The 57,671-nt window shown below is 56.7% G+C and carries 44 protein-coding genes, 1 tRNA gene, 1 other RNA gene and 2 pseudogenes (2 of these 48 only partly in view); 27 read left to right on the top strand and 21 right to left on the bottom strand.

The window, feature by feature from the left end:
- Window positions 1-1,452, bottom strand: the 5' portion of a protein-coding gene (gene pilB / locus M1E04_RS21215) for a type IV-A pilus assembly ATPase PilB (RefSeq protein WP_456291988.1). It extends 243 nt beyond the left edge of the window; 1,452 of the gene's 1,695 nt are visible here — the first part of the coding sequence; it begins with the start codon at window positions 1,450-1,452; its stop codon lies beyond the left edge, outside the window.
- Between the two features lie 222 nt (window positions 1,453-1,674).
- Between pilB and M1E04_RS21210 the strand changes: the two genes are divergently transcribed.
- The gene (locus tag M1E04_RS21210) at window positions 1,675-2,094 is read left to right on the top strand and encodes a pilin (RefSeq protein WP_456291987.1); all 420 of its coding nucleotides are present in this window, start codon (window positions 1,675-1,677) and stop codon (window positions 2,092-2,094) included.
- A 79-nt stretch (window positions 2,095-2,173) separates the two neighbouring features.
- Window positions 2,174-2,249 (top strand) — tRNA-Thr (locus M1E04_RS21205).
- Window positions 2,250-2,316: 67 nt separating this feature from the next.
- Here the strand turns inward: M1E04_RS21205 and M1E04_RS21200 are convergent.
- A complete protein-coding gene (locus M1E04_RS21200; RefSeq protein WP_108118952.1) occupies window positions 2,317-2,442 on the bottom strand; it encodes a hypothetical protein in 126 nt (41 codons plus the stop codon).
- Between the two features lie 105 nt (window positions 2,443-2,547).
- The gene (gene nadC, locus M1E04_RS21195; protein WP_456291986.1) at window positions 2,548-3,396 is read right to left on the bottom strand and encodes a carboxylating nicotinate-nucleotide diphosphorylase; all 849 of its coding nucleotides are present in this window, start codon (window positions 3,394-3,396) and stop codon (window positions 2,548-2,550) included.
- 384 nt (window positions 3,397-3,780) lie between these two features.
- Between nadC and M1E04_RS21190 the strand changes: the two genes are divergently transcribed.
- The 5 genes from M1E04_RS21190 to M1E04_RS21170 all read left to right on the top strand — a co-directional run bounded on the left by M1E04_RS21190 (window position 3,781) and on the right by M1E04_RS21170 (window position 11,603).
- The gene (locus M1E04_RS21190; RefSeq protein ID WP_192133104.1) at window positions 3,781-6,021 is read left to right on the top strand and encodes a DUF1631 domain-containing protein; all 2,241 of its coding nucleotides are present in this window, start codon (window positions 3,781-3,783) and stop codon (window positions 6,019-6,021) included.
- A gap of 124 nt (window positions 6,022-6,145) precedes the next feature.
- Window positions 6,146-6,694 carry a 1,6-anhydro-N-acetylmuramyl-L-alanine amidase AmpD gene (ampD, locus tag M1E04_RS21185; RefSeq protein WP_192133102.1) on the top strand — a complete coding sequence of 183 codons (549 nt, stop codon included), beginning with the start codon at window positions 6,146-6,148 and terminating at the stop codon, window positions 6,692-6,694.
- A gap of 15 nt (window positions 6,695-6,709) precedes the next feature.
- Window positions 6,710-7,546 carry a regulatory signaling modulator protein AmpE gene (ampE, locus tag M1E04_RS21180; protein ID WP_065987636.1) on the top strand — a complete coding sequence of 279 codons (837 nt, stop codon included), beginning with the start codon at window positions 6,710-6,712 and terminating at the stop codon, window positions 7,544-7,546.
- Window positions 7,547-7,911: 365 nt separating this feature from the next.
- Entirely contained in the window at window positions 7,912-9,321 is a 1,410-nt protein-coding gene (gene potE, locus M1E04_RS21175) for a putrescine-ornithine antiporter (protein ID WP_296310635.1), read from the top strand.
- The gene (locus tag M1E04_RS21170; protein WP_065987634.1) at window positions 9,318-11,603 is read left to right on the top strand and encodes an Orn/Lys/Arg family decarboxylase; all 2,286 of its coding nucleotides are present in this window, start codon (window positions 9,318-9,320) and stop codon (window positions 11,601-11,603) included. The genes potE and M1E04_RS21170 overlap by 4 nt, the downstream gene beginning before the upstream one ends.
- 42 nt (window positions 11,604-11,645) lie before the next feature.
- On the opposite strand, the gene M1E04_RS21165 is transcribed toward M1E04_RS21170, so the two are convergent.
- From M1E04_RS21165 to M1E04_RS21150, 4 genes are all read right to left on the bottom strand, one after another.
- Window positions 11,646-11,918 carry a hypothetical protein gene (locus M1E04_RS21165; protein ID WP_065987633.1) on the bottom strand — a complete coding sequence of 91 codons (273 nt, stop codon included), beginning with the start codon at window positions 11,916-11,918 and terminating at the stop codon, window positions 11,646-11,648.
- 103 nt (window positions 11,919-12,021) lie between these two features.
- Window positions 12,022-12,870, bottom strand: a complete 849-nt coding sequence (locus tag M1E04_RS21160; RefSeq protein ID WP_296310631.1) for an HPP family protein — start codon at window positions 12,868-12,870, stop codon at window positions 12,022-12,024.
- Between the two features lie 2 nt (window positions 12,871-12,872).
- Window positions 12,873-13,076: a hypothetical protein gene (locus tag M1E04_RS21155; protein WP_455913821.1), complete on the bottom strand. Its 204-nt coding sequence runs from the start codon at window positions 13,074-13,076 to the stop codon at window positions 12,873-12,875.
- 476 nt (window positions 13,077-13,552) lie between these two features.
- Window positions 13,553-14,731, bottom strand: a complete 1,179-nt coding sequence (locus tag M1E04_RS21150; protein WP_456291985.1) for a sugar transporter — start codon at window positions 14,729-14,731, stop codon at window positions 13,553-13,555.
- A gap of 465 nt (window positions 14,732-15,196) precedes the next feature.
- Between M1E04_RS21150 and M1E04_RS21145 the strand changes: the two genes are divergently transcribed.
- From M1E04_RS21145 to M1E04_RS21125, 5 genes and pseudogenes are all read left to right on the top strand, one after another.
- Window positions 15,197-17,881 carry an autotransporter family protein gene (locus tag M1E04_RS21145; protein WP_456293222.1) on the top strand — a complete coding sequence of 895 codons (2,685 nt, stop codon included), beginning with the start codon at window positions 15,197-15,199 and terminating at the stop codon, window positions 17,879-17,881.
- 119 nt (window positions 17,882-18,000) lie between these two features.
- Complete coding sequence (locus M1E04_RS21140) at window positions 18,001-18,204, top strand: DUF6021 family protein (RefSeq protein WP_122535404.1); 204 nt, start codon at window positions 18,001-18,003, stop codon at window positions 18,202-18,204.
- A gap of 280 nt (window positions 18,205-18,484) precedes the next feature.
- Complete coding sequence (locus tag M1E04_RS21135) at window positions 18,485-18,940, top strand: lysozyme inhibitor LprI family protein (RefSeq protein WP_192133087.1); 456 nt, start codon at window positions 18,485-18,487, stop codon at window positions 18,938-18,940.
- A 494-nt stretch (window positions 18,941-19,434) separates the two neighbouring features.
- Window positions 19,435-19,878, top strand: a pseudogene (locus M1E04_RS21130) (VOC family protein).
- 107 nt (window positions 19,879-19,985) lie between these two features.
- Window positions 19,986-20,714 (top strand): annotated as a pseudogene (locus M1E04_RS21125) (transposase); the annotation flags it as partial.
- 67 nt (window positions 20,715-20,781) lie between these two features.
- Here M1E04_RS21125 and M1E04_RS21120 read toward each other — a convergent pair.
- From M1E04_RS21120 to M1E04_RS21100, 5 genes are all read right to left on the bottom strand, one after another.
- Window positions 20,782-24,585 carry a type I restriction endonuclease subunit R gene (locus tag M1E04_RS21120; RefSeq protein ID WP_456291984.1) on the bottom strand — a complete coding sequence of 1,268 codons (3,804 nt, stop codon included), beginning with the start codon at window positions 24,583-24,585 and terminating at the stop codon, window positions 20,782-20,784.
- A 14-nt stretch (window positions 24,586-24,599) separates the two neighbouring features.
- Window positions 24,600-25,847 (bottom strand): restriction endonuclease subunit S, encoded by a 1,248-nt coding sequence (locus M1E04_RS21115; protein WP_161755787.1) that lies wholly within the window; start codon window positions 25,845-25,847, stop codon window positions 24,600-24,602.
- Between the two features lies 1 nt (window position 25,848).
- Window positions 25,849-28,614, bottom strand: coding sequence for a type I restriction-modification system subunit M (locus M1E04_RS21110; protein WP_161755785.1), 2,766 nt, complete (start codon window positions 28,612-28,614; stop codon window positions 25,849-25,851).
- 274 nt (window positions 28,615-28,888) lie between these two features.
- Window positions 28,889-29,578, bottom strand: a complete 690-nt coding sequence (locus M1E04_RS21105) for an AlbA family DNA-binding domain-containing protein (RefSeq protein WP_456291983.1) — start codon at window positions 29,576-29,578, stop codon at window positions 28,889-28,891.
- 22 nt (window positions 29,579-29,600) lie between these two features.
- Window positions 29,601-29,807 carry a helix-turn-helix domain-containing protein gene (locus M1E04_RS21100; protein WP_456291982.1) on the bottom strand — a complete coding sequence of 69 codons (207 nt, stop codon included), beginning with the start codon at window positions 29,805-29,807 and terminating at the stop codon, window positions 29,601-29,603.
- Window positions 29,808-30,981: 1,174 nt separating this feature from the next.
- Here M1E04_RS21100 and M1E04_RS21095 point away from each other — a divergent pair.
- From M1E04_RS21095 to M1E04_RS21080, 4 genes are read left to right on the top strand one after another with little or no spacing between them, the layout of a single operon-like run.
- On the top strand, window positions 30,982-32,382 hold the full coding sequence (locus M1E04_RS21095; protein WP_456291981.1) for a YfjI family protein: 1,401 nt from the start codon (window positions 30,982-30,984) through the stop codon (window positions 32,380-32,382).
- Window positions 32,351-32,728 carry a hypothetical protein gene (locus M1E04_RS21090; protein ID WP_456291980.1) on the top strand — a complete coding sequence of 126 codons (378 nt, stop codon included), beginning with the start codon at window positions 32,351-32,353 and terminating at the stop codon, window positions 32,726-32,728. The genes M1E04_RS21095 and M1E04_RS21090 overlap by 32 nt, the downstream gene beginning before the upstream one ends.
- A complete protein-coding gene (locus tag M1E04_RS21085) occupies window positions 32,712-33,695 on the top strand; it encodes an integrase domain-containing protein (RefSeq protein WP_161755879.1) in 984 nt (327 codons plus the stop codon). The genes M1E04_RS21090 and M1E04_RS21085 overlap by 17 nt, the downstream gene beginning before the upstream one ends.
- Window positions 33,692-33,961: a hypothetical protein gene (locus M1E04_RS21080; protein WP_102717862.1), complete on the top strand. Its 270-nt coding sequence runs from the start codon at window positions 33,692-33,694 to the stop codon at window positions 33,959-33,961. The genes M1E04_RS21085 and M1E04_RS21080 overlap by 4 nt, the downstream gene beginning before the upstream one ends.
- Before the next feature lie 148 nt (window positions 33,962-34,109).
- Here M1E04_RS21080 and M1E04_RS21075 read toward each other — a convergent pair whose 3' ends face one another.
- From M1E04_RS21075 to M1E04_RS21050, 6 genes are all read right to left on the bottom strand, one after another.
- Window positions 34,110-35,366, bottom strand: a complete 1,257-nt coding sequence (locus M1E04_RS21075; protein ID WP_456291979.1) for an integrase domain-containing protein — start codon at window positions 35,364-35,366, stop codon at window positions 34,110-34,112.
- Between the two features lie 187 nt (window positions 35,367-35,553).
- Window positions 35,554-35,945, bottom strand: a transfer-messenger RNA (tmRNA) gene (ssrA, locus tag M1E04_RS21070).
- A gap of 113 nt (window positions 35,946-36,058) precedes the next feature.
- Window positions 36,059-36,349 carry a hypothetical protein gene (locus M1E04_RS21065; protein ID WP_065987624.1) on the bottom strand — a complete coding sequence of 97 codons (291 nt, stop codon included), beginning with the start codon at window positions 36,347-36,349 and terminating at the stop codon, window positions 36,059-36,061.
- Between the two features lie 208 nt (window positions 36,350-36,557).
- A complete protein-coding gene (locus tag M1E04_RS21060; RefSeq protein ID WP_456291978.1) occupies window positions 36,558-39,368 on the bottom strand; it encodes an FAD-binding and (Fe-S)-binding domain-containing protein in 2,811 nt (936 codons plus the stop codon).
- Window positions 39,369-39,443: 75 nt separating this feature from the next.
- Entirely contained in the window at window positions 39,444-40,589 is a 1,146-nt protein-coding gene (gene lldD / locus M1E04_RS21055) for an FMN-dependent L-lactate dehydrogenase LldD (protein ID WP_122622782.1), read from the bottom strand.
- A 67-nt stretch (window positions 40,590-40,656) separates the two neighbouring features.
- Window positions 40,657-42,363: a lactate permease LctP family transporter gene (locus tag M1E04_RS21050; RefSeq protein ID WP_456291977.1), complete on the bottom strand. Its 1,707-nt coding sequence runs from the start codon at window positions 42,361-42,363 to the stop codon at window positions 40,657-40,659.
- Between the two features lie 428 nt (window positions 42,364-42,791).
- On the opposite strand from M1E04_RS21050, the gene M1E04_RS21045 reads away from it, so the two are divergent.
- Complete coding sequence (locus M1E04_RS21045; RefSeq protein WP_456291976.1) at window positions 42,792-43,559, top strand: GntR family transcriptional regulator; 768 nt, start codon at window positions 42,792-42,794, stop codon at window positions 43,557-43,559.
- 122 nt (window positions 43,560-43,681) lie between these two features.
- Here M1E04_RS21045 and smpB read toward each other — a convergent pair whose 3' ends face one another.
- Window positions 43,682-44,164, bottom strand: coding sequence for an SsrA-binding protein SmpB (smpB, locus tag M1E04_RS21040; protein WP_065987620.1), 483 nt, complete (start codon window positions 44,162-44,164; stop codon window positions 43,682-43,684).
- 127 nt (window positions 44,165-44,291) lie between these two features.
- Between smpB and M1E04_RS21035 the strand changes: the two genes are divergently transcribed.
- The 3 genes from M1E04_RS21035 to M1E04_RS21025 are packed head-to-tail and all read left to right on the top strand — an operon-like array spanning window position 44,292 to window position 46,450.
- Complete coding sequence (locus M1E04_RS21035; protein ID WP_065987700.1) at window positions 44,292-45,695, top strand: sodium-dependent transporter; 1,404 nt, start codon at window positions 44,292-44,294, stop codon at window positions 45,693-45,695.
- A 7-nt stretch (window positions 45,696-45,702) separates the two neighbouring features.
- The gene (locus tag M1E04_RS21030; RefSeq protein WP_065987619.1) at window positions 45,703-46,137 is read left to right on the top strand and encodes a type II toxin-antitoxin system RatA family toxin; all 435 of its coding nucleotides are present in this window, start codon (window positions 45,703-45,705) and stop codon (window positions 46,135-46,137) included.
- A complete protein-coding gene (locus tag M1E04_RS21025; RefSeq protein ID WP_456291975.1) occupies window positions 46,130-46,450 on the top strand; it encodes an RnfH family protein in 321 nt (106 codons plus the stop codon). The genes M1E04_RS21030 and M1E04_RS21025 overlap by 8 nt, the downstream gene beginning before the upstream one ends.
- An 87-nt stretch (window positions 46,451-46,537) precedes the next feature.
- Here M1E04_RS21025 and M1E04_RS21020 read toward each other — a convergent pair whose 3' ends face one another.
- Entirely contained in the window at window positions 46,538-47,062 is a 525-nt protein-coding gene (locus M1E04_RS21020) for an outer membrane protein assembly factor BamE (protein ID WP_192132976.1), read from the bottom strand.
- 98 nt (window positions 47,063-47,160) lie between these two features.
- Between M1E04_RS21020 and fur the strand changes: the two genes are divergently transcribed.
- Window positions 47,161-47,568, top strand: a complete 408-nt coding sequence (gene fur, locus M1E04_RS21015) for a ferric iron uptake transcriptional regulator (protein WP_065987616.1) — start codon at window positions 47,161-47,163, stop codon at window positions 47,566-47,568.
- A 111-nt stretch (window positions 47,569-47,679) separates the two neighbouring features.
- Here fur and recN read toward each other — a convergent pair whose 3' ends face one another.
- On the bottom strand, window positions 47,680-49,353 hold the full coding sequence (gene recN, locus M1E04_RS21010) for a DNA repair protein RecN (protein WP_456291974.1): 1,674 nt from the start codon (window positions 49,351-49,353) through the stop codon (window positions 47,680-47,682).
- A 277-nt stretch (window positions 49,354-49,630) separates the two neighbouring features.
- Here recN and grpE point away from each other — a divergent pair, with 277 nt between their 5' ends.
- From grpE to carB, 6 genes are all read left to right on the top strand, one after another.
- A complete protein-coding gene (grpE, locus tag M1E04_RS21005) occupies window positions 49,631-50,197 on the top strand; it encodes a nucleotide exchange factor GrpE (protein WP_065987614.1) in 567 nt (188 codons plus the stop codon).
- 102 nt (window positions 50,198-50,299) lie between these two features.
- On the top strand, window positions 50,300-52,219 hold the full coding sequence (dnaK, locus tag M1E04_RS21000; protein WP_065987613.1) for a molecular chaperone DnaK: 1,920 nt from the start codon (window positions 50,300-50,302) through the stop codon (window positions 52,217-52,219).
- 322 nt (window positions 52,220-52,541) lie between these two features.
- Entirely contained in the window at window positions 52,542-53,672 is a 1,131-nt protein-coding gene (dnaJ, locus tag M1E04_RS20995) for a molecular chaperone DnaJ (RefSeq protein WP_065987612.1), read from the top strand.
- Between the two features lie 10 nt (window positions 53,673-53,682).
- The gene (gene dapB, locus M1E04_RS20990; RefSeq protein ID WP_456291973.1) at window positions 53,683-54,489 is read left to right on the top strand and encodes a 4-hydroxy-tetrahydrodipicolinate reductase; all 807 of its coding nucleotides are present in this window, start codon (window positions 53,683-53,685) and stop codon (window positions 54,487-54,489) included.
- A gap of 301 nt (window positions 54,490-54,790) precedes the next feature.
- Window positions 54,791-55,927, top strand: a complete 1,137-nt coding sequence (gene carA, locus M1E04_RS20985) for a glutamine-hydrolyzing carbamoyl-phosphate synthase small subunit (RefSeq protein ID WP_456291972.1) — start codon at window positions 54,791-54,793, stop codon at window positions 55,925-55,927.
- Window positions 55,928-56,048: 121 nt separating this feature from the next.
- Window positions 56,049-57,671: the 5' portion of a carbamoyl-phosphate synthase large subunit gene (gene carB / locus M1E04_RS20980; protein WP_192132963.1), read on the top strand. The gene runs 1,599 nt beyond the window's last position; 1,623 of the gene's 3,222 nt are visible here — the first part of the coding sequence; the start codon lies at window positions 56,049-56,051; its stop codon lies beyond the right edge, outside the window.

The raw sequence follows: 57,671 nt of genomic DNA, 5'->3' as shown, positions 1-57,671 counted from the left end.
GAACGAGCCGATTTGCGACTCGGGGAAACCTTCGGCAATCAAAGTCTCCCGCGGAATTTCAGTTTCCTTCTTGCAATGCGGGCACAGTTTGCGCGCCAAGCGTTGAGCAATAATCAGATTGATTGCCGTCGCGATGTTGAACGCTGCCACGCCCATATGGTGCAGGCGAGTCAGAGTTTCGGCCGCGCTGTTGGTGTGCAGCGTGGACAAGACCATGTGGCCAGTCTGGGACGCTTTGATCGCAATTTCAGCAGTTTCAAGGTCTCGAATCTCTCCGACCATGATCACGTCAGGATCCTGACGCAAAAACGCCCGCAGTGCCTGAGAGAAGTCCATCCCCTGACGCGGATTGACGTTGACCTGGTTTATGCCCTCAAGGTTGATCTCTACGGGGTCTTCTGCTGTCGAGATGTTGATATCAACGGTGTTGAGAATATTCAATCCGGTGTAGAGCGACACCGTTTTGCCCGAACCGGTAGGGCCGGTCACAAGGATCATGCCTTGAGGCTGGCGAAGAGCTTCAAGGTAAAGCGCTTTCTGTTCTGGCTCATACCCTAAAGCGTCAATGCCCATTTGTGCCGTGGTGGGGTCTAAAATCCGCATTACGATCTTTTCGCCCCACAGGGTCGGCAGCGTGTTGACTCGAAAATCGATGGCGCGGTTTTTGGAAATTCTTAACTTGATACGGCCGTCCTGGGGTTTACGACGCTCCGAAATATCAAGGCTTGCCATGACCTTTAGACGTGCAGCAATCCGCCCAGCAAGGTGAATGGGCGGCTTTGCTACCTCATGAAGAATGCCGTCGGTGCGGAGCCTTACCCGAAAAATTTTTTCATAAGGTTCAAAATGCAGATCAGAAGACCCTAGGCGGATGGCGTCCATCAGCATCTTGTTGACGAAGCGAACGACGGGCGCGTCATCTGCATCTTGGCCGCCAATGGCTTTGTCCTTGGATTCGTCGACAGTCTCGATCTCCAAGCCCAGATCTACATCAGCTAAGTCGCCCATGCCGGAGTGGCTATCAAAAAACTTATCGATGGCGCTGGTGAGCTTGTCGTCCTCTACCAGAATTGCTTCGGTCGTCAGACCGGTGCTGAACTGTATGTCTGTAATGGCCTGATGATTGGTTGGGTCGGAAATCCCCACAAAAAGTTTGTTCCCACGGCGCCATAGCGGAAGCGCGCAGTGCTGTCGAACGAGCTTCTCGCTGACCAGCCCTTTCGGTTGTGTTTCTTTATCAAGAGTTGCCAGATCAAGAAAGGGAATGCCGAACTGATCGGAAGCGACTTCGGCCAGCGTGATGCTCTTGAGCAGCTTCGCTTCGACGAGATGGTGCACAAGCGAGACCTTGTCACGTCTCGCTTGTTCGTAGGCTGTTTGAGCCGTTTTTTCTGTGAGCAGCTCAGCCACAACGAGTTGTTTAGCCAAGCCGGTTAGGACGACATCAGTCATTACAGCCACCAGATCCAGACATTGGACCGTTTATAGCCTAGTCACGCTTGGCTGCCAAATAAGCTCTGTGAAGGTGACGAAAATTGTCAGGTTGTGCTCATGCCCCGACCCTTGTTTGGGGTGATGCGGAAAAATTGGTAAAGAATTCGGGTCCTGAAAGCTGGCACGGTGCGTGCTACTACTCTTCCGAGCAACACCAAATTGACGCTTGGAGCAGTAGCGATGAATGCACAAAAAGGCTTTACCCTGATTGAACTGATGATCGTCGTTGCGATCATCGGGATCTTAGCCGCGGTTGCGCTGCCGGCTTATCAAAATTACACAATTCGTGCCCAAGTCACCGAACTGATGTCGTTGGCCGATGCTGCTAAGACTCCGGTTACCGAGGTATACCAGACCAGCGGAGTACTTCCGACTTCCAACACGACAGCAAACTATGCCGGTGCTGTTGGTAAGTACACTGCTTCCGTGGACGTTGGTAAAGCGGGCGTCATCACGGCTACAGCCGACAAAGCCAACTCGAATTCAGCTGTGCAGGGTAAGACTATTACCTTGACACCAGCCACTGATACTACAGGCGTTTTGATCTGGACATGTGGTGGCACCGTCGATGCTACGTACCGTCCATCCAGCTGTAAGTGATACTGGAAATAGCGTAGATTTTTGTCTGCGATAAGCTTGGGTATTATCCATAAACCATTGCGCTAGACAGTTATCAACCGCCGAAATAGCTCAGTCGGTAGAGCAGCGCACTCGTAACGCGAAGGTCGTAGGTTCGATTCCTATTTTCGGCACCAGAAACACAAAAAGCCCGGTCATCAAGACCGGGCTTTTTCGTACCCAACATCCGCATCATCCCGCCAATCAACAAATCCCCGGCGGAATCCCGTCCTTATTGAAATCCTTCAACCGTTCCTTCTCCTCCTCAGTCGAGTGAGCCGGAACGTCCTCTTCAGGTTCGACAGGTTGCTTCTCGTCAGCCATCGTCATTTCCCCTTCCGTTTGATTACCAATTCGATTTCAGGGATTTCAAGCCCATAACAAGCAGAGCCCGAGCACCCGTCGCAGTTCAACCTTTAAGACGTCGCAACGCTCTCAAATGCTCAACCGCATCGACAAATCCACCGCCTTCACATCCTTAGTCAGCGTCCCGATGGAAATGTAATCAACACCAGTTTCAGCAATGGTGCGCAAAGTCGCATCGGTCACACCGCCGCTAGCCTCAAGCTTGGCGCGTCCGGCAGTGAGGCGCACGGCTTCGCGCATGTCGTCCAGGTTCAGCTCATCAAGCATGATGATGTCGGCACCGCCGTCGAGGGCCTGTTTGAGTTCTTCAAGGCTCTCCACTTCGATTTCCACGGGCTTGCCCGGCGCGATTTTGTGCGCGGCGGTGATGGCTTCCGCAATTCCGCCACAGGCAGCGATGTGGTTTTCCTTGATCAGGAAGGCGTCGAACAAGCCGATCCGATGGTTATGGCAGCCGCCGCAGGTGACGGCGTACTTCTGCGCCATTCTCAGGCCGGGGAGGGTTTTGCGGGTGTCGAGCAGTTTGACCTGAGTGTCGGCGACCATGTCGGCGTAGTGCTGCGCACGGGTGGCGACGCCTGACAGCAGCTGCAGGAAGTTGAGCGCGCTGCGTTCGCCCGTCAGCAGCGAACGGGCGGGGCCTTCCAAGTGGAACAGCGCCTGATTGGGCTGCACGCGATCGCCGTCAACGACCTGCCAATGCACCGCGACGCGTGGGTCAAGCTGACGGAAAACAGCATCGACCCACGCTGTGCCGGCGATCACCGCTGCGTCGCGGGAGATTACAGTGGCCTTGGCCAGGCGCTCTGCCGGAATCAGCTGCGCGGTGATGTCACCACTGCCCACATCCTCCACCAACGCACGGCGCACGTTGGCTTCAATTTCGGCAGTGAGGGCGTCAAGACGTAGGTTTGGCATATCAGGCTCCACGAACTAAGTGCGCCGAGTATATGGCAGGCGCGTGTACCAACCCATGTAGGCCACGTGTCCAGTCGGGTGCATAACCTGCACTTTGTCGGTTTTTTCCTCGCTTATGCGACAGATTGTGATTTTGAGGGTCTATCGCTGCGCACGTCCCTTCGCCGCCTCCTATTATTCCAATCAAGGCGAAGTGTCCGCTGGCGAGCGGCCCTGATTTACCTGATACTTTCGCCTTGTATTTGACGTCATAGCGTTGACGTTAGCCTGCAACATCCCCAGGGATAAAATGTTGAGATCCGTTTGAATGGAGTCAAGTCTTCATTCGCTGCGGGGTGTAGCTGTTGTTAAAGCAGTTGTGTCGACGGTGTGAAGGAGTCCTTGATGCAGAACGACGGAAACAAAGTGGTGCCCTTGAAGGCAGGTGCGGATCATCCGGGATCCTCGCCTGTCGCTCGGCTGCCCGTCGTTTTGCTTCAGGTTCGTGACCGAGCCGCGCAGCAGTTGAAGGAAAGCCTGCAGACGCTGTTCGATAACGCTGACGACACGCTTTTCGAAATGGCCGACCGTGCTCACAACAACGCTGAGCAGAACATCTTCTTCGAGGCCATGCGCGACTTGCGTTTGAAGCGCAAAAGCATCGAGCGCAACTTCCTCGACAAATTCTTTGAAGCATTCCTGCGTCTGGGTCAGTACGAAGTGGCCGAGCCCCCGATGCCCGAGCCCGTTTCCTACGACAAGCTTGCGCTGGTCCATAACGATGATCTCGAACGCACCGTTGCGGTTGACGCCATGGTGGTCAAGGTCATGAGTCGCGACGGTATCGCCCTCGGTCAACTGACCACGCGTTTGAATGTTCTTATCCCTCAGCCGTTGACCGACGAGACCAATCCGTTGGGACCGACGCTGCTGTGCGACTATTTCCTGCAGGCCGGGCGCAGTCTTGGCGTTGAAATCAAGGTGAAGCTGATCATTCTCAAGTTGTTCGAGAAGTACGCCTTGAGCAACGCCGATCAGCTCTATGAGGAAGCCAACCAGTTGCTAATTTCCGCAGGTGTATTGCCGGAACTGAAGGCGTTGCCGTCCCGTCGCTCCACTGATCGTATCGCCAGCGTGCCGCCTTCGAGCGAAGCCTTGCGTGCTGACAACGCCGCTATTCTCCAGGCGACCGAAAGTCTCGATAAAAGCGTGCAGGACGTGTTTTCCGCGTTGCAGGAGTTGCTGGTGCATGTGCGTGGCCACCTGACGCCGCGCCCCGAATCGGTGACCGATGCGCGTCCGATTTCCAGTCAGGACTTGCTGCGTCTGCTGTCCCACTTGCAGCAGTACGTACCGAAAGCCGAGGAGAGCGACGACTTCGACCTGCGCGCCCAGCTTGAGCAGTTGATCAGTCGGGTCAGCGCGAGAAGCGGCAAGTTTCGCGTTGTGGGTACGATGGATGAGGACGTTATCAACCTCATCTCGATGTTGTTTGAATTCATTCTCGACGACCGCAACCTGCCCAGTTCGCTGCGGGCGTTGATCGGCCGCTTGCAGATTCCGATGCTCAAGGTCGCGGTGATCGACAAGAGTTTCTTCAGCCGTGGCAGTCACCCTGCGCGTCGGCTGCTGAATGAAATCGCCTCTGCGGCGCTCGGTTGGGGTGGTCGCGACGACACCCAGCGTGACTCGCTTTACGCCCGCATCGATCAAATCGTCCAGCGCCTGCTCCACGATTTCGTCGATGACCCGGCAATTTTCACTGAGCTGCTGGTGGATTTTCTGGCCTTTACCGGCGACGAGCGTCGTCGCAGTGAGTTGCTTGAGCAGCGGACCCGTGACGCCGAACAAGGCCGCGCACTGGCAGAGTTGGCCCGTCAGCGGGTGCAGCAGGCGCTGAACGATCGCCTGCTCGGCAAGACCCTGCCGCAGGTCGTTGTTCGCCTGTTGCAAGAGGCGTGGAGCAAGGTGCTGTTGCTCACGTGCCTCAAACACGGCGACCAGTCAGTTGAATGGACGTCAGGCCTTCAGGCGATGGACGATCTGATCTGGAGCGTTGAGTCCCATGACGAGCCGGAAGCGCGACAGCGTTTGCTCGAGCTGGTGCCTGGGTTACTCAAGTCCCTGCGCGATGGCTTGAGCAGTGCCGCCTTCGACCCGTTTGCCACCAGCGAATTCTTCAGTCAGCTCGAAGCGCTTCACGTCCAGGCGTTCAGCCACGTGACGAAAGCACCTGGCACGACCACCGTTGGCGACCAGGTCGCGTCTGATCATGGGCCGACGATGATGGCCGTGGTCGAAGAGATCGTTCTCGTTGGGCCGGGCGAGCAGATTCAGACCGAGCCATCGATGCAGTTGCCTGCCGACGACGAAGGTTTGATGCAAGTCGAAAAGCTTCGCCTGGGCAGTTGGGTCGAGATCCAGGAAGACGAATCCCATAAGCTGCGCTGCAAGCTGGCCGCCATTGTTGATCCGAGTGGGCGCTATGTGTTCGTCAATCGCACGGGTATGAAGGTGCTTGAGAAAACCCGCATGGGCCTGGCGGTGGAATTTCGTCGCGGCGCTATTCGTGTCCTCGACGACGCCCTGCTGTTCGACCGCGCCCTTGAGTCGGTACTGGGCAATTTACGCAAGCTGAAGGGCTAGGGCGCAGATCGATCCTACGACTTCTTGCTGCGAATGCGCGCAACCTCAGGGTAGATTCGCCATCCACATCCTTTCCCGTCGCGGGCATACTGCGCGCTGTTGTTTCACGCCCTAAGGATTTCCCATGCATCTGGACCCTGCCACCGGCTGGTGCCACGGCGCGCAGCATTGCCCTTCACCCAATTTCAATGCCCGGCCTGATAACGAAATTTCGTTGCTGGTGATTCACAACATCAGCCTGCCGCCCGCGCAGTTCAAGACCGGCAAGGTCCAGGCGTTTTTTCAGAATCGGCTGGACGTCACAGAACACCCTTACTTTGAAGGCATCGCCGAACTGCGGGTGTCTGCGCATTTCCTGATTGAGCGCGATGGAGCGATCACTCAATTCGTGTCGTGCCTCGACCGTGCCTGGCACGCAGGTGTCTCGATCTTCGACGGTCGCGAGACGTGCAATGACTTTTCCGTTGGCATCGAGCTTGAAGGCACGGATGATCAACCTTTCACCGGCGCGCAGTATGAGGCGCTGATCGAGTTGACCCGCCAGTTGCAGGCGGCGTGGCCAGCGATCACGGGGCAACGCATATGCGGTCACAGCGACATTGCACCGGGGCGCAAGACCGATCCGGGTCCGTGTTTTGACTGGGAGCGGTTTCGTGCCGCCCTGGACGTTTGAAGTGAGGAGCAGCTAATGAGTTTTCTGGTTTTGCTGCTGGCGGTCTGGATCGAGAAGTTTTCGGCCCTGCGCCAGCGCATTCAGCGCGACGGGCCATGGCTCAATCAATTGAGCCGGTTGGAATCCAATCCACGCTCAGCCAAGCGACCGTGGTGGATTTTAATGGTGACGGTTGTGCTGCCTTTGGTGGTCCTTGCCCTGGCATTGGTGATTGTCGGCTCGGTGGCCTACGGCTGGCTCGCGCTGCCGATCCACTTGCTGGTGCTGATTTACAGCCTCGGCCGTGGCGACGTCAAAGCCGCGCTCGGCTCGTTTCGAGATGCCTGCCGTCGAGGCGATCAGGAAGCGGCGGTGCTGGTTGCCGAACGCGACCTTGGGGTCCAGGCCGAGAATGAAGAACAGCTACTGGGCGGCGCTCAGACATATTTGCTGTGGCAGATTTATCAGGGCTTTTTTGCGGTGATTTTCTGGTATTTCGTGCTCGGCCCTGTTGCGGCGTTGGCCTACCGCTTACTGGCCCTCGCCTCGGAGCACGGCAAAACCCCGGCACTGGTCGAGCGTGCGACACAGGCAAGGCATGCCTTTGACTGGGTGCCCGTGCGCTTGCTGGCCGCCAGCTTTGCGCTAGTGGGCAACTTCGTCGCGGTCAGCCGGGTGATGCTCAGCGAACTGCTCAACTGGAACATCAGCGCCTCCCGCCTGATCAGCAAAGTCGGCTGCGTTGCTGGCGAGGTTCCTGCGCCCGTGGTGGGCGTCGAGGGCGTCAACAGCCTCGACGTGCTGTGGGAACTGCTCATCCGCTCGGCCATCGTCTGGTACGTCGGGTTTGCGCTGATCACGTTATTCGTTTGAAACGTCGGGAGCCGGCAAGCCGGCTCCCGCCTGTTCAGCCCTCGCTTCGCTTGGTCCAAAAAGACCTGTCCGAATTGACCGGCGTTGCCGCTTCGCTACCTGACCACTGATTGATATAGATCAATACCCCTCCGGTCCTTGACGCTATCCTCTTTTGCCTTCGGCAAGACGCCGCCATCCCTCTGAACTGACAGTTCTTCTTAACGTTATTCACCCTTCAAACACATAATTAGCCCAAGTAAAGATGGCTTGTCGCCAGCAACTAGCGGCCGGCCGTTCTTGATTAACAAGACGCTGTTTTCTTGATTAACAACAATCCTTTGCTATAGCTAAATCCTCTCACCTTTTGCAAACAGGGCAACGGAATGTCAGTCGCTAAGAAAATGAGCGTCGGTCAGCTCACGATGTTGACTGCGGTCAACATGCTCGGGTCCGGCATTGTGCTATTGCCCACCAAACTCGCCGAGGTGGGCGGCATTTCCATCCTGTCCTGGCTGATTACGGCCACCGGTTCGCTGGCTTTGGCCTACGCTTTTGCGCGGTGCGGCATGCTCAGTCGCAAGACCGGCGGCATGGGTGGATACGCGGAATACACCTTCGGTAAATCAGGTAACTACATCACCAACTACACCTACGGTTTGTCGTTGTTGATTGCCAACGTGGCCATCAGTATCACCGCAGTTGGATATATACAGACGCTGTTCGATATCAAGTTGGGTTCGCTTCAAGTCGGCCTGGCCACCATCGCGCTGTTATGGATCACCACGTTCGCCAACTTCGGCGGCGCACGTATTACCGGCAAGATTGGCGCGGTGACCGTATGGGGCGTTATTGCGCCCGTGGTGCTGGTTTCGACGATCGGCTGGTTCTGGTTCGACAGCAGCACGTACGCGGCCGGATGGAATCCCCACGACAAAACCTGGTACGAGGCAGCGGGCGCTTCGGTAGCGATTACCCTGTGGGCATTTCTCGGCCTGGAGTCGGCGTGCGCCAACGGCGATGCGGTGGAGAACCCCGAAAAGAATGTGCCCATCGCAGTGCTCGGCGGGACACTCGGCGCAGCAGTGATTTACATCGTCTCCACCAACGTCATTGCCGGCATCGTCGACAACGCGGCACTGGTTTCCTCAACGGCGCCGTTCGGGCTGGTGTTCGCCAGGATGTTCAACCCCATGATCGGCGACATCATCATGGGGCTCATGGTGCTCGCCTGCGTCGGCTCGCTGTTGGGCTGGCAGTTCACGGTGGCGCAGGTGTTCAAAAGCTCGGCAGACACCGGTTATTTCCTGCCGATCTTCGCCAAAGCCAACAAGCACGGGGTGCCCATCATCAGCATGCTGATCCTGCTGGCGATCCAGACCGCCCTGGCGCTGCTGACCATCAGCCCTGACCTGGCCAAGCAGTTCGACACACTGGTCAACCTTGCGGTGGTCACCAACCTGGTGCCGTACATCCTGTCGATGGCCACGCTGATGACCCTGCAAAAGGTCTCCAACGTACCGCCGCAAAAAGCCCTCATCACCAACATCGTCGCCGGGATCGCCACCGCGTACAGCTATCTGGCGCTGTACAGCTCCGGCGCCGAGGCGTTGATGCTTGGCGGTGTGGCGACCATCGTCGGCTACACCCTGTTCGGCTTCGTCAACACGCGCCTGATCAAGCTTGAAGCGCTTAACAACAGCGTGCCGACCCAGACCGTTTCCGCGCAGCACATCGTCGGCGAGCCGATCCCCGTCAACAACCTGAACCTGGCCACCCTGGAGACTCGACCATGAGCGACAACAGACACCTGCTCGGCATGCTGGCGCTGCTGGTCAGCAGCCAGCCCGACAAACGCAGCGTGTTCGGCCGGGCCCTGATCCAGCTGATCAGCGATGTAGAAGACCGCGCCATCAGCGTGCTGACCTCCGAAAGCCTCAGCGACGCGAAGTCGATCCTCAGCACCGATCCGGCGATCCAGTGTGTGTTGCTCAGTTGGGAAATGGACAGCAGCGACGACCACAAGCAATGCATCGATCTGCTCACCACGCTGCGTGAGCGCAACACGCGGGTGCCGGTGTTTCTGATCAGCGATCGCAGCACGGCATCGAGTGTGCCGTTGATCGTCATGCAGCACGCCGATGACTTCATCTGGCTGCCGGAGGACACCAGCCGCTTTCTCAGCGGACGCATCATGGCGGCCATCGAACGCTACCGTCAGGCGGTGTTGCCACCGATGTTCGGTGCGCTGCTGAAGTTTGCCCGCAGCTACGAATACTCCTGGCACACCCCGGGCCACGCCGGCGGTACGGCCTTTCTGAAAAGCACGGCAGGCCGAGCCTTCTACGAGTTTTTTGGCGAGAACCTCCTGCGCTCCGATCTGTCGATTTCCGTCGGCGAACTCGGCTCGTTGCTCGATCATAGCGGCCCGATTGGCCAGGGCGAGCGCTATGCGGCGAAGGTGTTTGGCGCCCATCGCACCTACTACGTGACCAACGGCTCGTCGATGTCCAACCGGGTGATCCTGATGGCCAGCGTCACCCGGGACCAGATCGCCCTGTGCGACCGCAACTGTCATAAGTCTGCCGAACACGCGATGACGCTGTCCGGCGCCATCCCCACCTACCTGGTGCCCACGCGCAACCGCTTCGGCATCATCGGCCCGATCCTGCCGCAGACCTTGAGCGCCGAGAGCGTCAAAGCCGCCATCGCCAGCAACCCGCTGGTCAAAAGCCACATCGACCCGACGCCGGTGCATGCCATTGTCACCAACTCCACCTACGACGGCCTGACCTACAACGTCACCCGCGTTGAAGAGCTGCTGGGGCAGAGCGTTGACCGGCTGCATTTCGACGAAGCCTGGTACGGCTATGCCCGGTTCAACCCGCTGTACAAGGATCGCTTCGCCATGCACGGCAGCCCGGATGATCACGATCCGTCCAAACCCACCGTGTTCGCCACGCAGTCGACTCACAAGCTGCTCGCGGCGCTGTCCCAGGCCTCGATGATTCATGTCCGTAACGGCCGCAACCCGATTCCCCACGGGCGGTTCAACGAGTCCTACATGATGCACGCGTCGACCTCGCCCAATTACGCGATCATGGCGTCCTGTGACGTCAGCTCGGCGATGATGGAGGCGCCTAGTGGCCAGATTCTGACCAACGAATCCATCGAAGAAGCGGTGGCGTTCCGTCAGGTCATTTCGCGCATGCAGACCGACATGCTGAGCCAGGACGACTGGTTCTTCTCTTGCTGGCAGCCGCCTACGGTGCAGGTCGGGGCCACGGCGATTGCGTTTCACGAAGTCGATCCGGTTCGGCTCAAGACTGACCCGAACTGCTGGGTCTTGCACCCCAACGAGGTGTGGCACGGCTTCGGCGACATCGAAGACGGCTACTGCATGCTGGACCCGATCAAAGTGTCCATCCTCAGCCCGGGGATGGGTGATGACGGCAACCTGCTGGACTTCGGCATTCCGGCCTGCTTGCTCAGTGCCTACCTGGGGCACCAAGGCATCATCGTTGAGAAGACCACCGACTTCACCATCCTTTTCCTGTTCTCGATCGGGATCACCAAGGGCAAGTGGGGCACGCTGGTCAACGCGTTGCTCGACTTCAAGCGCGACTACGACACCAACCTGGAACTGGAGCTTTGCCTGCCCGAATTGCTGACGGCGAACCAGCAGCGCTATGCCGGCATGGGCTTGAAAGATCTGGCAGAGGACATTTTCGCCGCGATGAAAGAGACCAAGACCACAGCGGCCATGTCGAAGGCGTTCGGCACGTTGCCCAAGGCCGAATTCAGCCCGGTGGAGGCGTACGAGAAGTTAGTCAAAAACGAGGTAGAGCAGGTCACCCTGGAAGAGGCCGCCGGACGAATTGCCGCGACTGGCATCGTGCCTTATCCGCCTGGCATTCCGCTGCTGATGCCCGGGGAAAACGCGGGCCCTGCAGATGGGCCGTTGCTGGCCTATCTTCGGGCGCTGGAAGGCTTCGATCGGTCATTCCCCGGCTTCACCCACGACACCCACGGGATTGAAAGCGAAGCGGGGGTGTATCGGATGCTGGTCTTGAAATAACTGCAGCGCTGGAAGGGGTGAGCCGTCTGGCGCCCCTCCGGCTCAGTTGCTCTGGGCCTTCTGCAGCGCTTGCTGCGTCAGCGCCACACATTCACGCCCGCCGTCATCGTTGTGCCGCGCCAGGGCCGCTTCGGCGCGGTGCACGGTCGTGTCGATATCGCTTTTGACCGCATCGCTGAGATGGGGATTGGCGACTTTCGCGTCACGAACCTTGCTCAGGTTCATCTGGCACTGATTGTTGTCGTCGTTGGCATTTGCCGTGAAGGGCAGGGCACATGCAGTCAGGAGCAAGCCGGCAAGCAGGGCGTGTTTCATGTGGGTTTCCGCAGAAGTAGGGGTGTGGCTCGTTATCGGTACGAGCCTTGTGCATCAGACCTCAGATTCCGGATTTCTGCCAGTGGGTGCCCGACGCTGGCTATCAGTTGACCAGCGTGATGATGCCCACCACCTTCTTGTCACCATCCAGCACCGGCAGGTATTTGCTGTCATTTTTGGCGAGCATTTTCATCGCGTCAGCCATCGAATGATCCAGCGAGAGGCTTTGCGTACTGCGCGAGAGAATCCGGGCGGCGTCGATATCGGAACGGTTGCGTCGCAGCGCATGGGCTTCGGTCTTGTGCAGAATCTCCTCAAGGTCCTCGCGAGAAACATCGACGAACTCGCCCGTTTCCTCCAGCGCCTTGTCGAGATCTTCAGCGTTGAAGCCGTCGCTGTTGAGTGGCACCTGTTCGGGCGCCGGCAGCTCACTGGCCTGCGCCTTGGGGTAACGCACCCTGGTCAGGTTGTTGTAGATCAGCGCGCCAGCCAGCAGACACACTGCGTTGAGCATCACCGGGCCAAGCACTTGAAGGCCCATGGGCGACAGCTCGTTCTTCGAGGTGACGATGCAGATCGCGACCGCAGCAGCGGGCGGGTGCAAACAGCGGAGCACGCACATGAGCAGGATGGACGAGCAGACCGCCAGGCTAGCGGCGTTAATGGTGTTGCCGAGCAGCCTGATGGACAACAGCGCCACCAGCGCGGCGATCAGGTAACTGCCGAGGATCGCCCACGGTTGAGCGAGCGCGCCGGTCGACACCGCGAACAGCAGCACCGCCGACGCGCCCACCGGCCCCAGCAGGTGCAGCGTGATGTCGATGCCATACAACTCGCGGCAGAACACCGCGCTGACGAAGATGCCCAGGCACGCGCCGATGGCGGCACGCGACCATTCGGCAGGGTGGGTGTTTAGCGAATGGGGGATAAAACTACGCAGGAGGTTTTTCACGATCAGCACATTTCAAGAGAGAGGATAAAAGCGTTGAAGCCCACCACCTCATTGCTGAAGTGGTTTTCCGCCGAGGGCATCATGAAGGCGCCGAAGCGATTGTCCTCAACGAGACCGTGGCTGTTCTTGCGGGCGATGACATGTTGTGAGTAATAGTTCTTTCCAAATGTTGGAAAATTAACGTGCAACGTGACGTCTCGGGTCATGTCGATTGCTCCGCATGTAACAGAACGTTGAAAGCGTGAAAGGTGCTGATAAGTGTCAGCTACTTGGCCTTAGTTGGCCGGTGCCACAACACGACTGTCCTCATCGTCCGCGGTCATCAAGACCGATCCCAGATCGAAGAGTTTGAGGGCGACGACGTAGCTGGTGAGCGCTGCGAGCGTCAAGCAAGTAAGGAGATGAACGATCATTTTTCCTGCCCTCGGTTCGTGTTTGGGTGTGAGGGCGATGGTACGCCCATCAGTTTTGAGCGGAAGGCATTAGGGGGAATGTTGGTTATCGATGGGAATGATGGATCGTTCGCCGTGGCGCGGCGAGCGCAGTTCATGTGGGAGTGAGCTCGCTCACGAATACGGCGTTTCAGACGCTGGCTGTCTGGCGGATACACAACTGTTTGCGAGGAAGCTTGAGCGACATCACGGTCGCTCTCGCCTTCCATACTGTGTTCGGCTTTTTGTCTTTATGCCCGAATCGTTTCGCCATAGCGATGGGTCGCCAGGCACGCCAGCAACAAACCACTGATCGCGACCATCCCGCCTACCAGGCCGATGTTGGCCACGCCGAGCTGGCTGATCACCACGCTGCCCAACAGCGCGCCGCCGCCGATGCCGATGTTGTAGATGCCCGAATGCAGCGCCATGGCCACGTCCGTGGCGTCCGGCGCCATCGCCAGGACCTTGGACTGCATTACCAGACCAAAGCACATGATCGCCATGCCCCAGACCACGCTCAGCATACCCATCGACGATGAGTTGCCGGACAGCGGCAGCAGCAGAATCAGACACGCCGCCAGGGCGCCGATCGCAGTGATCAGCAGGCCGCGCGGGTAACGGTCGTTGTAGCGGCTGAAGATCACCGACCCGACGATCCCGGCGCCGCCGAACAGCAAGAGGATAACGGTGGTCATGTCGCCATTCATCTTCGCCACGATCTGTGCGAACGGTTCGATGTAGCTGTAGGCCGTGAACTGCGCCGTGACCACCAGCGCCGTCAGCAGGTAGAGCGACATCAGCGCCGGGCGCTTGAACAGCATCGGCAGGCTGCGCAACGAGCCCGAATTCTGGCTCGGCAGCAGCGGCAGCGACTTCATCAACACCAACACTGTAAGGCCCGAGGCAATGGCAATCGCCAGGAAGGTTGCCCGCCAGCCCAGCGCTTCGCCGAGCACGCGTCCCAGCGGAATGCCGAGCACCATCGCCAGCGCAGTGCCGGTTGCCAACAGGCCGAGGGCTTGAACCTGCTTGCCCTCCGGTGCCACTCGCACCGCCAGCGATGCGGTGACCGACCAGAACACGGCGTGGGCCACTGCGATACCGACGCGACTGACCAGCAGCATGCCGAAGCTCGATGACAGGCTCGACATCACATGGGCGGCGATGAACGTCAGAAACACAAACAATAGCAACTTGCGCCGCTCGATGTTGCGGGTCATCAGCATCATCGGCAGCGACGTGAGGGACACGATCCACGCATAAACCGTCAGCATCAGACCGACTTGGGCGGTGGTCATGTTGAAGCTATGACCGATGGCGCTCAATAAACCCACCGGTACGAATTCCGTGGTGTTGAAGATGAACGCTGCCAGGGCCAGCGCGATCACGCTCAGCCAACTTCCGGTGTGTGCATTAGTGGTATTCATCAATACGAATGCCCTCCTGAAGAATTCGGTTTGCCGTTTCCCCAGTGAAAAACGCCGACAAGCAGAAAGACCGCTCGAGGCGTGTGCCTGGGCGGTGCATGCGGTCAGCTGAATATTATGAGTATGGGGAGATGCGACGAGATGTTGCGGATTCTACGCCGTTGTCATCGTTGTCACAACCGCGGCCGGGCGCGGTCGCCGGGTCACAAGCCGGTGCTGATCGAAGGCTTCAGGCGTGTGCCTAAACGGGCGTTTTCCCGAAACGCACCTGTGGATAAGGCTCGCGCCGTTTGACATGTCGGGGTTTGTATCCTTCGCTTGTACTGTCAGGGCGACAATTGGACGCACTTGCTTGAGTGCGCTCTTTATAGGGATGTAAGCACGCGGGTCATTCCGCAGGACGTTGTGATGAAACAGCCCGATCGGGCATTTTTCCGCCAGTTTCTCCGTGTGTCTTGTGTATCAATGCTGTTGCCAGTCACGCCGATCGAAGCGGCTTGCACGTTGGTGTCAGGGACAGGAAATGACAACTACGTATGCGACAGCAGCACCAGTCCGGGCCTGATCGATCTGGCCGGCGATAACGTGCTGACGTTTCCAGCTGGCGGCACGGGCGTGGTGACGGGCAACATCCTGTTTGGCAACGGCGCCGACCGGATTGTCATGAGCTCCGGCCGGGTGCAGGGCGCCATCAACCAGGGCGCGGGCACAAACGTGTTGGTGATGGAGGCCGGGACCATCACCGGCAGCCTCATGCAGGGTCCCGGTATCGACAACTTTTTCATGAGCGGCGGCACCCTCCAGTCACTGGCGCAGGGTGATAGCCGCGACGTGTTCTCCATGAGCGGCGGGACCATCGTCGGGGCGTTTGAAGACGGTGATGTCGCGACCCTCAGCGGCGGCACTATTGGCCGCGTCGACATGAAGCTCGACAACAATCTTTTCGACATGTCGGGCGGCCGGATCATCGGCAACCTCGTCACCGGTTTCGGCCGCGACACCATTGTCGTTTCGGGCGGCAGCATTGGCGGCAACATCAGCGTCAGTGGCGGCAACGACAGCATCAGCGTGAACGGCGGGACGGTATCCGGCGAAATCCGCGCCAGCTTCGGCGACGACACGTTCGCGTGGAACGGGGGCGGAGTGATCCAGTCCTCCGTGCTGATGGGCGACGGCAATGATCGCGCCTCAATCAGCAACCTCAATGAAAGCACGCTGAGTTCGACCCCTTTGCTAGACGGCGGACTGGGTAATGACCAACTGACGTTTTTCCAGACCTCCAGCGCCGGGGCCGGTCGCTACCTGGGGTGGGAAGCGATTGATCTCACCGAGCAGTCGCGTTTCACGCTCGACACCAACCTCTTTCTTGGCGACAGCGTGAGCAACACCGGCACATTCAACATCGACAGCACCAGTGCGCTGGAGGTGACCCAAGGCGCCATTCGCCCTTACGCCGCAGGGCAGCTCGCCTCGTTGAACAACGCCGGGACTGTCGACATGACCGCCAACAGCGTCGTGGCCGCCGACACACTTACCGTGTTCGGCAACTACCTGGGCAACAACGGCCGGTTGCTGCTGCAGACGGTTCTAGGCGACGACCGCTCGGCCAGTGACCGACTGGTGGTGTCCCAAGGTGCAATCAGCGGCAACACCCAGCTGGGCATCAGCAACCTCAACGGGCTGGGCGGACTGACACAGGATAACGGCATCGAAGTGGTGCAGGCCGTCAATGGAGCGACCAGCACCAACGACGCCTTTGTGCTCGGCAACCGCGTCGTGGCCGGCGCCTACCGCTATCAGTTGTTCAAGGGCGGCGTGACGGCCGGGACCGAGAACAGCTGGTTCCTGCGCTCTTCGGTGGCTGCGGTCCGAAGCCCATTGAGCGTACCGCCGCCCACCGCACCGCCTGTGGTGGATCCGACACCCCAGCCCGTCACGCCGTCGCCTGTCATTCCGACGCCTATACCAACGCCTATACCAACGCCAACGCCAACACCTGTTCCCGTTCCCGTTCCAGTGCCAGTGCCAGTGCCTCCGGTCCCTGTCGATCCGGACGAACCGGCCGTTGAGCCACCGACCCTTGCTCCCGTCCCACCGCCTGCTGCTCCGGTTACACCCTCCGTTGCGCCTGCCGTTGTCTCGCCAATCCCGGCCCCGTTAACGGCACCATTGCCAACGGCGTCGCCCGGCGCCGAGCCCATCCCGTTATATCGCCTGGAAGTGCCGATCTATTCGGTGTTCGTGCCGGCTGCGCAGATCATGGCGCGTGAAGCGCTGGGCACTTTTCATGATCGTCAGGGCGATCAAAACCTACTCAGCGGTGCGCCCGGCGGATGGGCGCGGCTGTATGGCAGCGATACACGCAGGGACTGGGCCGGCGATGCCTCGCCGCATTTCGATGGGTCGACCAAGGGCTACCAAGTGGGCCACGACCTGTATGTCGCACCGACTGATTCCGGCCGGGTGCAACGCGCTGGCGTCTTCGTCGGCCAGAGCCGGTTACAAGGCAGCGTCGAGGGATTCGCCGAAGGCTTCAAGGGCACAAAAGCCGGCCGCATGAAAATCAACGGCGACCACTTCGGCGCCTATTGGAGCCTGGTCGACCCGGGCGGCTGGTACCTGGACGCCGTCGCCATGGGCACACGTCTTGGCGGCAGCAGTCGGTCCGATCAAGGCATCAGGCTCGACACCGACGGCCATGCCATCAGCCTGTCTCTGGAAACGGGCTACCCGATGGCCGTCTCCGAACGCTGGGTCGTTGAACCCCAAGTGCAGGTTATCCATCAACGGATCGACCTCGACCGCCAGAACGACGGCATCTCCGACGTCTCGTTTGATTCACAGGACTACTGGACGAGTCGAGTCGGCGCGCGCTTGAAGGGCCGTTACCTGATCGACAATCTGCCCGTCGAACCCTACCTGCGCGCGAACGTCTGGCAGGTGCTGGATGGCAAGGACACCGTGACCTACAACGGCGTCGACCGGATCAAAACCCAACACAGGTCTTCATCCACCGACATTGGCGCTGGCTTGATCGTTGGCGTGGCGAAGGGAGTAAGCGTGTACTTCGCGGTGGACTACGCCGCCCAGCTGGACAGCAATGAACTGGCGGGAGTCAGCGGCAGTGTCGGCATTCGTGCGAGTTGGTGAGCCGTGTGATGGGCAGGCGATTTCGAAACCGCCCGTCTAATCCGCGGCACTTGGCGCGCTAGTGGGCTTCTCATGGTTATGGTGCGGATAACTCGCACGTAAACGAGGAGATCGAATTCATGGCTAATGACACTTCGCTTACAGGGACCAGCGCGCAGACGGATCCGGATAAGGATCTTGGCTTTAATGAAGAATCGCCCGATGTCTCTGACCCGCAGGTAGACCCGACCGAGCCCGCGCGCACCGAGAATGACCCGGTGACTGAAGAGCCAACCACTCGCCGTGGGAATGATGAGCCGTTGCCGGGGAAGGGCGGGGTCTGACCGACTCGCGCTTAACCCAAAAGCCCTGCTGATTCGAGCGGGGCTTTTTTATGGCAAAAAAGGAATAAAGGACTGACAGGATGGGGGAGCATCTCCGATTGTGCAGCTGAACTGTTTCGGAGCAGCGTGAGATGAAAAGGTCAGGCACTTGCTGTTGACGGGGATCGGCTTAATGCTTGCCATTAATCATTCGAAACAGGGCAGCAGGGTAGGGATTGTGCGCGGCCTGCATCTCCGGCAGCATGCCGGCGCTTACTAATCACCTTCAGGGATGAGAAACATGAAACGTGTGTTCACAGTGTTTGTTATAGCGGGATTGCTTGCGACCGGCGTATCACATGCCGATGTCGGCCGAGAGGAAGAGCTGGCTAGGGCGGTGGACCAATTCGCGGCGAAGCTGGAGGCAGAATGGAAGCGGTGTTTGAGCAACCCGAATACGCGAACGACAAACGATAGCGAACGGTGCGCACTTGTAATGATGCAAGCGGCTAATGACGCGGTGAAACAGAAGTACCAGGAGAAGCTTGTCATTACTCAGCAGGACGCCGAGCAGGAAATGCTATCAAAAGGCGTTCCGGCCCTGCTTCCGCAGGCGCAGGAGGCATGGGAGCAGTACGTCAATGCGGATTGCCGAGTCGTCGGTGCGTTGATAACCGGGACAGCAAGCACTACCTATCAGCTTGTGTGCGAGTACAAACATCAGATCCAACGACTACACGCCCTTGACGAATGGTGAGTTCGGCAACCGTCCCCTTGAGATCGTTGTTGCTCAGGCTGAAGCCCGATGAAATGAGGCGAAGCCTACCGGGCTGAGGGTGTCGTCAAGCTTGGCCTCTACAGACAAAACCGGCCATAAAGGCACAAAAAAAGCACTTGCGCTAAGCGCTAAGTGCTTGATTTGTATTGCGTGTTTGGTGGGCCGGGGTAATCTGAAACTGCATTTTATAATATTGATTATTATCATTAATTTTTATTTTGTATTTTGATCGGAATACCAATTGGAATACCTCACAAAATGGCATTCCATTGACCCCCTTGTAATCGATTTGCCAACCTTGCTTCGCATCCATATTAAGCGGTGATCTTCTTGCAGCTGTCGGGATAAAGGCTGCGGTCGATCCGAAGATGAAGGTGGCGACAGACTGAGACCGGCCAGAATCGGCCACTCATTGACGAACTAACACGCCTTGTCGTGTTTACGATGGGTGCCGTTTCGACAGGAGCTATGCAATGGATCTGAAGTTCAGTCACATAGATGTACTGGTCAAGAATCTTGAGGAAGCCTGTGCTTACTACGCACACATCCTCAACGCCAGCATCTCCAAAACGCTTATCTGGGAACGGGGGGGCTGCCCTTTCACTAGGCGATTGCGCTGATCGATCATGTTGGTCAAACCGTTGGCGGGGAATCTGAAGGGGCTTTTGGACTCTTCGGGTGAACGGATGATTTACCGCCACTGTTACTCAACACCGGACATCGAAAAAGCCTATGACGAATTGATGGTCGCCGGTGTTCAGCCTGAAGACGAAAATGGAGCGCCATTGGCTCGCGCGAATCTGCAATCCCCGTGTGGGGCACGTATCATCTGGTTGCCAAAGCGCTTCGGGCACTTCTCTATCGAAATACTTGAAGACAAGGCGCTGGAAGTGTTTATCGAGGCTGCGTTTATCTAAAAAAAGTAGCAGCCGTTCACGATTAGCCACTTTCGGCCCAGAGTGTGTAAAAACGCCTTCGCGAACCCTTGCTATGATTTCTGAGGATTTCATCGCTGGGATCGCCCATGAAGCGCTTTATCCAAGGTGAACATCGAGGCCAAGGCACCTTACTTCCCGAGAGCCTCGACGAATACGTCAGCGATACCAATCCGGTCCGCGTAGTCAACGTCTTCGTCGACGAACTGGACCTGGTCAATATGGGTTTTGAAGGTGCCATCCCAGCTGATACTGGCCGGCCGGGTTACCACCCCGCGATCTTGCTGAAGATCTACATCTACGGCTATCTCAACCGCATCCAGTCGAGCCGACAGCTGGAGCGAGAAGCCCAACGTAACGTCGAACTGATGTGATTGACCGGACGTTTGATGCCGGACTTCAAGACCATCGCCAACTTCCGAAAAGAAAGCAGCAAGGCCATCCGAGGCGTCTGTCGCCAGTTCGTTGTGCTGTGTCAGCAGTTGGGATTGTTTGGAGAAAATCTGGTTGCCATCGATGGCGGTAAATTCAAAGCAGTCAACAACCGCGACCGCAATTTCACCAGCGCCAAACTGAAACGGCGCATGGAAGAAATTGAATCGAGTATCAATCGTTACCTGGCGGCACTCGATACTGCCGATGGGCAATAACCCACGGCTACCGAGCCCAGCGCCGTGCGGCTGGAAGAGAAAATCGCCAAGCTCAAAACTCAAATGAAGGAGCTTCAAGCTATCGAAACCCAGTTCAATGAGTCGCCGGATAAACAGGTCTCACTGACCGATCCAGACAGCCGCTCCATGATGACTGGACTCAGCGGCGGCCGCGTAGGTCTGGCTCGAGCTACATGGTGAAAACTGCTTCCTTAGTATGGCGAGCTCTCTGGCATTAATGCACATTGACTTTCCATCTCTCTGCCAACTTGGGGTTAATTCGGTAATCAACCACATTTACCGCGGCTTTAATAGACTTGTTTTCTGTATTCAGTGCTTGCGTTATTCTTCGTTCTTTCTTTAATTTTGCGATTAAAACTTTGGGTAATGAAATAAACGCTGCGCCAAAACCCATTTTGGCAACATCGTAGATGCCACTTTCAATGTAGGTTCGAAGGCTTTCATCACCTATCACTTGCACGGCATAGGCCATGAATTCGTTGTAAACGCTACCTTCTCGCGCCTCTTTCAGTGCCCAGACTATGCCACTTTTTCCTTCTTCGTATAATGGTAGTTCCAGTTCTTTTGTGGTTAGTTCAAGCTCAAGAAGGGCGACAATGGTTGCATCTAACACGCCCGACGAAACAATGCCAAGTGCTTTTAATTCTGAATAACAACCTGTCGTGAGTAATGATGCAGGATTATCCTCATAAGGTAGTTCTGTTCTAAAGGTGATACTGCATAACTCCTGGGTATTTTCAAGTGTAGACACTTGGGAGGCCTGAAATAATTTTACCGAACCCAAAACCAAAGGTGTAGGTACTGAGGCGGCAGCACGATCAGCTAAATGGGCAGGTATATCGATTAAAATTTCATCCGCTTGTGCAAAAATAAACAGTTTTAAAAACTTATCAATGCGTATGTTCAGCTTAAAGGGCGGTATAGCCACGCCGTCTATTTTCTCAAAATAGGCTTTGGCTTTCGCCTTGTCCACTGTTTCTTTTAACGCATCAAAACGGCCAAAGTTGTTTAGGTTTTTCTCGTTAACATTGTATGCCGTTAATGCTGTAAGCAGGTTTTTATCTAGACCTAAGGCGTTCACTACCGCGTTTAATCGCGCATTTTCCGCGTTACCTTTGTAATCGTTGACGTAGTCTCTAAAACTGTAGTCTTCTCTTAATTGCGCATCGCCGCGCTGCAAGTCATGCAAGAATAATTTAGCGTATTTTTGTTCAACCTGAGTGAGCGATGAAAACGACTTATGCAGCTCGTTTAGTGTGTTTTCAATGCTGGCTTGATCTTGGTGCTGGTTCAGCTCTTTTAAGTATTTATCAAAGCGGCTGTTCATGTAATCAGAGTCAATTTTACCAGTGTCAATTTCAGTAAGGTAACCGCTAATATCAAAGGGCACGTCGCCACCGCTACTACCAGTACTTTCAGCTTTGCTGGCCAATTCTTTATAGCGCAGAGCAAGGCTTAAATAGGTTTGTTCGCCTATCGCCAGTGTTACCTCACGTTCATTATTTTCACCACTGGGGTGGGTAAGGTTATCCCAATGCAAGCCTTGCACTTTGGCCGCTTCTAAATGCTGGTTAAAGGTTTTAAATAAATCGGCAAATTTTGCACAAGCGGCAGCATCTTCAGGTAGTTTTTCAAAATTTTGCGCGCCGCTATTTACAAATAACTTGGTAATCTCTGTCGCCAGTTCATTCATGGCTTCAAGGTTGCTATCAAGGCGATCCACGAATAAACCAATGGGGCGGTCGCCGGAATAGAGTTTTACCGCATCGTTAATGTGCTGCTCCATGGTGTGCGGGTAGCGGTAATAGCGAATGGTGCCGTGGGGTTTGTCGGGGCCAAATAAACGGTTGGTGCGCGAGAAGGCCTGAATAATATTTTGGTATTTAATCACCTTATCTAAATACAAGGTGTTGAGCCATTTGGAGTCAAACCCCGTGAGCATTTGATCTACCACAATCAGCAAATCCAACTGCTTTGCAGGTTCGGTATGAATACGCTCATAAGGTTTTTTATGGGCAAGGCGGGCGGCTAAATCTTTTTTAAAGGCTGCGTGCTTAGCAAAATCAAAATCGTGGCCGTAACGCACATTGTAGTCGCTAACAATTTCTTCTAAGCCGTCACCTTTAAAGGTGGGGCCACGGTCGCCACTGCCGTCGTTATCAATGTTGGGGTCGAACAAAGCGGATATTTTAAGTTCGGGTTTGGCGGCTTTTAAGCGGCGGTAATAATCAATGGCTTCGGCAATGCTGTTGGTGGCCAAAATAGCGTGAAACTTATTGGCTTGGCTGAGTACGTCCCAATTTTGCAGAATGTCATCCACCACCTTGGATTGGTGGAGCTCGGTTAAATATTGAGTTTTAGGCACATAGTCTTCTATGCCTTTATGGTACTTGCCAGTGGCGTCTTTATGGCCGGCCATAGGTACGTCATTCATAAAGTGATTGAACTTTTGCTTTTTGGCCGGGGTTTCCATCGCATCGGCAACGGAATCGGCTTTGGCTTGTTCAAGGGCTACTGCTTGGCGAATGTCTTTGTCTCTAAAGGTGCTGACTTTATACGGGTCAAAACCCAGCACGTTGCCATCGCGAATACCATCGGCAATGCTGTAACGGTGCAGTTCGTTACCGAATACGGTGCTGGTGGTATTGCCGCTTTTTTCGTTTTCTTCTTGAATGGGCGTGCCGGTAAAGCCAAAAAATAACGCGCGGGGAAAGGTGCGCTTGATGGTGATGAGCATATCGCCAAAGGTGGAGCGATGCGCTTCGTCAATAATAAACACCAAGCGTTTAGCGCGGATTTTTTCAATATCCGCCGCGTTAGTGGCCGTGCCTTCATCATCTATCGCGTCAAAAATATTACTCATTTTTTGAATCGAGCTAACAATTAAGGTTTGGGCGGGGTCGCTGCTTTTGAGTTTGGTAATGAGTACATCGGTGTTTTCGGTGGCCTGTACCTCTTCGCCATCGCCGGCAAAATTGTTGTATTCCGCCAGTGATTGGGTGCCTAACTCAATGCGATCCATTAAAAATACCACTTTATCGGCATCTTTTGATTGGGCAATGAGTTGCGCAGATTTAAAGCTGGTCATGGTTTTGCCAGAGCCGGTGGTATGCCACACATAGCCCCCCAAACGCTCTGGGTTATTGCTAATACTGCCCAGTTGCTGCCAGTTGGTTTTTGCCACTTTATCGGAGATGGCATTGGCGGCGTAATACTGGTAACTGCGCATGACCTTAAGTACGCCATCGGTATCATCCGCTACGGTGTAAAAGCCAATCAGCTGATGCGCCATGGGGATAGAGAGTAGCGTGGAGGCAATGTCTTTCCAGTGGTTGACTGGCTCGTTATTAAAATCTGCCCAGTTGAATTGGTAGTCCGGGTTAAATTTGCCATCCATGCCGGGGTTGGCAAAATATTTGGCTTCGTTTGGCTCCATGGCCACAAAGACTTGGATCAGCGCAAACAGTCCGCTAAAAATGCCCTCGGCGCTGTATTTTTCAATCTGGTTCACCGCTTGGCTGACCGGAATGCCGCTGCGCTTTAGCTCCACATGGATCACCGGCATACCGTTAATGAGTAACAGCACATCGCCACGGCGGTCGTTACGCAACTGGCTGCCGCGTTCAAACTTGGGTTGTTGCACAATTTGGTAACGGCTTTGGCCAGCGGCTATTTCTTGGCGGTCGTAAATTTTTAGGCTGACTTCTTTGCCCACATGCAATGCATCTGCTGGGTTATCGCGCTTAATGGCGACGGTTTTGCCGTTAATTAAACCGTTAAGTTTTAGCGGTGTTTTGAGTTCTTTTATTTGCTCAATAATTTGCTGCATTTCGCTGGTGGTGAGCGGCACACCGTTTAAGCGGTCTTTTTGTTTGTTATTTTCAAATAAAATATCCGCCCAGTTTTGCAGTAACTCGGCTTCGGTTTTGCATTTTAAAATTTCAGGCTCCCACCCTTTGTGGGTGAGTACCTCAATAAACGCATGCTCAAATTCTGCTTCGGTTTTAAAGGTGGTCATGGTGGCGCTCCCTGCTAGACAAACATTTTGTTCAAGCAGGCTTGCTTGATGTTGTTGAGCTTGGTGATTTGTTGTTGGTGTTGTTTTATAAGTGCATCGAGCTTTTGGAAGTAGTTGCCGATTTCCTGTTGCTCTTCATTTGAAGGGATAGTTACGAGCTGGCTCTTAACAATGTCGGAGTTTAGATTGACTTGGCTGCCCGGCTGGCCATATTGTTGCCACCTTTCCTCAAACGATTTTAACCACTGATACATATACTCAAGTTCAAAACGAGGCTTTTTAAATATCAAGAAGCCATCATGAACGCCCGTTTCAACATAGTTGATTACAGGCTTACCAACACTCGCGGCTATACTCAAAAGCAGGTGCTTTTCACTCAATACACGAGTTTTTTCTTGACCAAGCTTTGAGATTCTCTGCTCTAAATAGTGAATACGCCCATCTTGCTCGGTCACATCTCTAATACGTAACCAGCCAACACTTGAATTTCTATCAAACCATTTAGGATCTTCAATAGGCCGAGGGCTTGCGCCGCGAACAATTTCAGCTAATGCACCTAGCTCTTTCTCCTCCCATTCCCCACTAAACCCTTTAAAGCGGATTTCTGGAATGGTTTCGCCTTGTTTGGGGAACATGCGTTCCAGCATGGCTTTTTTAATATTGCTGAGCTTTTTGTACTTTAGTTGGTGTTGGTCGATTAGGCTGTCGAGCTTTTGAAAGTAGTCGCCTATCTGGATTTGCTCTTCGTTTTTAGGGAAGAAACAAAAGCGATTCAAAAATTTATCAGGCGAGGTGTGCTTTACTGTCGTCCCTGAAGAAGTTGACACAACTTCTTTTTGTTTTTTTGTAGTGCGCAATAAACTATACAAAAAACCTGAATCACCTTTGAATCCAACTAATTTGCCAAGCCGTTGATTGTGAAGGTATGTGTAATTATCTCTTGGGATTATCGCCGGAAATCCCAAGGCTTGAGCTGTTGGAGTCAAGTCTGTCATAGTTATGAACATATCGTCAGGTTTGAATATATACCTAGGAGAAACTTCCTGTTTTATATCGTAGTATTGACCTTTGCCTGCTTGAAATCCACCGCCAATATTTACGCTGCCTGGCGTAAGAACTATGACTTCAGTGGGGCTTTTTTTAAAGTATTTACTTTGAAAAGCGAATCCATTTTCTAACTGAACCTGCTCGCCCAATATTTTCTCCTCCCACTCCCCACTAAACCCCTCAAAGCGAAGCTCAGGCACCTTATCTACACTCATCTTATTCGCCCTTCAACAAGCTAGTGAGTTCGGCCAAGCCCCGCATATCAAACTCATCGCCGGTGAGTTCGCCCATCATTCTAGTCAGTTTCTGCTCGATGCTGGTAATCTCGCTGGCCACTTGCGAATAAGTGACAGCGTATTTATCGGCAAGGGCTTGTACTTTTGTGGTGAGCTGGGTGATGACCGCGCTCGGCATCGCGGCGAGTTCGCGGCTTAATGGAGTAATCCATTTTAGGTACAGCAATGTATTCACTTGTTCGTTGGTTAAACCTTCTATGGTGGTTTTGGTTTTTATGTGCAGTGCCATCGCTTTCTTTTTTACATCGGCTTTAAGCTCGGCTTGGTCTAGTAATAACTGATCGGCCTTAACGACTTTACCTTCGTAAGTTTTTTGATCAAATTCAAACTCAGCTCTCAGAGTGTGTAAAAAACCATTTGCCTTAGCCTTAGCAAATGTACCGTCTTTACTTGATTCAATTTTGCCCCATTGAACTTGCTGGTTTTTTTCGATGAACTCAAGTTTCTCTGGTTTTTTCGCTTTATTGTCGAGTAATTCAAGATATTGGTTAAGCACACGGATTTCTTCTGAATCAACATCCGCATATATTTCTTTAAGCTTTTTGGTTAGTTCGGGCTTTACAAAGGCATCATTCTTGTCATTGAGTATTGGTGAGTCTTTTTCTTCTTCTGTAAACGATTCAATTATCTCTTCAATTTGAGATGTGATCTCTGCTAGTTTTGTTTCCTGGCTTTCTAAGGCGTGTAAGTCTTCGATTAAGTAAGTTTGTTGTACTAAATCAAACGGCATTATGTGGCCTTTCCAGCCTTCCTGTACCTCGGTATCTTTGCCATCTTTCTTCTTGGTCACCATGTTGGCATCCACTTGTTTAGTCGCGGCAAAGCCCTCGGTTTGCATCATTTCCAAATCGGCGCTGATGGTTTGCCACTGGTTATTCTGGTGTTGGTAAGCTTGGTATTTGTCGATTAACGCAATAGGCGCAAGTCGGCCAAATAACTCGGCACTTAATTGTGCTTCTTGCTGGTTGCGGTTAACGGCCGCCCAGCCTTGAATAAGGGTAGTGTTTAAATAATCGTCAAAACCCTTAAAGGCTTGGTTGTAAGTATTAATAAACGCAGCCACTTGTGGGTGCTGGGTAATAGTGGCATTCACCGCCTCTTTTTTTATGGCCAATTCACTGTAAGCGGCGGATTTGGGCGTGAACAGGGCTGCGTGCAGTTGTGGCAGGGCTTGCCAGTAGTTTTTAAGGCTTGCGATTTCGCTGTTGGGAATGCCGCCTAACATGGTGGCGTGTAAATCCCAGCTTTCGGCGGCAGCGGAAGAATCCACATAGCGGGGAATATTCAGGTTGTAGCCGTTGTCACGCAGGATTTGCTTTTCAACCACTTGAGAGAATTTATCGATATTTTCACGGTGAATCACCGCATCAACAATGCGTTTAATGTCGCTTGCTTGCAGCTTGTTGTTTTTGCCTTCTTTTATAAAGTGTTTGGAGGCATCGACCACCAATACATCGTTATTTTTTCTTTTTTGCTTGAGTACCAAAATAACGGTAGGAATGCCAGTGCCAAAAAAGATATTAGCGGGCAGGCCGATAATGGCGTCTATGTGGTCGCTCTCAATTAACTGCTTGCGAATTTGCCCTTCTTCACCGCCACGGAATAACACGCCGTGGGGCAATACAATGGTCATAATGCCATCGGGCTTTAGGTGGTAAAGGTCGTGCAGCAAAAAGGCAAAATCGGCTTTGGTTTTTGGGGCCAGGCCAAAACGCGAGTAGCGCGGGTCGCTCTCTTTATGGGCGGAATCCCAGCCTTGTGAGTAAGGCGGGTTAGACACTACGGCATCGACATATAAAGCGTTGTAGGAGCCTTGTGGGTCGCTTTCATCAAAGTATGGCCAGTCGTCTTCTAAAGTATCGCCATTGCGGGTTTTGATGTTGCTGGCTTTAATGCCACGCATGATTAGGTTCATGCGCGTTAGGTTGTAGGTATTGGCTTTTAACTCTTGGGCATAATAGGTGATGTTGTCTTTGCTTTTGGCGTATTGCGCCACGGCTTCGCCAATGTTGATGAGCAAAGAACCAGAGCCGCTGGTAGGGTCGTAAATTTCGAGGGTGTCTTTGTATTTTAACTCGTGAGCGATGATGTGCGACATGAGTACCGAGACTTCGTGCGGGGTATAAAATTCACCCGCCTTTTTACCGGCATTGGCTGCAAATTTTTCAATTAAGTATTCGTAGATGTAACCCAGTACGTCATAACCTTGGTTATTGTTCATGGGAATGCTTTTAATCAGGTGTAGTAAGTCGCTAATGGCTTTGGTGCGTTTGCCTGCGCTTTCACCGAGTTTGCTCAGGCCTGTTTCCAGCGTGGTGAAAATTCCTTCAAATAATTTTTTGTAAGTGGGTGAAATTAAGCGGCTAAAGGCTGAGAGCGCATCGCGCACGTTAGATTCGTCAAAGTCTGATTTAGGGTCTACCCATGTTGAAAATAAATTGTCGTAGCTAATAAAATAACCCAAATTGCTTTGGATAAATTCGACGGCTTCAGGGTCTTCTTCGCTTAGGGCTTTAATGTCTTCTGCGGTCATGCCTTCTTTGGTGACAAACTGCACTAATTGGTCGCTAAGGTATTTGTAAAAAATAAAGCCGAGTATGTAGTCTTTGTATTCGTTTGCTTCAATTTTGGAGCGCATCTGGTTGGCGGATTCCCAGATTTTGGCGGCCAGTTGTTGCTTGTTCATATCCTGTGTTTCCTTCTCGAATTCGATAGCTTCGAAGTGCTGTAGTTTTGGCCGTGGGCCAATGAGCAGGGGTTAGTCAGTCGTTTGCGCAATCCCGGCAGATAGGCTCGGTCTGGTGCCAAAGCCATACCCGCGCTAAGGGTTGGTTCTATCGCCTAGTGGTTATCGCCCGTGGCCGATAGAACCCTTTGATTCATTGGGCTCGAGCCGGCGTATCGCCCATTTTCTATCGCCCAGTGAAGGTCGATAAGGTTCGATAGGTTCGATAGCGCGGTCATGATATCGTCCAGTATCGCCGCCAGCGGTTGTCGCCTTCAAAGCGGACTTCACCGCGCTCGATGAGGCTTTCCAGTGCGCGCCTGACCTGCTTGGGGTGAATTTCCCTGCCGATGCGCTGATATAGAAAGCCCAGGTTAGTCAGCAGTGTCCCATGCGTGAGCTGATAGTGATCGAGCAGTTCATCGTTGGTTTTTTCTTTGACGGAGGCCTTAACCCGGTCAGATATGCGAAGAGCCTGTAACCACTTGCCGAGTTTGGTTTCATCTGCTTCGGTGCGCGGCACGTTCAGGGTGGTGTGCGTTTCCCAGGGCAAAGCAGAACGTTCGCTGGCTAAGCGCATCACATCATCACCGGTCACGGGTTTGCTTTGATCGGCTACTCGCAAGTAATAACGACCATCGGTGGTAGAAGCCACCGACAAGGCTCGCTGGGTGCGCAATTCAATGTACTGTCCGCCATTCACGGTGTGCTTTGCCAGCTTGCGTCGCAGTATATCGGGTAGGTTAGAAGGAATGCGCTGACTGGCCGGTGGTGCGTCTTGGCCGTCTTCGATACCCAGCAGTAAGCGGCTGCCAGTAGCATTGGCAAAAGCAATGCAGTCTTTGGCAATTTCATTCCAATCGGCGGTTTTGCCAGTTACATCCCACAAGGGTTTGAAGTCGAGCAGTTGTCCTTCCTGGCTCACACAGCACCTGTAATTTTATTGTTTATTCTTGTTCGCTCGCGTTTTCTGCGTCTTCATCCGCCCCACCGGCGCGCACCCAGTCATCCACCTCAGACAGCTGAAACTTCCACAGCCGGCCAATTTTGTGCGCCGGCAGGCCTTTTCGTTCGCGCCAGCGGTAGACGGTATCTTTGGCGATGCCCAAGTGTTGGACAACGTCGAGGGCGGTGACCCAGGGCTCGGTGGTCATGACGCACCTCCCTGTGCGTCATCCTTATGGATAGCCTTCGGCTGTGCAAAACACCTGTCCTGTTGTTTTGTCATGGTTTTGGCACCCGGTTAGAAGACTAGAGTCGTTTAAAGTCGTTAGCAGTCTACCCGATCTGCTTTTCCCGCCAAACCCTCCGATCCAGCGATCTTTGATCGCGCCGATCGGAGGGTTCATTCGCTTTTTTTCGAAGTCACCTCGTTCCTCCTCCCATTTCAAATTTGATTAGCGTCACGCCATCTTTTACCCGTCAGAAATGACTCACGATGGTTGTCTAGTACAGCTCCAGTGTGAGAGCGGATCTTGTTGTGGGGCCATGGCTAGAGATGTGGCGACACCGGCGACAGCGGCGACAACCCATGCAGAACAGGGCCTGGAGCGTGGCGACAAAAGTGGCGACAGTCGCCACTTTTTGCGCACTTTGGCCGGGATGCTTGACCGCCTTTTCGCGTGGGTATAACAATTGGCGCACGGACCGCTGTCGTTGGCAGCACCAGCCCAGGTAGCCAGAACCTTTAAGGCTACGCCACTTGTGTGGTGGTTCTTCCGAAGTGCGATTAGCGTCCGGCGGCTCGCACGGTCACTCCCCAAGAGTGATGGATGCCTACTCGACTGATCTGTCCACTGCGGCAGACGATGGACCTTCCTCGCTGCACTGCAGCAACCTCACCTCTCGGCACACTTCGCTGCGCCAGACTGCGCCCGTCTCTTTCTCCTGGAAAGAGACGGGCGCTCGTACTACTGCTGCAAGCCATGTCGTACAAGGCATTGCCGCAACTCTCCTCGTGACAATCGGCCTGACAAATCCGATTCGTTGCAATCCGCAACGACACAGGCACCGGTGCCGCAGTCTATGGAAAGGCTGCACCTGACTGACAGTCAGGCCTGCAACAGGTGTCGATGTTGTTGCCTTCTCCCACCCGAGATCTCTAGGTGCCGAACTCGTCAGCCGGCACGGCCTCCACCCGCCCGCATCTTCGGATGCGTCTAAGGAGGCCAGATTAATGGGTTCATGCCCTTGCTCCCGGTCGTAAGGAGCCGCGCGTTCCGCGTCAGTGAACACCTCACAGGCCGCAGGGGCCTTGATCCCTGATAACACTCAACAGCCGTGGCGGGACTACGTGAGGACAACCAGCAATGAACGAGGAGAGGGCCGATGCAGCAATTAGATCCGAAGCTTGAACTACCACGACCACCTCGACCGCTGATTGAGTCGAATCCCGTGGCCCAGCCTTATCCGGTGCAGGCACTGGGTGGGATTCTTAGGCCTGCGGTGGAGCGCATGGCCGAGGTCATCGGTGTGCCCCAGGCGCTGGCCGCGCAATCGGTGTTGGCTGCGTCGGCGTTGGCTACCCAAGGTCATGCCGGTTTACAGCTCGACGGGAGAAATTACCCTCTGTCGCTGTACCTGATTACGGTGGCCGCGTCCGGTGATCGTAAAACGGCAGCAGATCGATGTGCATTACTGCCTGCACGGCAATGGGAACGTGAGCAGTGGCAACGCTATCGCGAACAACTTGCTCGATACCGTGCCGTACAAAAACAGGCTCAGCGTATTAATCCTGGCGATCCTGACTCCGCAAACCGCGCTTTAGTAGAGGAGGAGCCCTCGGCCCCTAGGCTGATCACCACAGACCCGACTATCGAGGCGCTGATCAAGGGGCTCTGTCACGACCTCCCCAGCATGGGTCTGTTCTGTGACGAAGGAGGACAGTTCCTCGGGAGCAGCACCATGAGTCGGGATAATCGTTTGAAAGCGGTCACTACCCTGTCGTCACTCTGGGATGGCAGCCCGATAGATCGCGCTCGCTCTATGGTCGGTGAAAGCTTGCGGGCTTATGACCGGCGTTTGAGTCTGCACTTGATGCTGCAACCGTACTTGGCCATGCAGTTACTCAGTGACCCGTTGCTGCAGGGGCAAGGCATCCTTGGTCGCTGCCTGATGACCTGGCCCACTAGCCTTGCCGGGCAACGTAGCTATCAATCTGTCGACTTGTCCAAAGATCCCGCCCTGAAGCGATATCACCACCGCCTTTCGGCCCTATTTCATCAGCCGTGGTCACTTTCTGCTGACGGTGCTCTGTTGCTTTCAACGCTGACCCTCAGTGCGTTAGCTCGCCGTCGCTGGATTGATCTGCATGACGCCATTGAGGCTCAGCTGGGAGAGTTTGGTGAGCTGGCAAATGTGCGGCCCAGCGGATCAAAGGCCGCAGATAACCTGCTGCGCGTAGCCGGCATTCTTGCAGTTGTGGAGGAGAGCAGCGTCGTAGAGGTCGACCATATCCAACGGGCCTCCGCTTTAGTCGGCTACTACCTCAACGAGATCCAGCGCCTGACTGAGCAGGAGCCGGTGTGTCGAGTAAAAGAGGAGGCAGACCGGCTGCTGCGATGGCTACAGGTCAAAGATTGGAAGCGGTTCAGTATTCGTGAATTGAATCGCAACGGTCCCCGCTTTGCCCGCAAGAGCAGTCGTCATGCCGCCAAGCTGCTGGTCGAGTTGATTGATCATCAGTGGTTGATCACTGATGGCCACACCTTCGAGGTGCGCCACGTTTAATCTTGATGAAGCGCTGCGCAACCATCTGGCTCAGCGTCAAAAGGAGCCCAAAGCGCGATTTGTCGCCGCTACTGTCGCCACTTTGTCGCCACGCTCAAAACCAGGCAGGACAAGGGTTGTCGCCGCTGTCGCCAGTGTCGCCACCACCCATAAAGCTATCGCCTCTACGACAGCCATTATTCAATGGTTGAAAGAGGAGGGTGCGCATCTTTACGTCACCGACAACACGCTGTGTTTTCGCCCGACTGATTGGGCTCAGTTCGCGATTGTAAGTGCGCACTGGCGAGCCCTTTTGCATGATCTCGCTGCAGTCGATCAGGAACAGAAAAATGGCTCGGGTCGGTAAGCGAGCGGGACGTAATTTTGGCTTCGGTCGCCAGCTCAGCTATGCCGGACCGCAAGCACTGAAAGATCTGTTTGGCGACGGCCATTTTGCTACCGTCAAAGCCCATAGCGATCGCTGGCAGGCATTCGTGCGTTGGTGTCGATCCGAGGAAGGGCCAAGGCTCAATGACGCGCGACAGATCGACCGCGAGATCCTTATGCGGTACGCCTTCCATTTGCGCGAGCAGGTTGATCAGGGCAACGTCGGCATCGCCACAGCGCAGAACCGCCTGTCTAGCGTGAACCGAACGATGGCCGCGCTGCGCGGTGATCAGTACGTCAAAATCCCCAGTCCGAGCAAGGCGCTTGGCTTGCAGCGCTCAGGTGTGCGTAGTGAGGCCCCGCAAGGCCAAGACCGTGTCCAGATCGAGTTGATCGCACAGGCGTTGTCAGAGCGAGGCCAGCAATCGAGGGTGAGTGCCATTGTGCTCCTTGCTCGGGAGACCGGAATGCGCCTGCGTGAAGCGATCTTGGCGGACTTGCCCCGGCTGCAACGGGAGGCTCGGCAACTGGGCAAGATCAATATCCAGGACGGCACCAAAGGCGGTCGATCAGGCGCATCGGCACCGCGTTGGATTGCGGTCACGGATCAAGTTCGTGGCGCCCTCGACAGGGCCAGCGAGGCTTCACCCAAGGGCAGTCGGAATCTGTTAACACCTGATGAAAGCTACAAAGATTTCCTACAGACAATCGTGCGACCGGCACGGGACATCCTGCATGAGCATGGATTGAAAGGCTTTCATGAACTGCGGGCGGCTTACGCCTGTGAGCGCTATGAGCAACTGACCGGTTTCTCCGCGCCCATCAATGGCGGTCGTGGTCATCGAGAGGATCGAGCACTCGATCAGCGTGCACGCCAGCAGATCAGCCACGAGTTGGGGCATAACCGCATCGACGTGGTGAGTGCCTACATCGGAGGTCGTCGATGAAGTCCGAGTTCGATATGGCGTTGTTTCTGAGTCCCGTGCTCAAAGGTGCGCATGCCACGCGGCAGCGGCATATCAGGCAGGCAGAAAGGATGCACGAGGCGATTCGTGAGCGCTGGAGTTGTGCGACCCCGTGGTCCTGGAAGGAAAAGCACACCAGATGGTTTTTAGAGCACTATCTGCGTTGCTCAGCACCAGCGACCGTCTATTACTATGAATTAACAGCAGGGCTGATCCGCCGCAGAAAGGCGCAACTCGTGGTTGTCTGATAGACGCTTTTAAGCGTGAGCCCCTGAGTATGGGAATGCGGAGCCTTCCCATACTCAGGGGCTTGGCCGAAGAAGCGCAGGCATGCGGCAGATTTAGCAACAGTCGCCACTTCAGTCGCCCTGCTGCACGACACGGATTGTCGCCGGCTCAGCGTATCGGCACGACGTTACGGTCCCTGGTTTGATTGATGGCGGATGCCGACAGGCTGCCGGTGGCTGCCTTCTGGATATGATCACTCCACCAGGCCATCATCGGACGCCGGCGTTCGATGTAATCCGCCCGGTTGTAGGCGCTTCGAACTTCGTCTTTATCGACATGCGCCAGCGCGACTTCGATCAGCTCCGGATCCCATCCATGCTCATTCAGGATTGTGCTGGCCATGGAGCGCATTCCGTGGCTGACCAAGCGGTCCTGAAAACCCATTCGTTTCAACGCCATGTTGGCTGTTTGGCTATTCGCGTGGGTGCGGGGGTTTCTATCTGACGGGAACACATATTCCCTGTGGGCGCTATGGGGCTTAAGCGTCTCCAATAACGAGAGTGCATGTTCGGTCAGCGGGATTGTGTGCGGACGACGCTTTTTCATTCGCTCCGGAGGGATGGTCCAGAGGCGTTTGTCGAAGTCGATATCTGCCCATCGGGTGGTCGCCGCTTCGGAGGGGCGGGTCATGGTGTGCAGCTGCCATTCGATCAGGCAGCGGGTCGTCCGCTTGATGCTGGCGTTCGCGATTTCCATCATGAGCTCGGGAAGCTCATCAGCTGGTAGCGCGGCCATATTCTCTTTTTTGGGTTTCTTGAAGACAGCGCGAATGCCGCTGAGAGGGTTCGCAAAGATCATTCCGGAATTGACCCCGTAAGTCATGATCTCGTTAAGGCGCTGGCTTACCCGCTTCACGGTCTCGAGGCTACCTTTGGCCTCAATCGGCCGAAGGAGCTTGATGACCATCGGGGCATTCACTTCTGATAGCGGCGTTGATTTCATGCTCGGAAATACATGCAGCGTGAGTGAGCGCCAGATGTCTTCGGCATACGCCGGGGTGACGGAATCCTTCTTCAATTCTAACCACGCGGTGGCTACGTTCTCGAACGTATGTTCCGTTTCCGCTCGTTTGGCTTCCTGCAGTTCATTACGCTGAGCTTTGGGGTCGATGCCCTGTGCAAGCAGCTCTCTGGCCTCAACGGTTTTCTTCCTGGCTTGCGCAAGAGAAACCTCGGGATAGGAGCCGAGTGCCATGTTGATTCGGTTCTTGGTTACTGGATGCCGGTAGTTGAAATTCCACTGCATCGAGCGATTGACCCTGACTCGCAGCTGGAGCCCGTCGCCATCGGTGAGGACGTAATCCTTGTCTTTCGGTTTGACCGCCTTGAGTTGGCGGTCGGAGAGGCGGGTGGTTTGAGCGCACATGAGAAGTACTCCATGACACCTTTTGGTATTCCCAAGATTAGCGCCGGGTAGCCGGGAATACCATTGGGAATACCAAATCGCCTGGAACTCTAACAACCTCGAAAGCCTCCCGCAGCCCTGAAACCCCAGTATTCACTGGGTTTCAGGTACAAAAAAAGACGTCCGTGGACGTCTTTAGATGTTGAAGTGGTGGAGCCGGGGGGATTTGAACCCCCGTCCGCCAGTACTCCGCTTTCGGGCCTACATGCTTAGCCGTGTCTATTAAGTTAACCCTCAGCGACCCGACGGGCAGGGTGCTTTGGGCGAGCTGTGTAAGTTTTAGCCGATTCGTCCACAGCGTACTGCACGGCGATCCTGTTCTATATGACAATCACTTTGGGTTTACAGGCATCCCCTGGTGATTGCTGGAGCCGAAGCTACCAGAAGGAAGGCTAGCACCGCTTACGCGGCGAGAGCTTGTTCCCCGTAGGTTTCGTCATTGGCAACTATAGAAAGTTGCAACAGTGGATTTACGACTTCTGTTACCAAGTCGGCATGCCCCTAGAGTTTCATCACCGGCGTCGAATCCTAATCGGCCCCAATTCTGCTGCTCTAGCAGTCAGGCGGCGGAGTCTACCCGAATCAATGAGATACGTCGACCGTCCGCCTGACATTCCGCTCGCGACGGCCTTGGAGCCGTCGCGATTCGGCAATTACTTCGCGGCACCGCCGTCGCTGCCGTCACCGCCGGTTTTCAACTCAGTGATTTTCTTGGTGGTGATCGAGATGCACTCTTTGTCATCGCCACGTTTTTGCGCGGCAGTGGCATCAGCGACGGTTTTTTCGATATCAGTTTTGCTGTCGCCGGTCAGATTGGTGGTAGTCGACGCTTCAGCATTCTTCAGTGTCGCGATGTTCGCGCCGCACAGGTCATCAGCAGCGAAAACCGGGGAGCCCAACAGTGCAGCGGTAAGAAACAGTCCAGTCAGTGCGGTGCGCTTCATGTGTATCTCCTTGAGCCTGTTGACTCGGTGTCGCCGCTCAATTTGCCGGTGCCCGAGATAGAGGGAAAAGCGCCGAATGGTTAGTGGCGCCTAAAGAGATGGACTGCCGCCTGTCGCAGGGGTTCTATTTTTTTTCACGATGCTGTGAAAAAGCCACGTTGCCGGATGTTTCGGGATTATGGGGCGATCTACGCCCCATTTATGTGCATTAAGCGATTCTTGGTTGAGTCACTCGATCCACGAGATAGACCAGGCCGTGGTAGTCGATACCGCCGTGTTGCGTGAGCCCGATCTCGCACGTCCGGCTGGTCGAAATGCCTTCTTCACAGTACTGAACCGCGTCTTTCAGCGAGCGCAGCGCATGGGCGTTCAGCTCCGGTGTGGTGAAGCCTTTGTCGCCCGCGAACCCGCAGCAATGAATGCCTTCGGGCACGACTACACTCGCGCTGCACATCCTCGCAAGGTCGATCAGCGCCTGGCTCTCGCCCAGGTGTTGCGTGCTGCAGGTGACGTGAACGGCGATGGGCGCCTGCTGCGGGGTGAACACCAGTTTATCCAGCAGATGGGTGCGGATGAAACGTACCGGGTCATACAGGTCGAGCCGTGTTTCCTTAAGGTCCTGAACCAGACGCAGGGTGCAGGGGCTGGTGTCGCAATAGATCGGATCAAGCCCGCCACGACTGGCCTTGGTCAGCGCAGCGAGCATCTGCTGGCGCTTGTCCTCCGCCTGCTCGGCGTAGCCCTTGGAGGCGAAAGGCTGGCCGCAGCACAGACTGTCCTGGTCTTCCGGAAACACCACTTGATAGCCGGCTTTCTCCAGCAGCCCTCGGGTCTTGTCCATCAGCGACATCTGTTCGCGATCCCCCGCCGCAGGCCCCATGACGCGGGACACGCAGGCGGCCAGATAGACTACGCGGGGGCGCGTATCTTCAAACGGGGGCGTGAAGCGAATAGCGTGCTCGGGTTGCGGCATCGCCGGCGTCCACTGAGGTACGCGGCCCGACGACGCCTTGCTCAGCGCGCTGGAAATCTTCGCCAGCCTCGGCGCGCCAAGCAGCATGCGTGCGCCATTGGCCGCATGCAGCGTAAATCGCGCGCCCTTCAACGCTGTCGCAAAATGCTGACTGATCCAGCTGGCGGCCTTGTCATGATGCGCTTGGTCCCCACAAAGCTTTTTCACCAGTTCGCCGGTATTGATGCCGACCGGGCAACGTTGCGCGCACAAACCGGTGGCGGCGCAGGTGTCGATGCCCTGGTACTGGTAGTCGCGCTCCAGCTGAGTGGTGTCGGTGCCCGCACGTTTTTTCGCCTGAATGTCACGCCACATGACGATCCGCTGCCGTGGACTCAGGGTCAGCCCTTTCGACGGACACACCGGTTCGCAAAAGCCGCACTCGATGCATTTGTCGACGATCGCATCGGCAGCGGGCATGGGTTTCAGGTGCTTGAGGTGCACCTGCGGATCCTCACTGAGCACGACGTCCGGATTAAGAATGCCGTCGGGGTCAAGCAACCGTTTGAGTTGCCACATCAGCGCATAAGCCTCGCCGCCCCACTCAAGCTCCACGAACGGCGCCATGTTGCGGCCGGTGCCGTGTTCAGCCTTCAGCGAGCCGTTGAACTCCACGGCCACCAGTTGCGTGACGTCGTCCATGAACGCGGAATAACGCGCGATTTCCTGCGGGTCGTTGAACCCTTGGGTGAAGACGAAGTGCAGGTTGCCCTCCAACGCATGGCCGAACAGGATCGCTTCGTCGTAGCGGTGCTTTTCGAACAGTTCGATCAGTCGCCGAACGCCGACGGCCAGTTGCTCGACGGGGAAGGTGACGTCTTCGATGATAACGGTCGTACCGGTCTCACGCACCGCGCCGACGGCAGGGAAGGTGTCTTTGCGAATGGCCCAGAGCCGCGCGTTTTCGATCGCGTCTTCGGTGAAATCAACCTGCTTCTCGACCGGGAAATGCGCGATGGACGCCATGATCTGGGCCAGTTGTTCGTGCAGCAACGGCCGGGTCGCGGCGCGGGCTTCGATCAACAGCGCGCAGGCACCCTCCGACAGCTCACGAACGAATGCCGGCATGCCTGGCTTGTTCTGCACCGAACGCAGGCTGCGTCGATCAAGCAGTTCGACGGCAGCGACTGGCTGGGTTTTCAGAACCGTTACGGCGTTGCAGCAGGTTTCGATGTCGGGAAAGACAATCAGCGCCGTTGCCTTGTTCGGGTGATCGGGCACCGTGTCGTAGGTCACCGCGCTGATGAAACCCAGCGTGCCCTCCGAACCCACCAGCAGGTGACTGAGGATGTCGAGGGGTTCGTCGAAATCCACCAAGGCGTTTAGCGACAGGCCGCACGTGTTCTTCAAGCGGTACTTGTGGCGGATCTTCGCAGCGAGTTCGGTATTCGCGCGCGTCTCACGACCCAGTTGCGCGAGGCGGTGGAGCAGCTCGCCATGGCTGACTTTAAATGCAGCGACGCTGGCGGCATCTTCCGTGTCCAAGCGAGTGCCGTCGCCGAGCACCAGCCGAATGCCGGCGAGGGTGTGGTAGGTGTTCTGGGCCGTGCCGCAGCACATGCCGCTGGAATTGTTGGCAACGATGCCGCCGATTTTTGCTGCGTGCATGGACGCCGGGTCTGGACCGATCTTGCGCCCGAACGGCGCCAGCCAGAGATTGGCCTGTGCACCGATGACGCCCGGTTGCAAGCGGATCTGCGCACCTTGCTTGCGTATTTCACGGCCGTTCCAGTTGTCGCCGAGCACGATCAATACTGAGTCGCTGATGGCCTGCCCCGACAGGCTGGTGCCCGCCGCGCGGAAGGTCACGGAGACTTTATCCGCCTGCGCCAGCTTCAGCAGCGCCACGACTTCGTCTTCTGATTCGACGCGGATGACCAGTTTGGGGATCAGCCGATAAAAACTGGCGTCGGTGCCAAAAGCCAGGGTCGAGAGCGGGTCGTCGAAGCGTCTTCCAGCAGGAATGAGGCTGGTCACTCCGGCCAGAAACGCGGCGGGCAAGGTCATGCGGTTTTCCTCGTGGGTGCATCTTAGTGGCGGCTGCGGTCTCTGTCGGGCCGCATAGGTCGGGATCGGCGCCGTTCAGGCGCCCAGTTCGCGAACCAGCGAATCGCGAGTGATCTCGCTGATCGACTTGGCGCCGGTCAGGACCATCGCCACGCGCATTTCCTTCTCGAACAGATCCAGCAGGTTTTTCACCCCGGCCTCGCCGTGGGTGGCCAAGGCGTAGATGAACGCGCGGCCGATCAGCACGGTGTCGGCCCCGAGGGCGATCATGCGCACTACGTCCAGGCCGCTGCGAATGCCGGAGTCGGCGAGAATCTTCAGATCGCCTTTCACCGCGTCGGCAATGGCCGGCAGCGCACGGGCACTGGACAACACGCCATCGAGCTGGCGACCGCCATGGTTGGACACGACGATGCCGTCGGCGCCGAATTTCACGGCATCCCGGGCGTCTTCCGGGTCGAGGATGCCCTTGATGATCATCGGGCCATCCCAGGAATCGCGAATCCATTCCAGGTCTTTCCATGAAATCGACGGATCGAAGTTGTTGCCCAGCCAGGCGATGTAGTCGGTGAGACCGGTAGGGTTGCCGCGATAGGCCGACACGTTGCCCAAGTCGTGGGGGCGGCCGTTGATGCCGACATCCCACGCCCATTGCGGGTGAGTCATGGCTTGCAAAACGCGGCGCATCGGCCCGCTTTTGCCGCTCATGCCGGAATGCGCGTCACGGTAACGCGCGCCCGGGACGGGCATGTCGACGGTGAATACCAGTGTCTTCACGCCGGCGGCTTTGGCTCGCTCCAGCGCATTCCGCATGAAGCCGCGGTCTTTCAGCACGTAGAGCTGAAACCACATGGGCCGCTTGATCGCCGGAGCGACTTCTTCAATCGGGCACAACGAAACCGTCGACAGCGTGAACGGAATGCCCTTGGCGTCTGCAGCGCGCGCGGCCTGCACTTCGCCACGGCGGGCATACATGCCGCAGAGACCGACCGGTGCCAGTGCCATCGGCATGCTCAGGGTTTCACCGAACAGCGTCGTCTCCAGACTCAGCTCGGACATGTTCTTCAGGATGCGCTGGCGCAGCGCAATGCTGGCCAGGTCGGAGACGTTGTGGCGCAGGGTGTGCTCGGCGTACGCGCCGCCGTCGGCGTAGTGAAACAGGAAGGGCGGCAGTTTGCGCTGAGCGGCGGCGCGGTAGTCGGTGGAGGCAGAAATGATCATGGGATCTCGCAGATGAGTGAGCGGGGGCCACAGCCGGGCGCTAAAAACGCACCCGGCGCTCGTCTGATTAATGAACCAGCATGCCGGTGAACCAGTACGCTTGGGCGTAGGTGATGCAGCCAACGATGGTGGCAAAGAAAATGCTGTGCTTGAGGGTGAAGCGGAACAGGTCGGATTCTTTACCCACCAGGCCAGTCGCCGCGCAGGCCACTGCGATCGACTGCGGGGAAATCATCTTGCCGGTCACGCCGCCGCTGGAGTTGGCCGCCACCATCAGCACGTCACTGACGCCCAGTTGATGTGCGGTAGTCGCCTGCAACGAGCCGAACAGCGCGTTCGACGAGGTGTCGGAACCCGTCAGGAATACGCCCAGCCAGCCGAGGAATGGCGAGAAGAACGGGAAGGCGCTGCCTGTCCCGGCGAGGACCAGCGCCAGGGTGGAGGACATGCCGGAGTAGTTCATGACGAAGGCGAAGGCCAGCACCATGCCGATGGACACGATGGCCCAGCGCAGTTCGATGAGCGTTTCTTTGAACGTGGTCAGCCCGGTTTTGGCGCTGATACGCAGCACGATCATCGCCAGAATCGCCGAGATCAGAATCGCGCTGCCCGAGGCGGCGAGCAGGTCAAACTTGTACACCGCTGGCATGGCGGTTGGATTGGCGACAATCGGCGCCATCTTCATGACCAGTTGATCCAGGTGCGGGACGGGGAAGTTCATGGTCAGCCCTTGCAGCGGACCGCCTGCCGCGAACAGCGCCTTGAACGGCTTCAGCGTCCAGATCGTCACGACGACTGTGAGGATCAGGAAGGGCGACCATGCTTTGACGATGGTGCCCGCCGAGTACGGCGATTTCTTGGTGGTGCGCGGCTGACCAAAGCCGCCTGCATTTCCTGCGCCGCCGCCCATGACTGCGGCACCGCCTGGCGTACCGGCGATCTGCGCATCGGCTGCGCGAGCGGGCTGCCAGACTTTCAGGAAGAACGTCAGGGCCACGAGGCTGACCAGCGCTGAGGTAATGTCAGGCAGTTCCGGGCCGATGAAGTTGGAGGTCAGAAATTGAACGATGGCGAAGCTGCCGCCCGCGACCAGCGCCGCCGGCCAGGTCTCCTTGACGCCTTTCACGCCGTCCATCATGAACATCAGCCAGAACGGCACGAACACCGACAACAGCGGCAATTGACGACCGGCCATTGCACCGATCTTGAACGGGTCGAGGCCCGACACCTGACCGGCCACGATGATCGGAATACCCAATGCGCCAAACGCCACGGGTGCAGTGTTGGCGATCAGGCAGAGGCCGGCGGCGTACAGCGGGTTCAAACCCAGGCCAACGAGCAACGCAGCGGTGATCGCCACCGGTGCGCCGAAGCCTGCGGCCCCTTCCAGAAACGCGCCGAAGCAGAAACCGATCAGCAAGACCTGCAGGCGCTGGTCGTCAGTGATCGACATGACCGAACTGCGAATGATTTCGAACTGGCCGCTTTTGACCGTCAGTTTGTAGAGAAACACGGCGGCGACGATGATCCACGCGATCGGCCACAAGCCATAGAGGAACCCGTAACCGGCGGAAGCAACGGCCATGTCGGCAGGCATCTGGAACGCGAAGATCGCGATCAGTATGGCGAGAACAAGCGTGATGGCGCCTGCGACGTGGCCCTTGAGCCGGAATATCGCCAGCGCGACAAAGAAGAAAACGATCGGAATGACAGCCGCCAGCGCCGAAAAGCCCAAGCCGCCAAGAGGTGTGTAGAGCTGTTGCCAGGTTTGCATGTATGAGGCCCCTAATTGTTTTTGGTTAGGCCCGGTGTCCATGTCTTACGTGCGCGGCTCCTGCAGGTGACAACTGCTTGTCTGTCTTCCTGCCGGCGCTGACGAACGAGTCGCACAGCTCACCAGCTCAAGCGTTCCGCCGTCGGGAAGTGCCTGCAGCGTGGGACAGCGGCAAGCCGTCCATCGCCGGCATTGTAAATTGGTAATACCAATTTACAATGTCTTGGCGCTAGGTTAGAAGCCTTGCCGATGGTGTGTCAATTTATGACGCTTAAACTTTCGTAGCAGCTCGCCCGGATTTCGCCCGCTCTTCGCCTGAGAGGGCGATTTCTCCTACATCTGCCGGGTGAATGTCTGGTTACGATGGGCGAGAATATGCGCCCCGCGGCCATGTCAGGCGGGGCAGTCGGGATGTGGAGTGAAGGGTTATGGGGTTTGATCAGGTGCGTCAGCGCCGCTTGTCCGACGATATTGTCGAGCAGCTGGAAAGGATGATTCTGGAGGGCACGTTGCGCTCCGGCGGTCGCCTGCCGGCTGAGCGAGCGCTGGCCGAGCAATTTGGTGTGTCACGTCCCTCGTTGCGCGAAGCCATTCAAAAGCTGACGGCCAAAGGGCTGTTGGTCAGCCGTCAGGGGGGCGGCAACTACGTCGTCGACAGCATTGGATCGACGTTCAGCGATCCGCTGCTTCATCTGCTGGAAAGCAGTCCGGAAGCCCAGCGCGACCTGCTCGAATTTCGCCACACCCTTGAAGCCTCCTGCGCCTACTACGCGGCGATACGTGCGACAGATGTTGATCGGATGCAGCTGCGCGAAGCCTTTGATGCTTTGCAGGACTGCTACAGCCGTGCGGAGGAAGTGAGCCGCGCGGAGGAGGGCGCGGCGGACGCCAATTTTCACCTCGCCATCGCCGAAGCCAGCCACAACGCCGTGTTGCTGCACACCATTCGCGGTCTGTTCGATCTGCTGCGGCGCAGTGTCGTCACCAACATTGGCGGCATGTACAAACAGCGCGCAGAAACCCGCGATATGCTGATTGATCAGCATCGTGAGTTGTACCTGGCGATTATCGAAGGGCGGGCGGACTACGCTCGAGAAGTGTCGAGCCGTCACTTGCTGTACGTGCAGGAAGTGCTGGAGGAAGTGCGCCAGCAAGTGCAGCGAACTGCCCGGGCTGAGCGGCGCAGCCGGATTTGAGGAGGTGATGTTGCGCACGATGGGGAAAGTGCCGCTGATAACCAGCCGGCGCTGCTGAACGTGCATTTTTACCGGGCCTCAGCCGAGACCCGGTCTTGCCGAAACAGGCGGGAGAGACTGAGTCAGTCTTCCTTGCCCTTGTTCCGCACGGCGCGTTGCAGCTCGCGATTGGAATCGCGCTCGCGCTCGGTGTCGCGCTTGTCGTATTCCTTCTTGCCTTTACCCAGAGCAATCTCGCACTTGATCAAGTGCTGCTTCCAGTAAAGGGCAAGGGCCACGCAGGCATAGCCTTTTTGCTGAACAGACGACGTCAGCTTCTCCAGCTCGCGCTTGTTGAGCAACAGTTTACGGGTGCGTGTCGGGTCAGCGATGACGTGGGTACTGGCTGTCGTCAACGGCGAGATATGGCTACCCATCAGCCAGGCCTCACCGTCCTTGAGCAACACGTAACTGTCAACCAGCTGCACCTTGTTTGCACGCAGGCTTTTTACTTCCCAGCCAGCCAGGACCAGACCGGCTTCGAACTTGTGTTCGATGAAGTAATCGTGACGCGCCTTTTTATTTTGCGCGATGGTCCCTGTGGGATGTTTCTTGAGCTTAGCCATAGGCGACGCATTATAGGGATCAACGGGCGTCTCGGCTATGGGCTCGCACGCTGAAGCTGTGTGCTTGAGCACGTGGAGTGAATCCCGGACAATGCGCGATCTTTTTTGCGTGTTGGACGTGTCAACGATGTCGACGGACAAGGTTTCGGTTCACGGGAGTTGGGCCAGTCGCTGGGTATTCATCCTGGCTGCCACCGGCTCCGCCGTGGGGTTGGGCAGCATCTGGAAATTCCCCTACATGGTCGGCGTCTACGGCGGCGGTGCGTTTGTGCTGGTGTTCCTCGCGTGCATCGCCCTGATCGGGATTCCGGTGATGATCGCCGAGACGCTCATCGGCCGTCGTGCGCGGCAGAGTCCGGCCAACGCGCTGCGTTCGCTGGCGCTCGCCGCCGGGCATTCGTCGAAGTGGTCATGGGGCGCGTTTGCCGGCATGGTCACCGCGTTGCTCATCCTCTCTTTCTACAGCGTCGTGGGGGGCTGGTCGCTCGAGTACATCATCGATGTCGGCAAGGGCGATTTCAAAGGCGTGACGCCTGACGGTGTCGGTGCCTATTTTGGCGAGATGATCGCTGATCCATGGCGCCTGGTCGGCTGGCACACGCTGTTCATGCTGCTGTCGGCGATCACCATTGCCAAGGGCGTCAACGCCGGCCTTGAGCGCAGCCTGCGCATCCTGATGCCGTTGCTGTTCGTGCTCATCGTGATTCTGTTGGGTTATAGCCTGACCACCGGGCACTTCATGGAAGGCGTGCATTTCATGTTCGACTTCACGCCTGAGAAGGTCCTTGATGGTCTGCTCCCGGCCATGGGGCACGCGTTCTTCTCGCTCAGCGTCGGCGTCGGATCGATCATGATCTACGGCGCTTACATGACCAAGGAGGCTTCGATCAGCGCGACGGTGGTCGGCGTGGCATTGCTCGACACGTTTGTGTCGCTGCTGGCGGGCCTTGCATTGTTTCCGATTGTGTTCGCAGCGGGCCTGAACCCAAGCGAAGGGCCGGGCCTGATGTTCGTTACCTTGCCGTATGCATTTGGTAACGTCGCCTTCGGTACCGTCATGGGCGTGGTGTTCTTTATTCTTGTCGCCGTCGCGGCCTGGAGTTCGGCCATTTCCTTGCTCGAGCCCATGGTCGCGTACCTGGTCGAGCGTACAAAGGTGCGCCGTGGCTGGGTGACTTTCTGGCTATCGTTCATCTGCTGGTTCGTGGGCCTTGGTACGGTTTTCTCGTTCAACATCTGGAAGCAGGCCAAATTCTTCGTGAACGAAGGCGGCGGGTTCCATCTCTATCAGTGGGGATCGTCGTCGGGGCTGGATTTCTTTGGCGTGATCGATTTCTTCACCTCGCGGATCATGCTGCCGTTGGGTGGATTGTGTTTCGTGGTATTCGCAGGTTGGGTGATGGGACGCGGTGCGGTGCGCGACGAGTTGTCGGTACGTAGCCCGGTTCTGTTCGCTTTAACGTTCTCTTTGATGCGCTATGTGGCGCCGATCGGCATCTTGATTGTCTTTGCCGCTCAGCTTTGGAAATGACGCTGACATGACTACGCATATTCAACGTTCCGCCCTTTTGCCGTATCCCGCCCAGGCGCTTTATGACCTGGTCAATGACGTGAGTCGCTACTCCGAGTTTCTGCCCTGGTGTTCCGGCGCCAGTGTGCTGGAGCAGAGTGATACCTCAATGCGTGCGCGTGTCGAGATCGCCAAAGGCGGCTTGAGCCAGCACTTCGTCACACGCAATACGCTGACGCCGGGGCAAACCATCGAGATGAATCTGGAGGAGGGGCCTTTCAGCCAGCTGCACGGCGTCTGGACCTTCAAGGCCCTGAATGAAAAGGCCTGCAAGATCAGCCTAGACCTGTCGTTCGACTACAGCGGCTCGATCGTCCGCGCAACATTGGGGCCGCTGTTCAATCAGGCCGCCAACACCCTGGTTGACGCCTTCTGCCAGCGAGCCAAAGAGCTGCATGGCTGAGCGGCTGATTCGCGTTGAGGTGGTGTATGCCGCCGTTGACCGTCAGACGTTGCTCGCACTGGATGTGCCATCCGGAACATCAGTACGCGCTGCGGCTATCGCGTCGGGCATGGCCGAGCGTTTTCCTGAGCTGGATCTCGCGCAGTGCCCGATGGGTATCTTCGGCAAGCTCGTTGGCGATCCGGAGCGGCGCGTGCTGGATGACGGTGACAGGGTCGAGATTTATCGCCCGTTGCTCGCTGATCCGAAAGAGGTACGGCGTCTGCGCGCTTTAAAAGCTGCGGCTTCAAGAAAGGCGCAAAAATCGATTTAATTTTCTCATCGGCACGATTGAGAGACGTAAAAAAGCCCGGGATGTCCGGGCTTTTTTGTGCGGCTGATTCTACTGGGAAACGGTGGATCAGCGCGGATTTGTGTCCAGTGGTTCCTGGGAAGGAACGGGCACGGTCTCGACCTTGTCGACATCGTTCTGAATCTGCTCAAGCAACGAACCAGGCTTCGGCGGCTCTTCCTTCGGCGGCTGCGTCCCTTGATTTTCGGGGGTGACAGTCGTGTCGCTGCTATTGCCGAGAATGGCCTCGTCGCGGCTGACGCCCGGCTTGAAGTCACCGGACAGGCTCGCCAGTTGGTCATTGCCGTTGAATATCAGGCTGACACGCTCCTGCTGGCGTTCACCACCACCAGGCTGCAGGCTGTACAGATAGTCCCAGCGTTCAGGGTGGAAAGTGTCGGTCAACAAGGGGTTGCCCATGATAAACCTTACTTGCCGACGGGTCATTCCCGGGCGTAACTGGTCTATCATGTCCTGCGTGACGACATTGCCCTGTTGGATGTCGATTTTATAAACCCCGGGGAATGAACAACCGGCGAGTGCGAGCAGTCCCACGAAGGTGAAACTGGTTAGCAAGAGCTTGGTGTTTTGCATCGGTGGGCGACTTCCACTATCTTGGCTGGGACAACGTAAACCCCGATCATACCTGCATTAAGAGAAGCTGCGAAGCAGCGTCTGCGAGAAAGCTGACCATGGTTGAAAATAGCGAACTACGCAAAGCCGGACTTAAAGTGACCCTGCCGCGGGTCAAGATCCTTCAAATGCTCGATTCTGCGCAGCAGCGTCACATGAGCGCGGAGGACGTCTACAAGGCGCTGATGGAGGCCAACGAAGACGTCGGTCTGGCAACGGTTTATCGAGTTCTGACTCAGTTCGAAGCGGCCGGATTGGTGGTTCGCCACAATTTCGACGGCGGCCATGCGGTATTCGAGCTGGCTGACGGAGGCCACCACGACCATATGGTCAACGTGGAATCCGGCGAGGTTATCGAGTTCTTCGACGAAGAAATCGAAAAACTGCAAAAAGCCATTGTGAGCAAGCACGGCTTCGAGCTGGTTGATCACAATCTGGTGCTCTACGTACGCAAGCAAAAGGTGTAAGCCTTCTGTGAAGTACGACAAAGGCGACCCGCGGGTCGCCTTTGTTGTGTCTGCGTTGCTTGATCGGGATACCGCCACATTAACGCCGTCCGGCTCAGGCCATAATGATCGTCACGATTTGGACGTGACCACCATCTTCTTGGCGTGCGCGAGCGACTCCTTGGTCAGATCGATCCCTCCAAGCATTCGCGCCACTTCTTCCACGCGTTCATTTTTGCTCAGCTTGGACACCGCCGTCCGCGTCACATCCGCTTCACGAACCTTGTGCACGAACAGGTGTTGATGCCCTTGGGCGGCCACTTGCGGCAAGTGGGTAACCGTCATGACCTGGCCGCGTTCGCCAAGACGTCGCAGCAGCTGGCCAACAATCTCAGCCGTTGGGCCACCGATACCAACGTCGACTTCGTCAAACACCAGCGTCGGAACCCGGGATGTCTGTGCGGTGATCACCTGTATCGCCAGGCTAATTCGCGACAGCTCCCCGCCCGACGCCACTTTCGCCAGCGCCTTGAGCGGCTGACCCGGGTTGGCGCTGACCAGCAGCTCAACCTGCTCCAGCCCGTTGGGTGACAGTTCTTTATCTACGTTCTCACGCAGCTCGATATTGAAGCGGCCGCCCGGCATGCCCAGCCGCTGGATTTCGTGCTCGACCTTGTGGGCCAGCTCCGGTGCAGCGCGGTGACGCAGGTCACTCAGTTCGCGTGCCTTCTCTTGATAGTGCCGCGCGTAGGAACCTACCTCATGCTCCAGTCTCTCGATCGCTTCATCGTTGGCGTTGAGGGTTTCGATCTCGTCGAGCAATTTCTGATGCAGCGCCGCGACTTCAGTCGGCTGCACGCGGTGTTTGCGTGCCAGCGTGTAGATGGTGTCGAGGCGCTCTTCGATTTGCTGCAGGCGGGCGGGGTCCGCTTCGAAGCGATCGAGGAAACGATTGATCTCGCCGACGGCCTCTTCGACCTGAATCTGCGCACTGGAAAGCAGATTGGTCGCTTCATTCAGTGCATCGGGCGTGTTGTTCACGCTGCTGAGTCTGTTGAGGCTGGCGGTCAGTGCGTTCAGCGCATTGCCCGAATCGCTTTCACTGCACAGCTCGACCACTTGCCGGCAGATGCCCAGCAGGCTCTCGGCATTGGTCAGCGTGGTGTGTTCCTGCTCCAGCCGCTCGAGTTCGTTTTCGCCGAGGCTCAGGCTTTCCAGCTCTTCAAGCTGGTAGCTCAGCAACTGATGCTTGGCACGCTGCTCGTCGCCGGAGTTGGAAAGACGTTCAAGCTCCTGCCGCGTTTGCCGCCAGCGCTGGGCGGCCAGTTGAACCTGACGGGCGAGATCGGTGGCGCCCGCGTATTCGTCCAGCAGTCGCCGATGGGTATCGGTCTTGAGCAGTGACTGATGCTCGTGCTGGCTGTGAATGTCGATGACCAGTTCACCAAGTGCCTTCAGGTCGCCCTGGGGGCATGGCGTGCCGTTGATGTAGGCGCGTGAACGGCCTTCGGCAGTAATGACGCGGCGCAGAATGCACGGGCCGTCGGTTTCGAGGTCCCGCTCCTTCAGCCATGCGCTTGCTTCAGGGATATCCGACACGTCGAAGGTCGCGAGAATGTCTGCCTTGTCGGCCCCTGGCCTTACCACGCCACTGTCGGCGCGATCGCCCAGCGTCAGGCCGAGGGCGTCGAGCATGATCGACTTGCCGGCCCCGGTTTCCCCGGTGATCACACTCATGCCGCGATCCAGTTCGAGATCGAGATGTTCAACGATGGCGTAGTTATGTATGGACAGGTGGACCAGCATCAGAGCGGCTCCCAAACAATTTGTCTGGTTATTTATACAGTGTTTTGGTTTGGGCTGACAATGCCCGCCCTTAGCTCGATTTGAAAGGTCGTCGCCCATTTTTAGCATCAAACCTGCATTTCGCCACGGTGCGGGGCCGTCGAACTCATGTCGGAACATTTGTAGGGTTATTCAGCCGATCCTGCACCTAAACCCCTTGAACCCGAAAATTACGACCCCATATAGCCGGGCAGAGGCGTGAGTTGAGCTCACGGATGTAATTAGAAGGAGAGAATTTATGGCTGACGAACAGAACCCGGACATGCAGGCCCAGGATCAGGCTGCCGACACGGCGACTTCTCAAGATGATCTGGCAACCCGTGTGCAAGTGCTTGAAGAACAGCTGAAGGCGGCGCAGGACCAGTCTCTGCGTGTGGCTGCGGATCTGCAGAACGTCCGCCGCCGTGCCGAGCAAGACGTTGAGAAGGCGCACAAGTTTGCGCTCGAAAAGTTTGCGAGCGATCTGCTGCCGATCGTCGACAGCCTTGAGCGTGGTCTGGACTTGTCCAACTCGGATGACGAGAGCATCCGGCCGATGCGCGAAGGCATCGAGCTGACGCTGAAAATGTTCTACGACACGCTAAAGCGCTACAACCTTGAAGCCATCGACCCACATGGCCAGCCGTTCAACGCCGAGCACCATCAGGCAATGGCGATGCAGGAAAGCGCGGACGTCGAGCCGAACAGCGTGCTCAAGGTGTTCCAGAAGGGTTATCAGCTCAATGGCCGTCTGCTTCGCCCGGCCATGGTCGTGGTCAGCAAGGCGCCATCGCCTGTTTCGCCGTCGATTGACGAGCAGGCTTGAAATTAGCTGAGTGGCCCCCATTTACAGGCCAAGCGTTTAAGAATTACCGCAATTTGTAAATGCAGTTGCGGCAACCAAATTTAAGTTTCGGGAGAGTCAAAAATGGGCAAGATTATCGGTATCGACCTGGGGACCACCAACTCCTGCGTCTCGGTTCTGGAAAACGGTAAAGCCAAGGTTATCGAGAACGCCGAAGGCGCTCGTACCACCCCGTCGATCATTGCGTATGCCAATGATGGCGAGATCCTCGTAGGCCAATCGGCCAAGCGTCAGGCAGTCACCAACCCGCACAACACCCTGTACGCGGTGAAGCGTCTGATCGGCCGTAAGTTCGACGAAGAAGTCGTGCAAAAAGACATCAAGATGGTCCCTTACAAAATCGCCAAGGCTGATAACGGCGATGCGTGGGTTGAAGTCAACGACAAGAAAATGTCCCCTCCTCAGATTTCGGCTGAAATCCTGAAGAAAATGAAGAAGACCGCCGAAGACTACCTCGGCGAGACCGTGACTGAAGCAGTCATCACCGTCCCTGCTTACTTCAACGACAGCCAGCGTCAGGCCACCAAAGACGCCGGTCGTATTGCCGGTCTGGACGTGAAGCGCATCATCAACGAACCGACCGCAGCCGCGTTGGCTTACGGTATGGACAAAGCGAAGGGCGATCACACCGTCATCGTTTATGACCTGGGTGGCGGTACGTTCGACGTCTCCGTTATTGAAATCGCTGAAGTCGATGGCGAGCACCAGTTCGAAGTGTTGGCCACCAACGGCGACACGTTCCTGGGTGGTGAAGACTTCGACATTCGCCTGATCGATTACCTGGTTGACGAATTCAAGAAAGAATCCGGCATGAACCTGAAAGGTGATCCGCTGGCGATGCAGCGTCTGAAAGAAGCTGCCGAGAAAGCGAAGATCGAACTGTCTTCGAGCAATTCGACCGACGTGAACCTGCCGTACATCACTGCAGATGCCACCGGTCCCAAGCACTTGAACGTGAAGATCTCGCGCGCCAAGCTGGAATCGCTGGTTGAAGACCTGGTTCAGCGCACCATCGAGCCTTGCCGCATTGCGTTGAAAGATTCGGGTATCGACATCGGCGCGATCAACGACGTGATCCTGGTCGGCGGTCAGACCCGTATGCCACTGGTTCAGCAGAAGGTCACCGAGTTCTTCGGTAAAGAAGCGCGTAAAGACGTCAACCCTGACGAAGCCGTCGCCATGGGTGCAGCCATCCAGGGTGCGGTACTGGCCGGCGACGTGAAAGACGTTCTGCTGCTGGACGTCAGCCCGCTGACGCTGGGTATCGAAACCATGGGCGGCGTGATGACCGCGCTGATCGAGAAAAACACCACGATTCCTACCAAGAAATCCCAAGTGTTCTCGACTGCCGACGACAATCAGGGCGCAGTGACCATTCACGTGCTGCAGGGCGAGCGTAAGCAAGCGGCTCAGAACAAGTCCCTGGGCAAGTTCGACCTGGCCGAGATTCCGCCAGCACCACGTGGCGTGCCTCAGATCGAGGTAACCTTCGACATCGACGCCAACGGCATCCTGCACGTCGGCGCGAAAGACAAGGCGACGGGCAAGACTCAGTCGATCGTGATCAAGGCCAACTCCGGTCTGTCGGACGAAGAAATCCAGCAGATGATTCGCGACGCTGAAGCGAACTCGGACGAAGACCGCAAGTTTGAAGAGCTTGCATCTGCCCGTAACCAGGGCGATGCGCTGGTTCACTCGACGCGCAAAATGATCTCCGACGCTGGCGATAAAGTCACCGCCGAAGAGAAGACCGCTATCGAGGCTGCACTGGTTGCACTTGAAGCCGCTGTGAAAGGCGACGACAAGGCTGCCATCGACGCCAAGATCGAAGAGCTGTCGAAAGTCTCCGCGCCGGTCGCTCAGAAAATGTACGCCGAGCAAGGCGAAAAACCTGAAGGCGGTGCTCAGCCCGCTCAGGAAGAAAGCAAGCCGGCCGACGACGTTGTCGACGCCGAGTTCGAAGAAGTAAAAGAAAACAAGTAAGCGCAGGCTCACTTGATCGCCGGTTGACCACCTTCCAGTGGTCGCTGGTAGGATGTCGCCGCGCGGGAGCTTGCTCCCGCGTTGGCGTGTCTGGAACACCCGAATTTTCAAGCGCGCGATTCCGTATCGCGGGCTTTGTGGCAAAGCCGGATGCTCCTGCACTCCGGCTTGTTCAGCCGCTTTTCTCGGTCGATCGAAGGCCGTTGAACCAAGACCAGGATCGTTGAATTGACGTGAGTTGGGTCCGGGCCTGAAAGGGGCTCAACGAGTTCGGCAGACTCAGGAGGGTCATGCCGGACGTCCTCAAGAGTGCGGAAAATTTATGTCAAAGCGTGATTATTACGAAGTATTGGGCGTGGAGCGTGGCTCCAGTGAAGCAGACCTGAAAAAGGCGTATCGCCGTCTCGCCATGAAATATCACCCTGACCGCAACCCGGGTGACAAGGCTTCGGAAGACGCCTTCAAAGAAGCCAACGAAGCGTACGAAGTGCTTTCCGATGCCAGCAAGCGCGCGGCCTATGACCAATACGGTCATGCCGGCGTCGATCAAGGCATGGGTGGCGGCGGATTCGGCGGCGGTGGCGCCAACTTCTCCGACATCTTTGGCGATGTCTTCAGCGACTTCTTCGGCGGGGGGCGCGCTGGCGGCGGTGGTCGTGGTGGTGCCCAACGTGGCAGCGATCTTCGCTATACCCTCGAGTTGAATCTTGAAGAAGCGGTGCGCGGCACGACTGTCAGCATCCGTGTGCCGACGCTGGTCAACTGCAAGCCGTGTGACGGCAGCGGCGCCAAAAAGGGCTCGTCCCCGGTGACATGCCCGACATGCGGCGGCATCGGCCAGGTGCGCATGCAGCAGGGCTTTTTCTCTGTTCAGCAGACCTGCCCGCGTTGCCATGGCAACGGCAAGATCATCTCCGATCCTTGCGACTCCTGCCATGGCGAAGGCCGTGTGGAAGAGTCCAAGACGCTGTCGGTCAAAGTGCCGCCAGGCGTCGATACCGGCGATCGCATTCGTCTGTCGGGCGAAGGTGAAGCGGGGACGCAGGGCGGCCCAACGGGAGACCTGTACGTCGTGATCAACGTGCGTGAACACGCGATCTTCCAGCGCGACGGCAAGCACCTGTACTGCGAAGTGCCAATCAGCTTCACCGACGCTGCACTGGGTGGTGAGCTGGAAGTGCCGACGCTGGATGGTCGCGTCAAACTGAAGATCCCGGAAGGCACGCAAACCGGTAAGCAGTTCCGCCTGCGCGGCAAGGGCGTTGCCCCTGTACGTGGTGGCGGCGCCGGCGACCTGATGTGCCGTGTTGCCGTCGAAACTCCGGTCAACCTCGGGCGTCGTCAGCGTGAATTGCTCGAAGAGTTCCGTGCCTCCCTTGAAGGTGACAGCTCTCACTCGCCTAAAGCCAGTGGCTGGTTCGAAGGTGTGAAGCGTTTCTTCGGCGATCTCTAAGGGGCAGGGCATGCGACGCATTGCAGTGATGGGCGCCGCCGGGCGCATGGGCAAGAACCTGATCGAGGCGGTGCAGGATCGTGCGCCGCTCACCGGGCTGACGGCGGCAATCGTTCGTCCCGGCAGCACGATGATCGGTGCCGACGCCGGCGAACTCGCATCGCTGGGGCGTATCGGTGTTCAGTTGACCGGTAATCTGGAGCATGTTGCCGACGAGTTCGACGTCCTGATCGACTTCACATTGCCGGACGTCATGCTGAAAAATCTGGCGCTCTGTCGTAAGGCGGGCAAGGCGATGGTCATTGGTACCACCGGCTTGAGCGTCGAACAAAAGCGCCTGCTGGGGGAGGCGAGCCGGGACATTCCTGTCGTCTTCGCGTCCAATTTCAGTGTGGGTGTGAACCTGTCGTTCAAGCTGCTGGATCTAGCGGCGCGAGTGATGGGTGAAGATGCGGACATCGAGATCATCGAAGCTCATCACCGCAACAAGGTCGACGCGCCGTCGGGTACGGCGGTTAGCATGGGTGAGGTCGTTGCCAATGCCTTGGGGCGTGACTTGAGCAAGGTCGCTGTCTACGGTCGTGAGGGCTACACGGGTGTTCGTGACCGCGAGACGATCGGTTTCGCCACGGTCCGTGGCGGTGACGTCGTAGGTGATCACACTGTGCTGTTCGCCGCCGAGGGCGAGCGCCTGGAGATTACGCACAAGGCGTCAAGTCGCATGACATTCGCCAAGGGCGCAGTGCGTGCAGCGCTGTGGCTCGATGGCAAGGCGCCGGGTCTTTACGACATGCAGGACGTGCTCGATCTGCGTTGAGTGGTCCGGTGCTCTGAATCTGACAAGTAACAATGCGGGCAGGAGAGGGGCTTTCCCTGTATCCTGCCCGCAGTTTCAAGCCGTTACACACCCGCTACGCGATGTCCCGTCGCACTCCCCAGCCCTCACGGCAATTTTAGCGGTGGATTAAAAAGACCTCTTTCTGTAAGCTACAGCTTTAGTGTGTCCACTAAAAGCGCGCAGATAATTCTATGAAAAAAGCGGGGTGACGTGTCTATACGTCATTCCGCTTTTTTACAACCTGCGATCGCCCTTTCAGGCTTTATTACGGGAGGTCTTCTTGACTAAGCCAGCCATACTCGCCCTTGCTGATGGCAGCATTTTTCGCGGCGAAGCCATTGGTGCCGACGGTCAAACCGTTGGTGAAGTGGTGTTCAACACCGCAATGACCGGCTATCAGGAAATTCTTACCGATCCTTCCTATGCCCAGCAAATCGTCACCCTGACTTACCCGCACATCGGCAACACCGGCACCACGCCGGAAGACGCCGAGTCTGACCGCGTCTGGGCGGCGGGTCTGGTGATTCGCGACCTGCCACTGGTGGCGAGCAACTGGCGTAACAAGATGCCGCTCGCTGAGTATCTGAAAGCCAATAAAACCGTTGCGATTGCAGGCATCGACACTCGCCGCCTGACGCGTATCCTTCGCGAGAGGGGCGCTCAAAATGGCTGCATCATGGCTGGCGACAACATTTCCGAAGAAGCGGCCATCGCGGCAGCACGGGGCTTCCCGGGCCTGAAGGGCATGGACCTCGCCAAGGAAGTCAGCACGAAAGACACCTACGAGTGGCGCTCCACGGTCTGGAATCTGCAGTCCGACAGCAGCCCCGAAGTTGCCGCAGCTGATTTGAAGTACCACGTGGTCGCCTGGGACTACGGCGTCAAGCTGAACATCCTGCGCATGCTGGTTGAGCGTGGTTGCCGTGTGACGGTCGTACCTGCGCAAACCCCTGCCAGTGAAGTGCTTGCCCTCAAGCCGGACGGCATCTTCCTGTCCAACGGCCCTGGCGACCCGGAGCCCTGCGACTACGCCATTCAGGCGATCAAGGATGTGCTGGAGACTGACATTCCAGTCTTTGGTATCTGCCTGGGTCACCAGCTGTTGGCGCTCGCTTCCGGCGCTCGTACCATCAAGATGGATCTGGGCCACCACGGCGCCAACCACCCTGTTCAGGACCTGGATACCGGCGTGGTCATGATCACCAGCCAGAACCACGGTTTTGCGGTGGACGAAGCGACTTTGCCGAGCAACGTTCGCGCGATTCACAAATCGCTGTTCGACGGCAGCCTGCAAGGCATCGAGCGCACCGACAAGGACGCGTTCAGCTTCCAGGGCCACCCCGAAGCGAGCCCGGGCCCGACCGACGTCGCGCCGCTGTTTGATCGTTTCATCACAGCGATGGACAAGCGCCGCTAAGGCTGCCTTGCGACTGTAGCGAGCAGGTGGCCGCGCGGATCGGACAAGGTTCGATAGCCCGCCCGGCACCTGAGATGTTCAAGACGGCTTGCCGACTGACACAGGATTCGAGTGACAACCCATGCCAAAACGTACAGACATTAAAAGCATCCTGATTCTTGGCGCTGGCCCGATCGTAATCGGCCAGGCCTGCGAATTTGACTACTCCGGCGCCCAGGCCTGCAAGGCCCTGCGCGAAGAGGGTTACCGCGTCATTCTGGTCAACTCGAACCCGGCCACCATCATGACCGACCCGGCCATGGCGGATGCGACCTACATCGAGCCGATCAAATGGGCGACCGTCGCCAAGATCATCGAAAAAGAACGCCCCGACGCGCTGCTGCCAACCATGGGCGGCCAGACCGCACTGAACTGCGCGCTGGACCTGGAGCGCGAAGGCGTTCTGGAGAAGTTCGGCGTTGAGATGATCGGCGCCAATGCCGATACCATCGACAAGGCTGAAGACCGCTCCCGTTTCGACAAGGCCATGAAGTCCATCGGCCTGGCTTGCCCGCGTTCCGGTATCGCCCACAGCATGGAAGAGGCCAATACGGTCCTCGAAAAGCTGGGCTTCCCGTGCATCATTCGTCCGTCCTTCACCATGGGCGGCACTGGTGGCGGCATCGCGTACAACCGTGAAGAGTTCGAAGAAATCTGCGCCCGCGGTCTCGACCTGTCGCCGACCAAAGAGCTGCTGATCGACGAATCGCTGATCGGCTGGAAAGAATACGAAATGGAAGTTGTCCGCGACAAAAAGGACAACTGCATCATCGTCTGCTCCATTGAAAACTTCGACCCGATGGGCGTGCACACCGGCGACTCCATCACGGTCGCGCCGGCACAGACGCTCACCGACAAGGAATACCAGATCCTGCGTAACGCCTCGCTGGCGGTCCTGCGTGAGATCGGCGTCGAAACAGGCGGCTCGAACGTTCAGTTCGGCATCTGCCCGGACACCGGCCGTATGGTCGTGATCGAGATGAACCCGCGGGTTTCTCGCTCTTCTGCACTGGCTTCCAAGGCCACCGGTTTTCCGATCGCCCGAGTGGCAGCCAAGCTGGCTGTCGGCTACACGCTGGACGAGTTGCAGAACGAAATCACCGGCGGCAAGACCCCGGCGTCGTTCGAGCCATCGATCGACTACGTCGTGACCAAACTGCCACGCTTTGCGTTTGAGAAGTTCGCCAAAGCTGACGCGCGCCTGACCACTCAAATGAAGTCAGTCGGCGAAGTCATGGCCATCGGCCGGACTTTCCAGGAATCCCTGCAGAAAGCCCTGCGCGGCCTGGAAGTGGGTGTCAGCGGTCTCGATCCGAAGCTGGACCTCAGCAATCCGGAAAGCATGAGCATTCTCAAGCGCGAGCTGACGGTTCCGGGTGCCGAGCGCATCTGGTACGTCGCTGACGCTTTCCGTGCCGGCATGACGGTTGAACAGATTTTCGGCATGAACATGATCGACCCCTGGTTCCTGGTGCAGATCGAAGATCTGATCAAGGACGAAGAGAAGGTCAAGACCCTCGGCCTGTCGGCGATTGACCGCGACATCATGTATCGCCTCAAGCGCAAGGGCTTCTCCGATGCCCGCCTGGCCAAGCTGCTGGGTGTGACCGAGAAGAACCTGCGCACGCATCGTCACAAACTGGACGTGCTGCCGGTCTACAAGCGCGTTGACACCTGCGCCGCCGAGTTCGCCACCGACACCGCG

Source organism: Pseudomonas sp. AK106, assembly GCF_053903055.1.
This window is presented reverse-complemented; position numbering and strand designations above follow the sequence as displayed.

Bases quoted from the DNA above. Each gene is read 5' to 3' on its own strand.
- M1E04_RS21210 (WP_456291987.1), top strand. From the start codon at position 1,675: ATGAATGCACAAAAAGGCTTTACCCTGATTGAACTGATGATCGTCGTT.
- M1E04_RS21200 (WP_108118952.1), bottom strand. From the start codon at position 2,442: ATGACGATGGCTGACGAGAAGCAACCTGTCGAACCTGAAGAGGACGTT.
- nadC (WP_456291986.1), bottom strand. From the start codon at position 3,396: ATGCCAAACCTACGTCTTGACGCCCTCACTGCCGAAATTGAAGCCAAC.
- M1E04_RS21190 (WP_192133104.1), top strand. From the start codon at position 3,781: ATGCAGAACGACGGAAACAAAGTGGTGCCCTTGAAGGCAGGTGCGGAT.
- ampD (WP_192133102.1), top strand. From the start codon at position 6,146: ATGCATCTGGACCCTGCCACCGGCTGGTGCCACGGCGCGCAGCATTGC.
- ampE (WP_065987636.1), top strand. From the start codon at position 6,710: ATGAGTTTTCTGGTTTTGCTGCTGGCGGTCTGGATCGAGAAGTTTTCG.
- potE (WP_296310635.1), top strand. From the start codon at position 7,912: ATGTCAGTCGCTAAGAAAATGAGCGTCGGTCAGCTCACGATGTTGACT.
- M1E04_RS21170 (WP_065987634.1), top strand. From the start codon at position 9,318: ATGAGCGACAACAGACACCTGCTCGGCATGCTGGCGCTGCTGGTCAGC.
- M1E04_RS21165 (WP_065987633.1), bottom strand. From the start codon at position 11,918: ATGAAACACGCCCTGCTTGCCGGCTTGCTCCTGACTGCATGTGCCCTG.
- M1E04_RS21155 (WP_455913821.1), bottom strand. From the start codon at position 13,076: ATGACCCGAGACGTCACGTTGCACGTTAATTTTCCAACATTTGGAAAG.
- M1E04_RS21150 (WP_456291985.1), bottom strand. From the start codon at position 14,731: ATGAATACCACTAATGCACACACCGGAAGTTGGCTGAGCGTGATCGCG.
- M1E04_RS21145 (WP_456293222.1), top strand. From the start codon at position 15,197: ATGCTGTTGCCAGTCACGCCGATCGAAGCGGCTTGCACGTTGGTGTCA.
- M1E04_RS21140 (WP_122535404.1), top strand. From the start codon at position 18,001: ATGGCTAATGACACTTCGCTTACAGGGACCAGCGCGCAGACGGATCCG.
- M1E04_RS21135 (WP_192133087.1), top strand. From the start codon at position 18,485: ATGAAACGTGTGTTCACAGTGTTTGTTATAGCGGGATTGCTTGCGACC.
- M1E04_RS21120 (WP_456291984.1), bottom strand. From the start codon at position 24,585: ATGACCACCTTTAAAACCGAAGCAGAATTTGAGCATGCGTTTATTGAG.
- M1E04_RS21115 (WP_161755787.1), bottom strand. From the start codon at position 25,847: ATGAGTGTAGATAAGGTGCCTGAGCTTCGCTTTGAGGGGTTTAGTGGG.
- M1E04_RS21110 (WP_161755785.1), bottom strand. From the start codon at position 28,614: ATGAACAAGCAACAACTGGCCGCCAAAATCTGGGAATCCGCCAACCAG.
- M1E04_RS21100 (WP_456291982.1), bottom strand. From the start codon at position 29,807: ATGACCACCGAGCCCTGGGTCACCGCCCTCGACGTTGTCCAACACTTG.
- M1E04_RS21095 (WP_456291981.1), top strand. From the start codon at position 30,982: ATGCAGCAATTAGATCCGAAGCTTGAACTACCACGACCACCTCGACCG.
- M1E04_RS21090 (WP_456291980.1), top strand. From the start codon at position 32,351: ATGGCCACACCTTCGAGGTGCGCCACGTTTAATCTTGATGAAGCGCTG.
- M1E04_RS21085 (WP_161755879.1), top strand. From the start codon at position 32,712: ATGGCTCGGGTCGGTAAGCGAGCGGGACGTAATTTTGGCTTCGGTCGC.
- M1E04_RS21080 (WP_102717862.1), top strand. From the start codon at position 33,692: ATGAAGTCCGAGTTCGATATGGCGTTGTTTCTGAGTCCCGTGCTCAAA.
- M1E04_RS21075 (WP_456291979.1), bottom strand. From the start codon at position 35,366: ATGTGCGCTCAAACCACCCGCCTCTCCGACCGCCAACTCAAGGCGGTC.
- M1E04_RS21065 (WP_065987624.1), bottom strand. From the start codon at position 36,349: ATGAAGCGCACCGCACTGACTGGACTGTTTCTTACCGCTGCACTGTTG.
- M1E04_RS21060 (WP_456291978.1), bottom strand. From the start codon at position 39,368: ATGACCTTGCCCGCCGCGTTTCTGGCCGGAGTGACCAGCCTCATTCCT.
- lldD (WP_122622782.1), bottom strand. From the start codon at position 40,589: ATGATCATTTCTGCCTCCACCGACTACCGCGCCGCCGCTCAGCGCAAA.
- M1E04_RS21050 (WP_456291977.1), bottom strand. From the start codon at position 42,363: ATGCAAACCTGGCAACAGCTCTACACACCTCTTGGCGGCTTGGGCTTT.
- M1E04_RS21045 (WP_456291976.1), top strand. From the start codon at position 42,792: ATGGGGTTTGATCAGGTGCGTCAGCGCCGCTTGTCCGACGATATTGTC.
- smpB (WP_065987620.1), bottom strand. From the start codon at position 44,164: ATGGCTAAGCTCAAGAAACATCCCACAGGGACCATCGCGCAAAATAAA.
- M1E04_RS21035 (WP_065987700.1), top strand. From the start codon at position 44,292: ATGTCGACGGACAAGGTTTCGGTTCACGGGAGTTGGGCCAGTCGCTGG.
- M1E04_RS21030 (WP_065987619.1), top strand. From the start codon at position 45,703: ATGACTACGCATATTCAACGTTCCGCCCTTTTGCCGTATCCCGCCCAG.
- M1E04_RS21025 (WP_456291975.1), top strand. From the start codon at position 46,130: ATGGCTGAGCGGCTGATTCGCGTTGAGGTGGTGTATGCCGCCGTTGAC.
- M1E04_RS21020 (WP_192132976.1), bottom strand. From the start codon at position 47,062: ATGCAAAACACCAAGCTCTTGCTAACCAGTTTCACCTTCGTGGGACTG.
- fur (WP_065987616.1), top strand. From the start codon at position 47,161: ATGGTTGAAAATAGCGAACTACGCAAAGCCGGACTTAAAGTGACCCTG.
- recN (WP_456291974.1), bottom strand. From the start codon at position 49,353: ATGCTGGTCCACCTGTCCATACATAACTACGCCATCGTTGAACATCTC.
- grpE (WP_065987614.1), top strand. From the start codon at position 49,631: ATGGCTGACGAACAGAACCCGGACATGCAGGCCCAGGATCAGGCTGCC.
- dnaK (WP_065987613.1), top strand. From the start codon at position 50,300: ATGGGCAAGATTATCGGTATCGACCTGGGGACCACCAACTCCTGCGTC.
- dnaJ (WP_065987612.1), top strand. From the start codon at position 52,542: ATGTCAAAGCGTGATTATTACGAAGTATTGGGCGTGGAGCGTGGCTCC.
- dapB (WP_456291973.1), top strand. From the start codon at position 53,683: ATGCGACGCATTGCAGTGATGGGCGCCGCCGGGCGCATGGGCAAGAAC.